Genomic DNA, 57,671 nt, shown 5'->3' with positions numbered 1-57,671 from the left:
CACGCCGGCCCCCTCACCCGCACGGTCGAGGATGCGGCACTGCTGATGGACATCATGTCGCTGCCCGACCCGCGCGACCCGACGGCGCTCGCCCCGTTCGCGACCACCTTCCGCGGCGAGATCGGCCGGGACGTGGTCGGACTCGGCGTCGCGTACTCCCCCACGCTCGGCTACGTGACCGTCGATCCGGAGGTCCGGGCGATCGTCGACCGGGCCGTGCAGGCCCTCGACGCCGCGGGCCTGCCGGTCACCGCCGCCGACCCCGGCTTCAGCGATCCGATCGAGGCCTTCGAACTGCTGTGGGCGGCCGGGGCCGCGGCCATGTTGAAGAACTTCCCGGAGGGCGCGCGCGACAAGGTCGACCCGGGGCTCGGCAAGATCTGGGAACGAGGCGAGAAGTTCACCGCGGTCGACTATCTCGACGCTCGCGCGGTCGCCGCGGACGTCGGCATCACGATGGGCAAATTCCATCTGACGCACAACGTCCTGCTCACACCCACCGTCCCGATTCCGGCTTTCGAGGCCGGTTACGACGTGCCGCCGGGCAGCGACCTCACCAGCTGGCCGCAGTGGACCCCGTTCACGTACCCGTTCAACCTGACCCAGCAGCCGGCGATCAGCATCCCCGTCGGCCGCACCGCAGCGGGTCTGCCGGTGGGTCTGCAGATCATCGGCCCCCGTCACTCGGACGACCTCGTACTCGCGGTCGCACGATACGCGGAGCACGTCCTCGGCTAGGTCGGCCGAAAAGCACACGGTTCGCTCGGCATCCGAGGATGATCAGCATTAGGCCCGGTGCTGCGCGAACGTCTGCTCTGCTTGCCGGGTGAGAGTTGCCTGACAGGGATTTTCGGGGTCGGGGAGAGCCCGGGAGAGTAGATGACAGCGACGCCGGTGTCCGGGGTCCCGCCGCATCCGCCGCAGGGCCCGGATCCGCTCGCCCCGGGCATGCTCGTCGCCACCCGATACCGGCTCCTCGGGCGGTTCGCCGGCCCCGACTGGGTGCAGTGGTGGCACGCGCACGACACCGAACTGCGCCGGGACGTCGCGCTCAGCCTCGTCGACTCGGCGCACGTCCGCGCCACCGACACGCGTCCGGATCCGGTGGCGCGCTTCTGCCGGAACACCACCGGAACCAGCTTCAGCCACGAGGGCCGGATCGCGCAGGTCTACGACATCGCGGCAGTCGGCGAACGGATCGCCGTGGTCGCGGAATGGACGCCCGGGTGGCGTGTCGCGGATGTTGCGCGCACGGTCCCGCGGCCGTTGGATGCCGCTCGCACCGTGCGGCACCTGGCCGCCGCGACCGCAGACGCACACCACTGCGGTGCCCGCATCTCACTCGATCATCCCAGCCGGGTGCGGATCTCCCGGGATGGACTCGCGGTCTTCGCCTTCCCCGCCACTCTTGCCGACGGCAGCGCGGCCGACGACGTCGCGGGGCTCGGTGCGCTGCTGTACGCCCTGTTGCTCGGCACGTGGCCGCTGTCCTCGTCCGGCGCGACCCGGGAGGCCGGGCTGCCCCCGGCGGGCCGGCGTGGTGACGGTTCCGTCGTCCCGCCGTATCGTGTGCGGCCCGCGATTCCGCGACGCTTGTCCGAAGTGGCGATGAATGCCCTTGCCCGGCGACCCGGGGTGGACACAGCACAGGGGGTAGTCGACGCCCTCGACCGCATCTTGGCGGACGCGCGGGCTCGCTCGGCATCCGCATTCGCTGTGACCACGAAGCGAGCCCGGCCGGCGCCCGCCAACCGGACCGCACGACCGAAGGCGCCACTTCCCGCGATGAGCGGAGCACTCGCCCTGATCGTTGCGGTCGGCGCCGCCGGGTGGGCGGTGGGCACCTCGTTCACCTCGTCGGACGCTCCCCCGGCCGCCGTCGCGGACAGCACGCTCAGCCGGATCGCGCCGGTTCCGGACCCCCTTCAGGCACCGCTCACCCCGTCGTCCGCGGCCGTCTACTCCCCTCTGCGCTTCCCCGACAACGGTGGCACCGCCTCCCTCGCCGTCGACGCAAACCCCGCGACGTCCTGGGCGACCGATCGCTATCCGCGGCAACTGCCTGCGCCGAAGAGCGGAGTGGGCCTGATCGTCTCGTTTCCCGGGCCCGTCGACCTGCGGACCGTCTGGATCGACTCCCCGACACCGGGCACCACGGTCGAGATCCGGACCGCGCCCGTCGCGTGGGCGAACATCGATCGCACCCAGGTGATCGGCGCCGCCACGCTCGGCGACGGGGTCACCGAGATCGTCGCCCGGCCGCCCGCACCCACCGACCGGGTCCTCATCTGGATCTCGGGGCTGTCGGCCGGCGAGTCCGGGTTCCAGTCGCGCCTGTCGGAGATCGGCTTCCTGGGTAGCGGCGCATGAGCCCCGACATCTTCGGCCCCATCCAGCCGAACACGGGTAGCACCGCGCGCGACCATCTCGCGAACGAGCGAACCTATCTCGCCTGGCATCGCACCGGTATCAGCGTGGCGGCACTCGGTGTGGCGGTGGCGAAGTTCGCACCGCACCGCGGCGGCCACGCCGTGGCTGCCGGATTGATCCTCATCGGCGCGGGGCTACTGGTCTCCGTCTACGGCACCGTTCGCTATCGGGTCATCAGCCGGCAGATCGAATCCGGGGTATTCGCACCGGCGACGTTCACCGCCGTGGTCACCTCCAGCGTCGTCACAGTGCTCGCGCTCCTCGCGGTGGTGGTCTTACTCTGACCCGGGCAGAGCCGTGACGCAGCGGAATCCGATGTGGCTCATCCCGGTGTCGATCATCTGCGGCCGTCGTGCCGCGGGCCGATACCGCCGGCAGTAGCTGTCCGCACACAGGAACGATCCACCCTTGATCACCCTGCGGGGCACCCGGAATTGGGGCTGTCGGGCGTCGAAGCTCTCCGACATGCCGGGCCCACGCGGATTGCGTGGCGCGCAGCACGACTCCGCTGTGTCAGTGTGGCGATCCGAGTACCAGTCGGCGGTCCACTCCCACACGTTTCCCGCCATGTCGAACAGACCGTATTCGTTGGGAGGATAGCTACCGACGGCGGTCGTGGTGCCGTAGCCGGGGTCCGCGCGCCACGGGAACTCCCCGTGCCAGTAGTTCGCCAGCGGCGCCTCGATTTCGGGAGTGTCACCCCAGATGAATTCGGCGTGGTCGAGTCCGCCGCGCGCCGCGGCCTCCCATTGCGCCTCGGTGGGGAGGGACCGCCCGGCCCACTGTGCGTACGCTGCCGCATCCTCGTGGGCGACGTGGACGACGGGATGCTGTTCGCGGCCGGTAATCGTCGACGCAGGTCCCGTGGGGTGTCGCCAGGACGCGCCGACGATCCAGGTCCACCATTGACTGAGGTGACGGAGATCGACCGGGCCCCGAGTGGGCGTGAACACCATCGATCCGGGTTGCAGGTTCTCGGCGGGAGCGCCGAGGAAATCGGCGGGATCGAGTGGACGCTCAGCGACCGTGACGTAGCCGGTGTCGCGAACGAACCGGGCGAATTGCGCACTGGTGACCTGGTGGGTCTCGATGGCGAAGGTGTCGACCGCGACACGATGCGCCGGACCTTCTTCCGGATAGTGCCGATCGGAACCCATGGTGAAGGTGTGGGCGGGGATGCGACGGACTCCGGAGACGGTCTGGGCTTCCAACGACGCCTTCCCTTCTGCCTGATCAGGTGTCGGCCGGCGAGAAGACGCTCGTCCAATCGTTCTTCATGCTTACCACGGTCCAGTTCTTTTCTCGTGCGTGTTCGAGGGCCTGCTCGGCACCGGCGACATAGTCGAATTCGCGATCGGCGTCGTCGTGCAGGATCAGAGCCCGCAGCGACGGGCGATCGGGTTGCCCGGAGAACGCCAGCATCGGCAGGTCGCCGTTGGAGTTACCGACCGACAGGATCGGCCGGCGCCCGATCCGGCTCCAGATCCGGACCGGTTTCTCCGGTCCGTCGTCGAAGAAGTCCATCGCGGCCTTGTAGAGCAGGTCGGTCGCGTCCGGCCCCTCACGGTACGAGAGGCCGAGGGCGCTGCCGATGATGCGTTCCGGCGGAATTCCGTAGAGGCGCCCGGCGACCGGGCGCATGAAGTCCCGATCACCACCGGACGCGATGTAGACCGTGAAGCCGTTCGACTCGAGATAGCGCAGCAATTCGACCATCGGCACGTAGCCGCAGCCGTAGTACGGGCGGCCGAGCGTCGGGTGGTCGGCGCCGTCGAAGAAGGCCCGGACCCGGGCGTCGTAGTTCTCGACGGTGACCGAGTCGAACGCCTCGGTGACTGCGCCCATCAACAGTTTCAGGTCGCCGTCGTCGCCGTGATAGTGCTTCACCATCGCTGCGCCGAGCCACTGAAGGTCGTGTTCGAAGGCAGCCTTCCAGGGTTGCTTCTGCTGCAGATCGGGATCGCCTGCGGCCATCTCGGCCAGGCGCCGGATGGTGAAGTCGAGCTGGATGGGCATCGGCTTCTCACACCAGAGTGTGCCGTCGTTGTCGAACACGGCCACCCGGTCCGCGGGCTCGACGAAGTCCGGTCCGCCCGTTTCCGTCACCCTTCCGACGAAGTCCTCGATCGCGGACCGCGTCGAGCCGTCCGCCCAGGAATCAGCCAGCCCGGCGCCCATGTCGGTCAGTCCTTCGCCAGGAAGGAGTGCAACTTCGCCACTGCGTGGTCGATCGTGAAGCTCGCCGGCTCCTGCCGCGGCGGAAATTCCTTGAAGGTTTCGAGGAATTGAGTGGTGATGAACGTTCCGTAGATGGCGATGTAGTCGTGGTCGAGGAACCAGTCCCAGTAGGTGTTCGACGTGCCGTCGGCGCGCTCGAACGGGTCGGTACGCAGATTGAACAGCTTGGGCACCCGTAACGCGGTGAACGGCTCCGCCCACAGCGCCATGGTGCCCCGCAACCGCTGCTCCATGAACACGATCTTCCAGTTGTCGAACCGGATGCCCAGCACGTCGCAGTCGTCGGAGAAGTAGATCATTCCCCGGCGCGGCGACGTCTCGACCTCACCGGTGAGATACGGGAGCAGGTTGTAGCCGTCGATGTGCACCGTGAACGTTTTCTCGCCGATCGTGTGCCCGGTCTTCAGTTGCTCGACGACCTCGGGTGCACCCGCGGCGGCGAGGAAGGTGGGAAGCCAGTCGTGGTGCTGAACGATCTCGTTGGACACCACGCCGGCGGGGATCCTGCCCGGCCAGCGGATCACCTCGGGGACTCGGAACGCACCCTCCCAGTTGGTGTCCTTCTCACTGCGGAACGGGGTGGTCGCGCCGTCCGGCCAGGTGTTCGCGTGGGGACCGTTGTCGGTGCTGTAGATGACGATGGTGTTCTCGGCGAGGCCGAGTTCGTCGACCGCGTCGAGCAGTAGGCCGACATGCTTGTCGTGATCGATCATGGTGTCGTGGTACGGCGACTGCCAGTGCCCGGCCTGGCCGATGCTTTCCGGTTTCGTGTGGGTCCGCAGGTGCATATGCGTGGTGTTCATCCACACGAAGAACGGGGTCTCCGCTTCCTTCTGCCGCGTGATGAAGTCGATTGCCGCCGACACCGTCTCGTCGTCGATGGTCTCCATTCGCTTCTTGTTCAGCGGACCGGTGTCCTCGATGCGTTGCTTCCCGAGCGGCCCGTACCGCGGATCGACCTCGCCGGCGTCTTCCTCGGTGGCCCAGGTATGGAGCACACCGCGCGGCATGACCAACTCGTGCAGTTTCGGATAGTCCAGTGCGCTGGGAAAGTCGGGGAGTTCGGGTTCTTCCTCCGCGTTCAAGTGGTAGAGGTTGCCGAAGAACTCGTCGAATCCGTGCACGGTCGGCAGATACTTGTTCAGGTCACCGAGATGATTCTTGCCGAACTGCCCGGTGGCGTATCCGAGAGGCTTGAGCAGTTCGGCGATGGTCGGGTCGTCGGGCGACAATCCGACGTCGACTCCCGGGATTCCCACCTTGCTCATACCGGTGCGGTACACGCTCTGACCGGTGATGAACGACGCGCGACCCGCCGTGCAACTCTGCTCACCGTAGGAGTCGGTGAACTTCATGCCCTCGTCGGCGAGGCGGTCGATGTTCGGCGTCCGGTACCCCATCAGTCCGTCGCTGTAGCAGCTGAGATTGGTGATACCGATGTCGTCGCCCCAGATGACCAGGATGTTGGGTTTCGCGTCCGTCATCTGTCTCTCCTCGCGTCATCGGGGGAATCGCAGTCCTGACGTTGCTCCCACTACACCCGGGGCCACATCACCCGTGCCGGGTGAGAACGTCGTGTCCGAGAACGGCGGTCAGTCCGGGGGGATCGACGGCGGTCGATCCACGGTGAGGATGTACACGCTGATCACCATCACCCAGGCCGGGAAGACCAGCGTCACCCAGAGACTGAAACTCACGACCACCAGCAGGGTGAAGGACAGCAGGTAGGTGGCGACGGCCAGCCATCGCGGCATCAGTCCGGTGCGCAGCCAGATGGTTCCCAGCGAGATCATGAACACCCCGGCCATGCGGACCCCGTAGACGTTGTTCACATGCAACATCACCTCGCGCCCGAAGAAGACGAGGTCGTTCTGCGGAACGTTGGAGAGCCGGGAGACGGCGAGGAGCCCGCCGGCGACTGCCGTCGACACGAACGTCATGGCGAGAAACAGCAGCCCACTGCCCAGGAAGACGGTCGAGAAGAATCGGTCTTCGAGGTCCCCGAGCCGGTCGCGGATGACACCGATGAACCACAGGAACGCGATGCCCGCGAAGGGCGCGAGTATCAGGGCCGTCGTGATCTGCCTTTGGTGGTGCAACCACGGGGTAGCGGCTTCGCCGGGCAGCGCGCTGCGCAGCAGGACGATGCTGGAAGCGAACAGGACACCGAAGACGACACCGGCGACGGCCGCGGCCCGCGGAGTCCGTAGCTGGTGGAACTCGGCCTCGCTCTGTGTGCCGGCCATGAGATCAGTCTTCGCCGAGGTCGAGCTCCAGGGCAACAGCGACCCGCAACCGTGACCGGCTTCAGCCAGCGTCGTCCGCCCTGCCCGGTCTCACGACGACAGGAACTCCCTCGTACGGGGCCAGGGTGATCGGGAAGCTGTGGAGTTCGTCGACGGTGCCGATCTGTTCGTCGGTGAACAGGTTGACCGCAGGCGATCCCGCCGGCAGGAACTGGGACTGCACGGTCGCGGCGACCTCCTCGGACGTAAAGTTGAGAACGGTGACTTCGAGACTCGAGTCCGCCAGTTCGTGGACCATGACGAGCAGCCCCTTGTGCGACACCGTGGGCACGTCGAGCTGGACCGCCGTGGCGATGCCGAACCGGTTACGGACGTCGATGATGCGGGCGAGACCGCGAGCGAAGGACGCCGGATCCTGCAGTTGCACCGGCAGACTCCCGTACAGGCTGATGCCCCGGGGGATGCCCGACTCCGACCGTGCGGCATCGGGATTGACCCCCATCAGGTCGTGCGCGCCGCGGTTGATCCAGCGGGTGTCCCCTTCGGCGAGAAGGTCGGCGACGTCCTCGGACGGCACGGGCAGCAGCCCGCACAGATCCCAGCCCGACAGGGCGAAGACACCGGGCTGGAGCGCGTTGAACATCGCCAAGAGCAGATGCGCCTGTTTGACGGTGTCGATGTCGGCGGCATCCATCCTGTCGAGGTCGCGGATACCGAGCGCCGCCGTGATGACGCTGGCGGTCGTGCAGGCGATCCCGTTGGTCGTGAACGTCCGGTTGTACGGGGCCCAGCGTCCGGTGAGCCGCTCGCACAGATCTTTACGGATGCGGTCACCGAGATCGGACCCCGTGACCGACTCACCGCCGTACGCGAACTGGTCGTCCTTGTGCAGCGTCGCGAAGTGGACCAGTTCGAACGTCAACTCGTCGTGGTTCTGCAGGGCATGGACGAGCGACGCGGCGTCGACACCGTGATCGCGGGCGAGGTTCATGGTGAGCCGGAGAAATTCGGTGTTCCCCATGACGAGGGCGTGATGGTAGGCGGGACGATTGATGAAGTCGTAGGACAGGTCGGCTCCGGTCGTACCCATCGCCTTGATGTCGTCGATGGTGAGGTTCAATTCCTGGAACGTGAATCCCCCCATCTTCCGCACGATGCTGGCGATCAGGTGATTCGCCGCCTCCGACAGTGGATGCCCCTCCGACCAGCCGGGCAGTCCTTCGGTCCTGCGTTCGACCCCGAGGAATCCGTTGGCGTCCAGTCGAAGCGCGCCGGCACCGAGGTCCGCGATGGAGTGGCAGGCGTCCCCGATGACGAGGCGCATGCCCGCGAACGACGGATCCAGCCAGTTGATGGAGGGCTGCCCGGCCTTGAAATAGTGCAGATACACCCACCTCCGCTCGATGCCGTCCACCCCCTTCACCACGGGGGTGACGCTCCAGTTGGTTTCCTTGACACCGAGTTCGTAGAAGATGACGCGCTGGAGTTGACCGATGATGTACCCGGCCCGGGCGAGTTGCGCCTCGGTGTCGGCGTCGATGTTGACCGAGTCCCGGCCTTCCGGCACGCGGGGAAGCAGATGCCAATCCTGTTGTTCGATCTCCACCATGTGATAGATACCGGGGTAGTCGGCGTATGCCATCTCGGCGAGCCGGAAGTCGGCGCCCTTGCCGGTGTGGCCGGGGACGATGTCGTCGATGACGATGCCGTCGTACGCTGACGCGACAACGCACAGCTTGCGGAACTCCTCCTCGGTCCCGAAGGCCGAGTCGATCTGCATGCTGATGCGATCGAAATGGCCGTCCACCGACGGCGTTGCCCGCCACCCCTTGATCCCGCCTGCCTGCTTCACCGGGCCGGTGTGCACCGCCGTCACCCCGATCTCGGAGAACGCCTGCCACAGGGACTCGTCGCCGAGCGAACTCAGGAAACTCGCGCCCGGTGCGGTGATGATCGAAATCGGGTACGCCGTGAACCACACCGATCCGCGTTCCACCGCTGCGCGCGGATTCGGGTCGGCATACGGGTTCTGCCACATGCTGCCCTTGCCGGACAACTGCTCCGCGATCAGCTTCGCATCGTGCAGAATCGACTGATTGATCAGCCACTCCACATAGTTCGGGTTGTCCGGCACGGGCTCACCCGTCTGCGCATCGACCCTGGTCGCACGGCGGACCGACGGTTTCAACGGCCGAGGGCGCGCCGGGTAGAACTGTTCGTCGTAGCTGATCTCGCTGGGCTCGTGATGGATCTCGGGGTTCATGGTCCTCCGTCGTCATCTCGTCTGCTCCGCCGCACCGGTCGCCTACCCGTCCACCGTCCCACGGAAACGACCGCCCGGCATGGGGAGTTGGACGACTGTCAGCGGACCGCGGAACTTTCGGGTGCGACGAAGTCCGCGGAGGCCTCGGACCACAGGCTCACCCGCCGGCCCCGGCTCTCGAAGAACTCGATCTCGCGTCTGATGCCGGAACTCTGATCCCATCCGGTTGACCGGATGTGACATCGACACCTGACTGAACACCGCGTGACCGGATTCGACGATGTATCCCGCTACTTCGTTGCTTGCCGGAAATCGCTCGTGCGTCACCGCCGGATCGGCATGGCTGTAGGGGCAGGCCAGAAAGATCTTTCTCATGGGGTCCTCGTGATTCGTGGGCGAAGGCCCCGGTACAGGGCGCACTCATCGAGAACCCGCCGGAAGTGGACGCACGGTCCGACACCATCCCGAGATCGCGTCGATCATCAGCGACGCGACCTCCCGGTGGGCGACGTCGTTCGGAATGTCGTGGTAGCCGCCCGGGATGACGACGCTCTGTCCGTGCTGCAGTTCTCGTGCGAATTCGGCGGCCCGGTCCGGCGTCGCAAACGCGTCGAATTCGCCGTTGACCAACAGGATCGGCATCGGCATCGCGGGCAGAGACGCCCGCACTTTTCCTCCGGCCACGGTCAGCGCCTGCCAGAGGTTCGGTTCGGCGGGAGCGGTGTCGAAGCCGAGCGGGTCGTTCTCGAGTGCATCGAGGTACGACCGGTCCTTCGCCATGACGAGGTCCATCCGGCCCTGCGCCTCACGCGGCAGACCCCAGAGGGGCGCTCCCGTCATGATCAATCCGGTGCGCAGGGACGGGGTGCGGACCGAGAGGAGCGCCCCGGTCAGGGCGCCGAGCGAGTGGCCCAGCACGACCACCGGCAGGTCGGGCTCGTCGCCGGCCATGATGTCGACGAGAACTCCTGCATTGGAAGCGAGTTCGTCCACCGAGGGAAAGAATCCGGCCGGTCCGCCGGTGTGACCGTGGCCGAGGTGATCGGGTGCCCACACGTCCAGGCCGGCCGAGTTCAGCTGCCCCGCCAGCCGGTGATAGTGCCCGGAGTGCTCGCCGAATCCGTGCAGGAGCACGATCCGCGCCCAGGGCCGCGAGGCTTCCCACTGCCGGTAGTAGACCTTGTTCCTGACGCCGTCGAAGAAGGGCATGTCAGGCCCCCGGGCTTCGCAGATCGGTCGACGGCGTCGCGGTGGGCAAATCCTCGAACCAGGTCGGTGACGTGAGCCAGTTCAGCGGAATCGGCGGGCTCGGGTAGCCCGCGACGAGAACCACGTTGCCGTGCACCGAATAGTCGCCGGTCTGGACGAAGACCTTCACGCGGTCGCGAAGGTCGTAGAACTCGGGGAGATACCGCACCTCGTGGACGTTCTCCTCCCCCACCAGTTCGGAGACGAACTTTCGGGCTTCGGGGTTGGCGGTCACCATGTCCTCGGTGACGACGGCTGCTTCGAAATCGCCTACCTCGCACAGCACCGACAGCAGATCCCCGACCGACGGCAATCCCGGTGCGATGCCGAGATCGATCGTCTCGACCTGCGGCGACAGTGGAACGAGGCTCGCGGAAGACGTGCCGCTTCCCGCGTCCGCGACGTAGATCATCTCGCCGTGCCGGAGCTGGCTCACGACGGCGGCCAGGCGTTCGTGCAGCAATCGGGCTTTTGGTGCCATGGGATTCGTCCTTCGATCGAGGGCGTGAGGGTGTGCGGCGCAACGCACCGGGCGCAAAATGTTCTCTAGTCGACAATCGACTAGAAATCTAAGGCGCTTCCGCTCGGAGGTCAAGCGCTGAACAAACCCCGGCCCGGCGCTTGACCGATCGTCACGGGAGGGCGCACACTTGCTTGGTCGATTGTCGACAAAGAGTCAATCGCTTCCGCGTCTACGCGCTTCCACATCCACATGACCCTCGAGGGAGAACACCATGGGCCAGCTGCTGCAGGGCAAGACAGTCATCGTCACGGGTGCCGGCGGAGGCATCGGCCTCGCCACGGCCTTGCATCTCCACGACGAGGGGGCACAGGTGGTCGCCACCGTGCACTCCGAGTCCAGCCTTCCCCAGCTGAAGGTCGACGACGATCGCCTGATCGGCCGCGTCGTCGATGTCACCGAAGAAGAGCAGGTCGAGGACCTCGTCGACTTCACGGTGGCGACGTTCGGCAAGCTCGACGGGATCGTCAACAACGCCGGCATCCTGAAGCCCGGCACCATTCTGGACGCGTCGGTCGAGGACTTCCAGAAGACGTTCGACGTCAACGTGAAAGGCGTGTTCCTGGGTTCGAAGTACGCGATTCCCGAGATGCTGAAGGTGGGCGGCGGGTCGATCGTCAACTTCGGTTCCATCAACTCGATCGGCGCCGAGAAACTGCTGACCACGTACACAGCGAGCAAGGGCGCCGTGCTCACGTTGACCAAGGCCATCGCCTTGGACTTCGGCGCGCAGGGCATCCGCGCCAACACCCTCTGCCCGGGCTTCGTCGACACCCCGCTGAACGTGCCGCACTACACGGCACTCGGCGGCCGCGAGGAACTCGAGGCCGGGCTCCCCGACTTCCAGCCGATCGGACGCGCCATCCTCCCCATCGAGATCGCCCACTCCGTCGCCTTCCTGCTGTCGGACCACTCCACGGCCATCACCGGGACGGCGTTCGTCGTCGACGGCGGCGTTCTCGCCGGGGCCTGAGCATCCAGTCTTGCGGTGGGAGCCCTGCCGCCTCGGGCTCCCACCGCAATCCCATTTGACAGCCGACGTGACTCCCATCACCATTGATGTAATGTCGACAATTAGACGAAATGAGGTCGACCACGATGACTTCCACTGACTCCGATGTCACCCAGCACGACGTTGTCGACGTGTTGGTGATCGGCGCGGGTCCGTCCGGCGCGGTGGTCACGCACACCGCTGCCACGGCGGGACTGAGCACCCTCTGCCTCGAGCAGGGTGACTGGGTCAACCCCAGCGACTTTCCCGCCAACCACCCCGAGTGGGAACTGCTCATCCAGCACGACTGGGCGCACGATCCGAATGTCCGTGCCCTGCCGTCCGATTACCCGGTCGACGTGACGGAATCCGACATGTGGCCCGTGATGTTCAATGCCGTCGGGGGAAGTTCCATCTTCTACGGAGCGGAGTGGCCACGGTTGCTGCCCTCCGACTTCCGGGTCAAGACGCTCGACGGTGTCGCGGACGACTGGCCGATCAGCTACGACGACCTCAAGCCGTACCACGACGAGGTCGACGAATTCATCGGCGTCTCCGGAGTCGACGGCGACACCGCCTACCCCGAGGGGCTCGAATACCCGTTGCCGCCACACCCCTTGGGCAAGCCCGGCATGAAGGCGGCCGAAGCCGCGAACAAGCTCGGCTGGCACTGGTGGCCGGGCACCAACGCGATTCCCAGCCAGAAGAACAAGACACTCGAGCAGTGCGGTCGCTGGGGCGTCTGCGAATGGGGTTGTCCGCAGGGCGCGAAGGCCTCGTTCGACTTGATCTACATGCCGCAGGCGCAGCAGGCCGGCGCCCGCGTGGAGACCGGTGCGCGTGTCCGCAGGATCGTCACCGGCGACGACGGCCGCGCCGCAGGCGCCGAATGGGTGGACCGCACCGGCGCGGTCCATTTCCAGCCGGCCCGGGCAGTGATCGTCTGCGCGAACGGCATCGGAACACCGCGGCTCCTCCTGCTGTCGGCCGACGAGAAGCATCCGGACGGCCTGGCGAATTCCTCGGGGCAGGTGGGCCGGAACCTCATGCTGCACCCCAACTGCACCGCCGTCGGGTACTACGAGGACAACCTGGAGAGTTGGCGCGGGCCGGCCGGACAGCTGATTCACTCCATGCAGTTCTACGACACGGACACCTCCCGCGGATTCGTCCGGGGAGCCAAGCTGCACGCCCTCCCCACTCCGGGACCGCTGAACACGATCGAGACCCACCGGCAACTCGATTTCGACGACCTGTGGGGACCGGCCATCCACGATGTCGCGCGCGCGGCGTCCAACGGCATTCTCTGGGCGGCCAACGTGGAGGATCTGCCCGAAGAACACAACCGGGTCACCCTCTCCACCGAGGAGTTCGATGCCGACGGCCTGCCTGCGCCGAAGGTCGAGTACCGGGTCAGCGAGAACACCCGCAAGATCCTGAAATACACCGTCGACCGCATGGTCGAACTCCACGAGGCGGCGGGCGCGAAGCAGATCTTCACGCAAGAGTTGTGGGTCGACCAGCCAGGGCACCTCCTCGGGACGGCCCGGATGGGCGACGATCCGGCGACGTCCGTGGTCGATTCGTACGGCCGGGCCCACGATGTCGACAACCTCTACATCGCGGACGGCAGCATCTTCGTCACGTCCGGCTCCGCCAACCCGACCTGCACGATCAGCGCCCTCGCCCTCCGGGTGGGCAAGAAGGTCGTCGACGACGTCACCACACGGAAGGCATCGGCATGAGCACCACATCCCTCGACCTGCAGTCGGCACCGAAGCGGCGACTGTCGGTACCGGGCAGGCACACGGCACCGCCGTGGCCGCTCACGGACTCCGAACTGACGACGCTCCTGCGGATCGCGGACTGCCTGATCCCCGCGTCCGGTGAGAATCCCGCCGCCAGTGAGGCCGACGAGTACCTCCGCTACCTGAATCTGGCGCTGGCCGCGCGGGCCGACGTCTTCGACGCGGTCCTCTCCGCGGTCGACAAGGCAGCCGGTCTCCACGGTGACGACCTGCGCGCGGTGATCAAGCGGATGTGGGCCGAAGACAAGTGCACGTTCGATCCGCTGTCCTCGATCCTCGCCGGCGCCTACTTCATGACTCCCCAGGTCAAGGCACTGATCGGGTACCCCGGGCAGCACCGGGACGCCGCCGGATTCGAGGATGCGGCCAACGAACTGGACACCGGGATACTCGATCCGGTGCTCGAACGCGGCCACTTCTACGTGTCCGCGAACGGCGAATAGCCGGCTCGGGCGCTCCCCCGTTCCGCACTGTTGATCTATTGTCGACAAGAGGCTCCCGGCGTGGTCAACGTCGAATCAACCACCATCAGAAAGGTCAACCCGATGACTCTGTCACCGAATCGTCCACCGGGATCGACTGTGGGTCGACGCGAGGACGGCGACATCTCCCTCGGGCGGATCCATCAGCGCACCACTCCGGGCACGGTCGCGGGCGTCCTGCGCACGGCGATCCTCGACGGCACCCTGGCCCCCGGCAGTCAGCTCCGCGAAGCACACATCGCCGCCGACCTGGGCGTGAGCCGGGCGCCACTGCGGGAGGCGCTGAGCATCCTCGCCGACGAAGGCCTCGTGGTGAAGTTCGCGTACAAGGGTGCGTTCGTCGCCGAGGTCAGCGCGAAAGGGATGGCCGAGATCGCCAGCCTGCGCAAACGGCTCGAGCCCTATGCGATCGAACTGGCACTGCCACGACTGTCGGGTGCCGGCCGGACCAAGATCGTGCGGACCCTCCAGGACATGGCCCGGGGCGCCGACGACGGTGACCTGACCCGGACCATCGACGCGCACATGAGCTTCCATCGGGTGATCTACGAACTGTCCGAACACGGCCTCCTGCTGGACCTGTGGCGCAGCTGGGAATCCCAGCTCCAGTTGTTCCTCTCGGCGGATCATCAGTCGTTCCCCGACCTCCACGACGTCGTCGCCGAACACGAGCGTCTGCTCACCATCATCGATACCGGCGACCTCGAGGCGATCACCCGCGAGATCGACCGGCACGTCCACGGTTCGACCGACGCTGCCCCGGCCGCGACCGCGGCAGGCGACGGTTCTCCACCGTCGAATGCGTGAGTACGTCGACTTCCTCGGCAGTCAGCCGCCCTACGACGCGCTGGACTCCGCCGACCTCGACGCCCTGGCCCGGACGGTGGAGGTCGAGTACTTCGTCGCCGGCGCACGGATCGTCGAGGCAGGCGAGGCCCCACTCGATCACTTCTTCGTAGTCCGCACCGGCGAGGTCGAGGTGATCGACCGCGGACGGGTCGTCGACCTGCTCGGCCCCGGCGAAACCTTCGGGCAGATCTCGGTGCTGTCCGGTTTGCCTCCGCCTCTCGCGATCCGCGCCTCGGAAGACACACTCTGCTACCGCTTCCCGGACCCGCGGCCGGTGCTGCGGCACCCGCAGCGACTCCAGTTCGGGCATTACGGCACCCTCGTCACGCGGGAACGATTGGCCCGCTCCGGACTGGTCGATCAGGCGTTGCGTGCGGCCCGTCATCAGATGCGCCCCGTCGTCTGGTGTCCCGCCGACGCGACCGTGAGCGAGGCCGCGTCCGTGATCACCGACGCCGGCCAGTCGTACGCGCTGATGGACCGGGGCGGTGCGATCGGCATTGTCACCGACAACGACTTCCGGCGGGCGTTCGCCGACGGGCACGTCGACGCGCACGGCCCGGCTTCGGTCATCGCCTCGTTCCCCGCCCGGTCCGTCCCCGCCGAGACGCTCGTGGGCGATGCGTTCCTGACGATGGTCGAGTCGGGGGTGCACCACCTGGTCGTGACCGGCACCGGTGAGAGACCGGTGGGGATTCTCCGCGTCGTCGACCTCGCGTCGGCCGAAGTGCGCAATCCCCTCGTCGTCCGCCGGGCGATCGACGACGCGACCACGGTGGAGGACCTGGCGTCCGCGGCGGCCCTGCTCCCCGGAACCTGGGTCGAGTTGTACGACACCGGAGCGTCCGTCATGCACGTCGCGGGTCTGATGTCCGCGGTGATCGACGCGATCATCAGTCGGCTCGTCGAGCTGACCGACGTCGGCGCCGACCACGTTCCCCACCGGACGTCCTGGCTGCTTCTCGGGTCGGTGGCCCGGCGCGAACCCCTCCCCAAGTCGGACGTCGACACCGGCCTGGTCTGGGAAGACCTGCCCGGCACGGACTCGCCCGCCCGGAAGTTGCAGAACTGGGCCGGGCGCGTCCTGGACAACATGGAACGCTGCGGCCTGCCCCGCTGCGCCGACGGCGCCAACGCGACCAACCCCCTGTTCGCGCGCTCGCGCACCGACGCGGTCGCCGCCGCGACGTCGTGGATCACGAATCCCACCCAGAAGAACGCTCTGCTGCTGTCGTCGATGATCGCCGACAGCAGACCCGTCAGCGGGATGTCGCTCGGACGTTCGGTGTCCGACGCCATGCTCGCGACCACCCGCAGTCGCGAGTACCTGTCGGCCCTGCTGCGCTTCACCACCTCCCGGCGACCTCCGGTCGGGTTCGTGCGCAACTTCGTGGTCGAGCACTCCGGCGCCAACCGCGGCCACCTGGACCTCAAGGCGGGCGGACTCGTGCCGATCGCCTCCCTGGGCCGGTGGATCGCCGTGGTCACCGGGGACGATCGCGGCTCCACCCTCACCCGACTGCGGCGCGGTGAGGCCGCCGATCTGCTCACCTCGGACGAAACCGAGACGCTCGTGCGCGCGTTCGAGTACGTGTACGGATTGGTTCTGGGCCGCGAGATCGAGGCCATCAAGGGCAACACCGTCGCGACGACATGGGTCGCGCCCAACCAACTGGACACGCTCACCCGCCGGTATCTGCGTGAATCGTTCCGAGCGGTGGCCGAGGTCCAGAACCGGCTGGAAAGTGAATGGGTGGCGCGCCTTCCATGAGGGCGCACCGGAGGTTCCGCCGCCCCGACACTCTGGTGCGCCCGTGGCGCGACGCCGAGTTCGCGGTCGTCGATCTGGAGACGACCGGACTGGATCTGGTGCGGGACACCATCGTGTCCTACGGGGCGGTCGTGGTCCGGCACGGCCGCATCGTCATGGCGGAGAGCGTCTACGGGCTGGTCCACCCCGAGTGCGACATCCGCCCGGAGGCCGTTGCCGTCCACACTCTCCGGGAGGCGGACGTCGCCGATGCGCCACCGTTGAGCGAGGCCGTCGGCGTCCTGCGCCATCTCCTCACCGACCGTGTCCTCGTTGCCCACGCGGCGTGGGTCGAGACGGCCTTCCTCTCCCGCGCCTTCCGCGACAGCGGGCTGAAGTTCCGGCCGACGGTCGTCGACACCGCTGCTCTCGCCCGTGCAGTCGGCGTGGCGCCGCGACAGCACCGGTGCGAGCCGAACCTGGAATGGCTGGCCGACACGCTCGGTCTGCCCGTCGTCGATCCCCACCACGCGCTGGGCGACGCGGTCACCACGGCACAGGTGTTTCTCGCACTGGCGTCCCGGCTCGAGCGCCTCGGTTACGACACCGCACGGTCCCTTGTCGATCTGACTGCCGGCGATCGTCGCCTCGGGCGCGGTTGACGCAGAGGCAATCCAGTCGAAACAACTGGTGATTGAGGTCACACCGATTTGTGGTAGATTGTCGACAGTAGAACAAGCGCGGCGCTTCCAGTCGCCTTCTTCCACGACAACCGAACCTCGTCTCGGCACATCCCCCGCCGAGATACCCGCGACAGAGACCAGCGAGGTCACGATGGCCATAACCCCGGAAGAGCCTCCGGTGTCCACTCAACCGCCCACCGAGCCCGAGCGTCCGCTCCTCGATTCCGGAGCGGACAGCGATTCCGCGTATCTGGAGAAGCTCGGCTACAAGCAGGAACTCAACCGAACGCTGGGACTGTTCTCCGCCTTCGGAGTCCAGTTCACCTCGATCGCGATCGCCTCCGGAATCTTCACGACCCTGATCGTCGGATTCGGATTCTTCGGGCCCGCGTCGTTCTGGTCGTTCCTCGTCGGCGGCGGCCTGCAGGTGTTCACCGTGGGACTCGCGGTCGCGCAGCTCGTCTCCGCCTACCCACTGGCCGGCGGGGTGTATCAGATCACCGGGCGGATCACCGGGAAGCCGTGGCTGGCCTGGCAAACCGGATGGTGGCTGCTGATCGCGCACACCGTCGCGGTCACCACCGTCGCCGTGAGCATCGCCCCCTTCGTCGCCGGCTGGTTCGGCGTCACGTTCGAGGACAACACCGACGCACTCCCCTGGGCGCTCGGCCTGATCGTGCTCGGCACCGTCATCAACATCGCCGGAGTCAAGGTCGCCGCCGTGCTCAACAACATCGGTGTGGTGGCGGAAGTGCTCTGCGTCGTCGCACTCGTAGCCGTGCTGCTGATCGTGAAGCACCCGACCCAGCCGCTGTCGTTCCTGAGCGAATCCGGCGGAACGACCACCGGCGGCAACTGGTTCGTCCCCTTCCTGCTCGCGATGATCCTTCCCGCATATGCGATCTCGTCGTTCGACGCGACCGGAAACGCCTCCGAGGAGACCAAGGACGCCGCCCGCAAGGCGCCGATGGCATCCGTGATGGCCAACGTCTCCTCCTACGTCGTCGGCATCTTCATGGTCGCGTTGATCATGCTCGCCATCCAGGACCTCCCGGCGGTCATGGAGAGCACCACCCCGGTCAAGCTGATCCTCGACACCGCGGTCGGTACCGCATTCGCGAACATCTTCGAGGCTGTCGCGATCGTCGCCCTCTTCGCCGCCCTGGTCATGCTGCAGCTCACCGGAATTCGCGTCCTGTGGTCACAGGCACGCGACGGCCAGATCCCCGCGGCCTCCTGGCTGCGGAAGGTCAGTGCCCAGCGGATCCCGATCAACGCGACCCTCACGATCTTCGCGATCTCCGTGGTGTTCGCACTGTGGTCCTCGCTGCTGTCCGTACTCGCAGCGATGACGGCACTCGCCTGGGGAATGGCCTACGGTGTCGTGGTCGTCGTCGGCTTCTACGGACTGGTCAAGCGCAAGTTGCCGTCCCACCCGTGGCACTACGGCATCGTCAGCCCGGTCATCTTCGTCCTGGCGATCGCCTGGTCGGTCGTGCTGTGCGCACTGCTGATCTACTCCGACCCCACCCATGTCGGCCTCGGCATGCTGCTGGTCATCGCGTCGGGCGCCGTCATCTACATGCTGATCCCCAAGAGCAGGCGCGGTAAGTCCATCGACACCCAGGCCGGACACCTCTGACAGCCCGCTCCCCCGAGAACCGACCCACATTCGAAAGGAACTTCATGTCATCCACGCTTCGTTCCGTCACCAACATCATCGACGGCAAGGCCGTGGCAGGATCCTCCGAGCAGGTGCGACAGGTCCGCAACCCGTCCACCGGCGAGGTCGTCGCCGAACTCCAGGAATCGACCGTAGAGGACGGCTACCGCGCCGTCGACGCGGCCCGCGCGGCCTTCCCGGCCTGGGCCGCGAAGACGCCCGGCGAGCGCTCGCAGATTCTGCACGACCTCGCCAACCTCCTCGAGGCGAACCTGGACGACCTCGCCGACCTCGAGACGCTCGATGCCGGCAAGCCGACCACGGCGGCGAAGGGTGACGAGCTTCCCGGCATCGTCGCGGCGTTCCGGCACTTCGCCGGTGCGGGCCGGGCGTTGTCCGCGCAGGCCGCCGGTGAATTCACCGCCGGCAACACCAGCTTCGTCCGGCGCGAACCCCTGGGTGTCGTCCTCGGAATCACGCCGTGGAATTTTCCGCTCTGGCAGGCGATCTGGAAGCTGGCGCCCGCACTGGTCGCCGGCAACACCGTGGTCATCAAGCCGGCCGAGCTGACCCCGCTGGCCACCACCCGGTTCGCGGAGCTCGCGCAGCAGCTGCTGCCCCCGGGTGTTCTCAATGTCGTGCACGGCAAGGGCAGTGTGGTCGGGGACGCTCTCGTTCGTCACCCCGACGTCAACCTCGTCTCCTTCACCGGCTCGACGTCGGCCGGACAGCGGATCGCCGAGGCGGCGGGTGCGACACCGAAACGGCTGGTGCTCGAGCTGGGCGGGAACGCTCCCGTCGTCGTCTACGACGACGTCGACCTCGAGGCCGCTCTCCCGATCCTCACCAACGGCATCCTGTTCAACGCCGGCCAGGAGTGCATGTCGGCAACCCGGCTGCTGGTGAGCGAGACCATCCACGACACGTTCGTCGCGGCGCTGGCCGACAGCCTGCGGGCGGCCCGGATCGGTGACGCGGCCGACGCGTCGACGGTTCTCGGACCTCTCATCTCGGAGGGCCAGCGGGCCCGCGTCGCCGAGCTCGTCGACGACAGGCCCGACCACGCACGGGTGGTGACCGGCGGCAGGATCGTCGACGGTCCCGGCTACTTCTACGAGCCCACGCTCATCGACGGTCTGCAACAGGACGATCAGCTGGTGCAGGAAGAGATCTTCGGCCCGGTGGCGACGGTCCAGACGTTCACGGACGAGGCGGACGCGCTGGAGAAGGCCAATGCGGTCGAGCAGGGTCTCGCCGCGTCGGTCTGGACCCGCGACATCGGTCGTGCGCTGCGCAACGTCAACGCGATCGAGTCCGGAGTCGTGTGGGTGAACAACCACATGGCGGTCGGCCCGGAAGGACCGCTCGGCGGTTTCAAGGGCTCGGGCTACGGTAAAGAGGGCGGCGCGGCCGGCCTCGAGGAATTCACCCGGGTCAAGCACGTCATCGTGAGCCTGTCGTGACGGCGCCGAGCCGCCACGACACCGCGTGGCGCACGTGGGAGCCGGCAGAGCCGGAAGACGCGGTCGGACGGGCCATCCGGCGGATCGACCTGCGCAGCGGTACGGCGTCGCCCTGGGCGCACGCCACCATGGTCGTGCCGTCGCGAGGGCGCAAGTGCTGGTTGGTGACGTTGTGGGACGGCAACGTCGACGTGTGGCGGGTCGACGACACGACCGCGAGATACGAGTTCGATTTTCGCAATCGGACCGACTAGACCTGTCCCACCCATCCGATTCGAAAGGAAGAGCTGTGACAGTCCTTGCCATCGACCAGGGCACGTCCGGCACGAAGGCTGTCGTCGTCTCCGAGGACGGCGACGTCCTCGCGATCGCCGAAACACCGGTCCATCCCGCATATCTCGCCGCAGGCGGCGTGGAGCAGGACCCGATGGAACTGCTGAGCTCGGTCCTCGAAGCGGGACGGAGCGCGGTCGCGAAAGCGGGTGTGCCCGTGTCCGCCGTGTCCCTCGCCAACCAGGGTGAGACCGTCCTGGTGTGGGATCCGGACACCGGCCGACCGCTCAGCCAGGCCGTGGTGTGGCAGGACCGTCGGTCGGACCAGCTGTGCCGCAAAAAGTCCGAGTCCAAAGCATGGGTCGAACAGCGGACGGGCCTGGTGCTGGATCCGTACTTCTCGGCGCCGAAGATGCAGTGGTTGCGGCAGAACGCCACCGCAGCGGGCGTGGTCACCACGACGGACACCTGGATCGTGCACTACCTGACCGGAGAGTTCGTCACCGATTCCGCCACCGCCGGCCGCTCACTGCTCACCGACCTCGACACGGTCGCGTGGGATCCGCAGCTCCTCGATCTGTTCGAGCTCTCCGCCGAACGGATGCCCACCATCGTCGCCAACGACGTCGTCGTGGGAACCACGGATGTCTTCGGATCCGACACTGCCGTCGGCGGTCTCGTCGTCGATCAGCAGGCGGCCCTCCTGGCGGAGCGGTGCTTCGACGCGGGCACCGCCAAGTGCACGTTCGGCACCGGGGCGTTCCTGCTGGCCAACACCGGCACGCTCCCGGTCCGTTCGGCCGCCGGGTTGGCGTCCTGCGTCGCGTGGAATGTGCGCGGGAAGACGTCGTACTGCGTCGACGGCCAGGCCTACACCGCCGCCTCCGCCATCCGGTGGATCCAGGACCTCGGCCTGATCGAGTCGGCGCGCGACCTCGACAGTGTGGCCGCGCACGATTCCGGTGGAACGTACTTCGTGCCCGCGCTGGCCGGTCTCGCCGCACCGTGGTGGCGGCCGGACGCGACGGCGTCGTTCTCCGGGATGACGTTGTCCACCGATCGGTCCCAGTTGGTGGCCGCCGTCCTCGAGGGGCTGGCGGCGCAGACGGCGGAGCTGGTGTCTGCCGTCGAAGGCGACCTGGGCGCTCCCCTCACCCGGCTGCGGGTGGACGGCGGACTCACGCGGTCCCGCCGCCTCATGCAGGCCACGGCCGATCTGATCCAGATCCCCCTCGACGTCTATCCGTCGTCCCACGCCACCGCTCTCGGTGCGGCGGCCTGTGCCAGATTGTCACTGAACCCGGACCTGTCCCTGGAGGACGCGGTAGCCGACTGGGAACCGGCGACCACCTACGAGCCGCGGTGGTCGGTCGACCGCGCGGCAGAATTCCGATACCACTGGCGGGCGGCCGCACGAGCGGCGCTGCCACAGGAGAAAAGCGATGACTGACACCCCTCCGCCCACCGACTACGATTTCGTCGTGCTCGGTGCGGGCATCGTCGGCTCGGCGATCGCGCGGGAGCTGGCCGGATACCACCACACCGTGGCACTCGTCGAGGCGCGGGACGACGTGGGCGACGGGACGAGCAAGGCGAACACGGCGATCCTGCACACCGGATTCGACGCGAAACCGGGCACACTCGAATCCCGCATGGTGAGCCGCGGTTACACGCTGCTCTCCGAATACGCACAGCAGACCGGGATTCCCGTCGAACGGTCGGGCGCCATCCTCGTCGCGTGGAACGACGAGGAACTGGCCGCACTGCCGGGCCTGCGCGACAAGGCGGCCGACAACGGCTACACCCACTGCGAGATCATCGACGCCGACGAGGTCTACCGGCTCGTGCCCGCGCTCGGTGACGGCGCGCTCGGCGGGCTCACCGTCCCCGACGAGTCGATCATCTGCACCTGGACCACCAACCTCGCGCTGGCCACCGACGCCGTCGCCCGCGGAGTGACGCTGCGGACGCGGACCCGCGCCGAGTCGGTGACGGTCGAGTCCGAGCGGACGATCCTGCACACCTCGAGCGGCGACATCGGCGCGCGGTGGGTGATCAACGCCGCCGGTCTGGGAGCCGACTACGTCGACAAGGAATTCGGCTACGACCGATTCCACGTCACGCCTCGGCGCGGCGAACTGCTCGTCTACGACAAGCTCGCGCGCCCGCTGATCGACAAGATCGTGCTCCCCGTCCCGACGTCCCGCGGCAAAGGTGTTCTCGTCAGCCCGACGATCTACGGCAACGTGATGCTCGGGCCCACCGCGGAAGACCTCACCGACCGTTCCGCGACGGCGACGTCGGAAGCCGGCTTCGAGTTCCTGCTGGGCAAGGGCGGCAAGCTGATGCCGCGACTGCTCGAAGAGGAGGTCACCGCCACGTATGCCGGACTCCGTGCCGCCACCGATCACGGCGACTACCTCGTCGAGGTCGACCACGACCAGCGTTACGTCCTGGTCGGCGGAATCCGCTCGACCGGACTGACGTCCGGAATGGCGGTGGCCGAGTACGTCGGCGAACTGCTCACCAAGGCAGGCGTACTCGACAGCGCACGCACCGAATTGCCGCCGCCACCCCGGATGCCGAACATCGGCGAAGCATTCACTCGCCCGTATCAGGACGCCGAACTCATCGCGCGTGACAGTGAATACGGCAGGGTCGTCTGCTTTTGCGAGCGCGTCACGGCGGGTGAGATCCGCGACGCGTACCAGTCGCTGATCCCCCCGGCCGGACTCGAAGGGCTCCGTCGCCGCACCAGGGCGATGAACGGCCGATGCCAGGGCTTCTTCTGCGGCGCCGAGGTCGGTTCGCTCGTCGACGCACACCGATGCCCCGCCGGGTCGCCCGAGGCGACCGAGACCCGGAAGGAAGCCGTCCGATGAGCGCTCCCGACACCTCACGCACCGTGATCACCGCCGATGTCGCCATAGTCGGCGCAGGCCCCGCCGGGTTGGCCGCGGCCACGCAGCTCGGAAAGGTCCACGGGCGCCAGGCTCTCGTCCTGGACCGCGAAAGCCACGCGGGTGGGATCCCGCGGCATTGCGATCACCCCGGTTACGGCATCCGCGACATGCACACGTTCATCGGCGGCCCGGCCTACTCCGAACGCCTGGTGCGGGAGGCGAAGTCCGCGGGAGCCGACATCATGCCGAACGCGATGGTGACGGCAGTGCATCCGGGCGGCGCGCTCGACGTCACCTCGCCCGCGGGTCTCCTCCGCATCGAGTCCAGGGCGCTCGTCCTCGCCACCGGTGCCCGCGAGCGTGCCCGTCCGGCCCGGATGATTCCCGGCGACAGACCGTCCGGGGTCTACACCACCGGACAATTGCAGAACATCGTGCACCTGCACCACGGACGTGTCGGAACACGCGCGGTGGTCGTCGGCGGCGAACTGGTGAGCTGGTCCGCGGTCATGACGCTGAAGCACGCCGGGTGCACGACCGTGCTCATGACGACGCAGTACCCGTCGCCGGAGTCCTACGCCGCCTTCACCATTCCCGGCAAGGCACTGTTCCGGCTCCCGATCGCCACCCGCACCCGCGTCGTCCGCGTCATCGGCCACGGAAATCTGGAGGCGGTCGAGATCGAGAATCTCGACACCGGCGCCCGCGAGATCGTCGAATGCGACACCGTCGTCTTCACGGGCGAGTGGATCCCGGACCACGAACTCGCGCGCACGGCGGGTATCGCCATCGACCCCGGAACGAAGGGACCGCTGGTCGACACCGCTCTGCGGACCAGCCGGCCGGGCGTCTTCGCCGCGGGCAACGTCCTGCACCCGGTCGACACCGCCGACATCGCTGCCCTCGACGGCACGTTCGTCGCAGACCGGGTGGCCGCGTTCCTCGACGCCGGCGAAGCGATCGATCCGGGTGCGACCGCGGTGCGCATCCTCGCGGCCCCGCCGTTCCGCTGGGTTTCCCCCGGAATCCTTCGGGCCGGCGACCCGGCCCCACCACGCCGGCGCCTGCTGCTGTGGACCGATCAGCTGGTCCGGTTCCCGAAGGTGACTGTCTCACAACGGGGTCGCGTCGTCGCGACCAAGCTGCTGCCGTGGGCCGCGTCACCGGGACGGGTCTTCCGCGTGCCGTGGTCGATCATGGACGCCGTCGACCCGGAGCAGGGACCCGTGACCGTCGGACTGGCGAACGCGCCTCAGGTGGGAACCATGCGCAACGCGGCAGGGGAATTCATCCCGACCCGCTGCAGCTGAGCACACCCCGACACCCTCTCTCGTTTCAGCATCATCTCTCACACAGATTGTCGACAATAAACTTCGATCGATCGGAAGACACATGACGGAAGTACAGGGCGGTTTGCACGGCCCCGAGATGCGGCGGGCCATCACGGCCGCCGCGATCGGAAACTTCATCACCTGGTTCGACTTCGCCGCATACGGGTTCCTCGCCGTCCTGCTCGGCAGGATCTTCTTCCCGTCCGAGAATCCGGCGACGAGCCTGCTCGCGACGTTCGCCGCGTTCGGAGTCGCGTTCCTGATGAATCCCATCGGCGGATTCGTCTTCGGCCGGCTCGGAGACAAGGTCGGCCGCAAGAAGATCCTTGCGACAGTAATCATCCTGATGTCGCTGTCGACGTTCGCGGTCGGTCTGCTGCCGGGATACGCGACCATCGGCCTCGCGGCGCCTGCCCTGCTGGTGACACTGCGGATCATTCAGGGTTTTGCCGCCGGTGGTGAACCCGGCGGGGCGGCGACGTTCCTCGTCGAATCCGCGAAACGTGGCCGGCGGGCGCGCACCGTCAGCTTCTGGCACTGCTCGAGTTACCTCGCCAACGCGGCGGCCTCGGTTCTCATCCTCGGCCTCAACACCGCACTGAGCGAGGCGGCGATGTTCGAGTGGGGCTGGCGCATTCCCTTCCTCATCGCGGGACCACTCGGGCTGGTCGGGCTCTACATTCGCCTGAAGCTGAGCGACACAGCGGAATTCGAACGACTTCAGGCCTCGGGCGAAGTCAGCGAGTCCCCGGTCAAGGATGCCCTCGCGACCAGTCGCCGGCAGATCCTGCAGGTGGTCGGTTGTATTGCGCTGCAGGCCGCGGCCTTCTACTTCATCTTCGTCTACATGGAGACGTATCTGCAGTCGGAGGTGGGATTCTCGTTCGGTCTGGCCTCCGCGTCCACGGTCACCTGCCTGTGCTCGGCGGCGGTCGCCATCTTCGTGTTCGCCCGCTTCTCCGACCGCTACGGTCGCAAGCCGGTGATCATCCTCGGTGCCGTCTCGAGCACGCTGATCGTCTATCCCGCGTTCATGGTGTTCGCGACGGGGAATGTCCCCGCAATCGTCGTGGCGCACGCCGCGATGGGGATCTGCCTCGCCATGTTCATGTCGGCGTCGGGCGCCGCGATGGTGGAGATCTTCCCGAGTCGTGTTCGGTACGCAGGATTCTCGATCGGGTTCAACATCTCGGTCGCAGTCTTCGGCGGCACCGCGCCGTATGTGGCGACGTATCTGATCGCGGCAACCGGCAGTCCGTTGTCGCCCTCGGTCATCCTGATCGTGACGGGCGTGATGGCCATCGTGGCGGCGGCGACGCTGCACGAGACCGCAGGCCGGAAAGTCGATGCGCGGGTCTCGGCGGAGCCCCTCCGCCGCGATCCCATCACCGTCGGCGAATAGCGGCCGAAGAACCCCGGCCGATCCCTTGACACCACCGCGGATCGACCTTAGATTTAACATCGTTCTATTGTCGACAATCGCCAATGTAACAATCGCTGAGGCCTAGAGCGCGGTCGACACCACAAGACATCACCTGACCACCACCACCGAACAGGACACGACATGACCAAGAAGCTGGGTGGCATCCTCGCCGCCGTCTCCACTCCCTTCGCCCAGGACGGCACCGTCGACGAGGGCGCACTGCGCAACCACGTCGACTTCCTGATCGAGAACGGACTGCACGGCCTGGTCCCCGGCGGCAGCACCGGAGAGTTCGCAGCACTCACGCTCGACGAGCGCAAGCTCGTCAACACGGTCGTCATCGACCAGGCCGCCGGTCGCGTGCCCGTCGCACCCCAGACCGGCTCCACCCGCACGGCGGAGGCCATCGAACTGTCCCGGCACGCAGCCGACGCCGGCGCCGACGCAGTCCTGCTGGTGCAGCCCTTCTACGAGGCCCCCACGCGCCACGAGGTCATCGAGTACTTCGCCACCGTCGGCGAAGCGGCGAACATCCCGGTGATCGCGTACAATCTGCCGGGTGTCACGGGAATGAACCTCGACCGCCCGTTCTACCGTGAACTGCTCGAACGCACGGACGCCGTCAAGTACATCAAGGACACGTCCGGATCGATCGAGCAGGCCTTCGACCTCATCTTCAACCTCGGCGACGCCATCGACACCTTCGTCGGCTGGGACACGATCGTGCTGCCCGCCTTCTCCGCCGGTGCCGCCGGTTCCATCTGGGGTGCGCCCAACTTCGCGCCCAGGGAGTGCGTCGCGATCTACGAACTCGCCAAGGCCGGCAAGTACACCGAGGCCCTCGAAATCTTCAAGCGGCTATGGAACGTCCTCGACTTCCTCGGCAAGGAGGGCTACGCCGTGGCCACCAAGGCCGCCGCTCAGGCCGTCGGCGTGGACCTCGGAGTGCCCCGCGCACCGTACGGCGAGCTGCCCGCGGACAAGAAGGAAGAGCTCACCAAGCTCATCGCCGAGACCGGACTCACCTACGCCCGCAGCTAGGGCGTGTGTCCCGATCCCAGACCGCGCGCGTTCATCACGGAGTGACCCTTCCCCGACACGTGCGCAGAGGCCTGCAGCAATCACCCCCGCTGCCGGCCTCTGCCTCTCGCCGGCAGGCGCAGAGAAGTTCAGCCCTGGCAGGGTGGAACCAGGCAACGCAATTGCAGAACGCAGACGAACACACGGAGGAAGATCGTGCGCTGGAGTCGAGTAGTCAACGTAGTGAAGTGTCACGTCGGGGGCGAGATCAACAACGTCGTCACCGGCGGAATCGGCGACGTCCCCGGTGCCACGGTCTTCGACAAGATGAAGCACTTCCGCGAGCATCGCGACGACCTCCGGCAGCTTCTGCTCCACGAGCCGCGGGGCTCGGTGACCCAGTGCGTCAACTTCGTCGTCCCGGCGACGGACCCCGAGGCCCAGCTGGGCTACGTCATCGCCGAGTCCACGGAGTACCCGGCCATGTCGGGCAGCAACACCATGTGCGTCGCCACCGCCCTGCTCGAGACCGGCATGATCCCGATGGTCGAACCGGTCACCGACATCGTGCTGGAAGCACCCGCCGGACTCATCCGCATTCGCTGCACCTGCGAGAACGGCAAGGTGACCAGTGTCGAATTCGAGAACCAGCCCGCATTCGCCTACGAGATCGGGGTGCCGCTCGAACTCGACGGCTACGGCACCCTCACCGTCGACGTGGCGTGGGGTGGCATGGCCTACGTACTCGCCGACGCCGACCAGCTCGGATTGAAATTGCAACCCGACGAGGCGCGCGAGATCTGCGGTCTCGGACAGAAGCTCAAGACCGCCGCCGCCGAGCAGATTCCCGCGGTGCACCCGACCAATCCCGAGTTCGCCGGAATCACCCAGACCGAGTTCGTCGGCCCGCTCGCACGCACCGACGGGGTGCTGACCGCCCGGAATGCCGTGGTGGTCTCCCCCGGCCGGCTCGACCGCTCGCCCTGCGGCACCGGCACGTCCGCCCGACTGGCGGTGCTGAAGGCGAAGGGCCTCATCGAGGTCGGGGAGAAGTTCGTGCACGAATCGGTGATCGGCAGTCGCTTCGAGAGCCGGATCGACCGACTGACGAAGGTCGGCACGTACGACGCCGTGGTCCCCCGTGTGAGCGGCCAGGCGTACATCACCGAACTCAGCCAGGTCGGGCTCGACCCCGCCGACCCGTTCCCGACCGGCTACACGCTGTCCGACACCTGGCCGACCGGCAACTGACCCCACGTGAGTGGCAAAGTGTGCTCGGGCACTCTTTCCCACTCACGTGGGGATAAGGGGTTTGACGGCGCGGCCGAGGAACTCGACGAAGCCCAGCAGGTCCGGTTCGTCCTCGGTCGGCGCGAAGGCCACCGACGTCGCGCCCAGGCGGACGAGCCTTCGCACCTCCTCGGCGACGGTCTTCGCGTCACCCGCGACCCCGATTCCGGTGTCGGACGGCTTCTCCCACCGCGCCAGTTCCTCGTCCACCCGGCGCCGCGCACCCTCGCCGGTGGCGGCGATCTTCGGAACGATCATCCGCTGCGAGGCGGCACCGTCGGCTCCGATTTCGTCCAGGATCAGGTCGCGGGTTCTGCGGATTTCGTCGTCATCGACCGCGGAAGTGACGAGGTTGCCGTCACCCAGACGTGCCGCGAGGCGTATCGACTTGGGGCCCTCGCCGCCGAGCATCAACGGAACCCGTTCGGTGGGAGGCCAGTCGAGTCTCACACGATCGAGCCGAACGTACCGCCCCTGCGTGGTCACCGACTCGCCGTCCAGCAGTGCCCGGAGCGCCACCGTGTACTCCTCGAGGAGGGTCATCGGCGACGCCGCCCGCGCGCCCACCTGCTCCATCCACCTCTGCACCCCGTGCCCGACGCCCGCGATCACTCGACCGGGAAACAACCGGGTGAGCGTGGCGATCTCCATCGCGGTGAGCGCGACATTGCGCAGCGGGACGGGCATCAACCCGACGCCGACGTGGATTCGCTCCGTCCACGCGAGTGCTGCGGCCGCCGAGGCCACGGCGCTCTCCTTGAAACAGTCTTCCCACAACCAGATCTCGTCGAGGCCACTGTCCTCGGCCACCCGCGCGAAGTCCTTCAACCGCTCGGGTTCGATCGTCGGGATGAACGTCACGCCCAGTCGCGGCACTGCACTCGTCATCGATCCATCATGAGGGATGACGCCCGGCCGTCGCGGAGCATCGTCACATTTCGCGCGGCGGCGCGGTGCTGGATTCGCGCGGCGGCGCGGTGCTGGCGCGGACGACCAGTGACGTCTTCATCAACGATCGTGTGCGGGTACCGCCACCCAGGCGATCGAGCAGGATCGTCGCGGCCGCGCGGCCCTTCTCGACGATCGGTTGATGAATTGTGCTGAGACCGAGAAGTTCTGCAACGGGTGCGTCGTCGAACCCGATGACGGACAAGTCGTCGGGCACCGTCAGACCGCGCTCGCGTAACACCTGCCACGCCGCCACCGCGTGCACGTCGGACGTCGCCACGAGGGCGGTCGGCTGAGCGGCGTCGAGCAGGATCCGGGTGGCCTCGGCACCGGCGGCGCGATCGATGTTGCCCGCCACGACGATCGACAGTTCCTCCACCGGGAGGTGGTGGTCGCGGGCTGCGGCGAAGTAGCCGGCGAGCCGCTCCCGCGCGTTGCGCTCGGTCGCCGCGCCGACCTCGTCCACCGTGACCATCCGGCAGTCGGAATCCTGGCCGAGCTTGTCGACGATGATCCCGATGCGTCGATGGCCCAGGCTCAGGATGTGATCCATCTGCAGGTAGGCGCCGTGCCGGTCGTCGATGGCCACGAACGGCAGTCCCGCGCTTCTCGGCGAATCGACCACGACGGCCGGAATACCCCGCGCGATGATCGCCTCGACCAGGGGATGACCGTCGGGGACGTTGTGGATGACCACACCGTCCACGAGCCCACGGAGAACCAGCGAGTTCGGTGGTGAATCCGGGGAGCCACCACGCGAGGCCGGGAACAGGGTGAGGGCGATGTCGGCCGAGTTCCCGATCTCCGCGATGCCCTTCATCAGCAGGGTCACGGACGGATCCTCGAGCGCTTGCACCGGGGAGTCGGGCACGATCACGCCGACCGCGCCGATCCGCCCCGACCGCAGACTGCTTCCGGCGATGTTCGGCCCGGCGTAGCCGAGTTCCGCGGCGACGGAATAGATGCGTTCCCGTTGTGTCGCAGAGACCTTCGACGATTTGCTGAAGGCGTAGGAGACGGTGGCGACCGATACTCCGGCCGCTTTGGCGACGTCTTTCATCGTGACCACGTGGTACTCCCTCGTCGGCGTTCATCGGCCACAACCGGCCGTTGCGCACCGAAGCGCACAGGTGGCGAAGCCCGATCCTAGTCCGCGTTCGGGTGCTTCCGACGTTCCCCTCGACATAACCCATTGACACCGGTCCAGCCGGTGATACGATTCACCACCATAAGTTAATCGTTTCACCATTCCGGTTTCACCATCCATGGGAGCACTCATGACCAAGGTCCTCTACCTCTACGGCGGCTGGCCCGGCCACCATCCGTACGACATCGCCGCATGGGCACGCGAACTGTTTTCCGAACTGGACTACCAGGTCGAGGAGTCGCAGGACATCTTCACCCTCGACCGCGACCTGACCGGATACGACCTGATCGTGCTCGGCTGGAACAACGCGCTCACCACCGAAGACCTGAGCGATTCGCAGGAGAAGAACCTGCTCGACGCCGTCGCCGCCGGAACCGGGGTCGCAGCGTGGCACGGCGCCGCCGCCGCGTTCCGGGCGAGCCTGAAGTACCACTTCCTCCTCGGCGGCGATTTCGTCGAACATCCTGCGGGAGAAGCTTTCCCGCAGCCGTACAAGGTGAGCATCACCGACCGAGAGCATGAGGTGACGGCCGATGTCGAGGACTTCGCCGTGGCGTCCGAGCAGTACTACATGCACGTCGACCCGAACAACCGGGTACTCGCGGAGACAGAGTTCAGCGGCGAGCACCTGCCCTGGCTGGAGGGACTGCGCAGCCCGGTGGCGTGGGTGCGCCAGTGGGGTGCCGGCCGGGTCTTCTACCACTCGATCGGCCACACCCCGGAAGACCTGTCGGAGCCGAACGTGCGCCGACTGACCAAGCAAGGACTGCGCTACGCCGCCCGCGTAGCCAACTGACACAGCAAGGAGACACGATCATGGCGAAATTGACCGGCGGGCAGGTGGTCGCCCAGGTCCTGAAGCAGTACGGCGTCGAGTACGTCACCGGCATTCCCGGCCACGGCATCTGGTCGCTCACCGATGCGTTCCTGGAGAAGGGGTCCGAGATCCCGTTCATCCAGGTCTACCACGAGCAGAGCGCCACACACCTCGCGGACGGGTACTACCGGGTGTCCGGCAAGCCGATGGCCGCGGTGGCGTCGATCGGGGCCGGTGCGGCGAACACCGTGCTCGGACTCGCGACCGCATACAGCGACTCGACGAGTCTGCTGTGCATCACCGGCGGACCGCCCACCCACATGCGCGGGCGCGGCCTGCTCCAGGAACTCGAGCGGCACACCGACAACGGCTTTCCGCAGGTCACCGACGCAGTGTCGAAGCGCAGCTGGGTCGCCACCCGCGTGGAGGAACTGCCGTTCATCATGCACCGCGCATTCAGCACCATGCTGACCGGTCGCCCGGGGCCTGCGCACATCGAGGTCCCGATGGACGTGCAGGCCGAGGCCGCCGACGTCTCCCTCCACGACCTCGCACGACGGCTGCCGGTCGGGCTCCAGCAGCCCGACCCGCTGGCGATCGACAAGGCCGTCGACGTGCTCCGTGACTCACGCCGCCCGGTGATCGTCGTCGGCGGCGGCGCCATCACGTCCGACTCGGCCGACGAAGTGCTCGCCCTCGCCGAGGCGTGGCAGATCCCCGTGGTCACCACGTGGAACGGCAAGGGCGCGTTCCCCGAGGACCACGCACTGTTCGCAGGCAGCGTCGGCCAGACCGGAACGATCGTGGGCAACGCCGTCGCGTCCCGCGCCGACGTGGTGATCTCCATCGGATGCCGGTTCACCGACTGGTCCTCCTCCAGCTACGCGCAGGGAGTCACGTTCTCGATCCCGCCGGCCAAGCTCATCCACATCGACATCGATCCGCACGAGATCGGCAAGAACTACCCGGCGGAGGTCGGCATCGTCGCCGACGCCAAGCCGACCGTCGCCGCGATCGTCGCCTCCCTCCCCCACAGCAGCGCCGACCGGTCCGAATACCTTGCCGAACTCGAGCAGCTGAAGGCGGAGTGGGAGACCAAGCTCGCAGGCCGTCGCGATTCCGACCGGTTCCCGTTCACCTCCCAGCGCCCCCTCGGCGGCCTGCGGTCGGTGATGGAACGGGACGGCATCATCGTCGCCGGCTCCGGCAACACCCAGGGCGCCGTGAAGCAGACGTTCCCGGTGTATCACCCGCGCACCCACCTGACGTCCGGCGGATTCTCGTCCATGGGCTGGGCCGTGCCCGCCGCCATCGGCGCCAAGCTCGCCGCCCCCGACCGGCAGGTGGCGTGTGTGCTCGGTGACGGCGACTTCCTCATGACGTCGCAGGAGATCGGTGTCTGCGTGCAGCACGACATTCCGGTGGTCTTCGTGGTCCAGGACAACGCCGGCTTCATGTCCATCCGCGGTGGCCAGCGCAAGCAGACCAGCCGGCACATCGGCACCGAGTTCAACCGCCCCGACGGCACCCCGTACAGCCCCGACTTCAAGGCGCTCGGCCAGTCCTTCGGCCTCGAGTCGTTCCGGGTGGACGACCCGGCCGACCTCGAGAGCACCTACCGGAAGGCCTTCGACTCGAAAGCTCCTGCGCTGATCGAGATCCCGACCGATCGCGACGCGGCCGGACCGTGGGTTCCCGGCTGGTGGGACTTCCCGGTTCCCGCCTACATCGAGGACGAGCGCCAGGACGAGTACTGGGCGACGCGAGCAAAGGAACAGCACCTGTGAGAACGTCGGGACACGATCAGATCGACGCGTATTCACCTCTGCGCGAGGGCGCGGTGGTCGACGTGGGCGACTCCGACACGGTCACGGCCGATGTCGTGGTCGTCGGATCCGGGATGGGTGGTTCGACGCTGGCGTGGGCGCTCCGCGATCGGGACGTCGACGTCCTGGTCGTCGAGCGCGGGCGGTTCCTCCCCCGCGAGGTGGAGAACTCGCAGGCCGCTGAAATGTTCCTCGAGGGCCGGTACAAGACCGCGGAACCGTGGTTCGACGGCAGCAACGGTGAGCCGTTCCAGCCCGGCGTGTACTACTGGGTGGGAGGCAACACCAAGTTCTACGGCGGCAGCCTCCCCCGCTTCCGCGTCACGGATTTCGAGGAGACGCAGCACTGCGACGGCATCTCACCGAAGTGGCCGTTCAGCTACGCCGATCTCGAACCGTTTTACGCCGAGGCGGAGCGTCTCTACCAGGTGCACGGTAGCGACGGCGAGGATCCGACGGAACCGCCGCGGTCGTCTCCGTACCCGTTGCCACCGCTGCCGCACGAGCCGACGATCGAGCGTTTCGCATCGTCCCTTCGTCAGCAGGGCCTGCACCCGTTCCACACACCGAACGGCATGAACCTGACCACACAGGAGCGTCGACGGCAGTCGACGGCGTCGGACGGCACCCCGTCGCAGACCGATCACAAGAGTGAGGCGGAGAACCGGGCCTTGCGTCCCGCGCTCGAGTCGGAGCGGGTGCGCCTGCTCACCGAGGCGAAGGTGACGCGTCTGCTCACCGACGCGAAGGGAACGCGAATCGTCGCCGCGGAGGCCGATTTCCGTGGTCGCACGATCCGAATCACGGCCAATCAGTTCGTGGTCTCGGCGGGCGCGGTCAACACCGCGACACTGCTGCTCCGATCGGCCGACGAGCGGAATCCGGACGGCCTCGGCAACTCGTCGGGGCTGCTGGGCCGGAATTACATGGTGCACAACAGCACGTTCTTCATGGGCGTCAACCCCTTCCGCACGAACACGACTGCGTGGCAGAAGACCCTGGGAATCAACGACTGGTACGTCGCGGGCCCGAACAACGAGTACCCGCTCGGCAATCTGCAGATGCTCGGCAAACTGCAGGCCGCGCACGTGAAGGGGGCACGGCCCTGGGCTCCGATGTGGGCGCTGAAGGCGGTGGTGGATCGCAGCCTCGACATCTACCTCACCACCGAGGATCTGCCGACGCGGAACAACCGGGTCCGGATCGACGGCGACCGGATCGTCGTCGACTGGACTCCCAACAACACTGCACCGCACAGTGAACTGGTTCGCCGCGTCTCCGCGACGGTCCGCAAGGCGGGGTATCCGATCATCCTCACCGAGCGGATGGGGATCGCGACGAACTCGCACATGTGCGGAACCGCGGTCGCGGGTACCGATCCGGCGGCGAGTGTCCTCGACCCGAACTGTCGCAGTCACGACGTCGACAACCTGTGGGTCGTGGACGGTTCGTTCTTCCCGTCGTCGGCGGCGCTCAACCCCGCGCTGACCATCGCGGCCAACGCGTTGCGAGTCGCACCCCACATCGCTTCTGCCGCAGTGTGATGTGATCGGAACACGTGATCGCCCGGCCTCGCTCTCGGAGGCCGGGCGATCACGTGTTCATTTCCAGCTGATCTGTTCCGCGGCGAGCGGATGGTCCTCGGTCTCTCGGGTTTCGCCGGCAGCATTCGCCACCAGCCCGGCGAGGACGGCGCCGGCGAGGACGATGTAGAAGGCCTGCAGGAGTCCGAACTGCTCCCCGAGCAACCCGAGGAGCGGCGGCCCGACCAGAAACGCCATGTACCCGAGCGTCGATACCGCGCTGACGCGTCGCGCGGCGTCGGCCCCCGAGTCGGCCGCCGCGGACAGTGCCAGCGGAAAACCGAGGGCCACCCCGACACCCCACAACGCGCACCCCAGTGCGGCGAGTACCAGGTTCCCCGCCAGGATCACGATCAGGATCCCCGCCACCGCGAGCGCCGCGGACCAGCGGACGGTCGCAGAGCGGCCGTACCTGTCGACGACGCGCCCACCGAGCAGGCGGCCCGCCGTCATCGCGGCCACGAACACGACGTAGAACGCGGCGCCGGTGGCCGACCCGACGCCGTATCCGTCGACGATTCCCAGTGGCAGCCAATCGTTGGCACTTCCTTCCGCGAACGCCATGCCGAGAGCGATCAGGCCGAGGAGAACGATCCGGGTGTCCCGCCATATGGCCAGACCGCTGGACGTGCCGGACCGACGGCGCGTGCGCCCGACCTCTCGTCCGGTGGCCGGAGGTAGCAGGGCCACCACGCTCCCGCTCGACACGAGGACCACGACGGCAAGCACCCCGAGGTGCAGGGGTACCGGAACGTCGAGCAGTTCGGCGATCGCCCCGAGGCCGGCGCCGGCGAGCGTTCCGAGACTGAATGCGCCGTGTAGTAACGGCAGAAAGCTGCGTCCCATGCGCTTCTCGATCGCTGCGCCCTCGACATTGAGCGCCACCTCGCACATGCCGAACCCCGCACCGGTGAACGCGAGTCCCAGAGCGACCAGAGCCGCGATCGCGACACCCGAACCGAGCCCCACCGTGAACAGGCCGAGGCTGGCGACGGCCGCCGCGGCCGTGATGACGTGACGGGCGCCGACCCGGGCGACGACGGGACCGGCGAGCAACAGCCCCGCCATCGATCCGATCGACAGACCGAGAATGATCAGGCCCATGTCGCCCGTGCCGACTCCGAGGGACGAGCGAATGGCCGGCGTGCGGGTCACCCAGGACGCATAGGTGATCCCCGTCCCGACGAAGATCACGAAAGTTGCTGTTTTCCAGCCACACTCACCGCGCTTCAACGGCGGACTCTCGGTAGGCACAGCTGTCTCCTGTTCGCGTCGGGAAATGGTTAATCGTATCACCGGATAGTGACACCAAAGCGGTCCGGCACCTCGGGAGAGGTACCGGACCGCAGGAACCGAAAGCGCCGGAGGACCTATCCGGTCGCGACCTCGTGTCTGCTCGTCTCCGACGCCGGCTTGTGGTAGCGCGGCACCAGGCGCATCAGCGCGGGACCGCCGATCGCGATCAGCACGAGAAGGATGACCGGCAGTAGGGGCATCCATTCGATACCGAGGTTGTCGACGACGACGGTGATCGCGGCCGGCCCGACGAGCATGCCCACGTAGCCGATTGCGTTGACCAGACCGATGTTCCGTCCCGCGTTCTCGGGATCGCGTCGCCCGGCCGCCGACAACATGAGCGGCGCCATGCACGCCAGGCCGAGTCCGAGCAACACGAAGCCGGTGAGGGCGAGCGGCGCCGATCCACCCAGCATCGCGAGAAGCGCACCGGCGGCACCGATGACACCGCTCGCACCGACGATCAGTCGAGCACCGAAGTACTCGGCCAGCTTGTCGCCGAACAACCGGCCGACGAACTGCGCTCCCGAGTAGAGGGTGACGGCCGTCGCTGCCAGGCCCGCCGTGGTGCCGACCGCGCGGCGAACGAATTCCTGACCCCAGTCCAGGACCGCGCCCTCGCTCAACATCGATCCGAGCAGGAGCACACCGAATCCGATCATCACGAGGAGCGTCGCCGTGGTGGCCGAACGCTTCCCCGGGTGCGCGGGGTCGGCGGCGCCCGGAATCTCGTCCCGTTCCGGAGGCAGCAACTCGTCGAGGGAGAGAAGCCATTTACCGAAGACGACACCGAGTACCGACAGGACCACGCCGATCGAGATGTAGGCGACGGCCGGACTGTCGGTGAAGTGCCGCGCCAGAGCGCTGCCGACGAGGCCGAGAACGAAGCCACCCGCCGGGTAGGCGGCGTGGAACGCGGACATGATGGGTCGCCCGTAGTACCGCTCGACCTGCACACCGTGGGTGTTGAACGCCGTGTCGAAGGCGCCGCGGAGCAGTCCGATGAGCACGCCGATCACCATCGCTCCGACCAGTCCGTCGAGGAAGGCGAGGGGGATGTAACAGAGGGGGTAGACGACCATCGTGGGCATGGCCGTGTTTCTCGGACCGTACCGATCGATGAAGGGGCCGATGGCGAAGCAACCGACGGCGGCGCCGATGCCGATCGACAGCGCGAGGAGGCCGAACTGGGAGTCGCCGCCGTCGCCTTCCCATCCGAGGTGACTACGCAACGAGGTGGTGCTCGTCGACCACATCAACATCACGGCGCCCAGCTGGAAGAAGCCGAAGAATGTCGCGATTCGCGCCTTACGCACGCGTGTATGGTCGAGCACGGGAGCGGTGCCTGCTCCATGTGTTGCCATGATTTCGTCCTTGCGGTAGGTCTCGGACCGCCGCGGGCGCCTACGGGGGTAGGCGTCCGTTCAGCGAGAAGCGAGTGCGTGAACTTTCGATCAACGCCGACTGGATGGCCGGAATCTTGGGGAAAACACTACGAAGGTGACGCGCCGCACAACAGGTACAGACCGTGTACCTCCTGCGCGCGAACTGCACAGAATGAGAAGACGGCACTGACCGTGTCATCGTCGCCCGCTCCGCCATCATGGTCGCCCGCTCCGCCATCATGGTCGCCCGCTCCGCCGCGCCACGATTGACGACCCCTCGAGCAGATCCAGCCCCTTCACCGCCAGCAGCAGGCTTTGCCGGGTGGCGGCGTCATCGAGGGATTTGCCCAGGATCGCGGCGATGCGGTCGAGCCGGTTGTACAAGGTCCGGCGCTGGATGAAGAGTTTCTCCGCCGCTTCGGTCTTGCGGCCGTCGACGGCGAGGAATGCTCGCAGTGTCGGCAACAGCGGGGTCGTGGACTGCGCATCCTTCGTGAGCAGTGGGCCGAGCTCGTCCTCGACGAAGCTGGCGAGCTCGGGCCCCTGCGCCAACGTCACGAGCAGACGTTCGACGCCGAGATCGTCGAAATGCAGCATGGGTGAAGCAGGCAGGGAACGCGACACCGCGGCAGCACTTTTCGCCTGCGTGACCGCGACCTGCAGCATCGACGCGGGCACCGCGCGGCTCATGCCGCCGCCGTGCTCCATCGTCCCGAGCAGGCCCGCGAGCTCGGCGCGGGTCCGGCCGGACTCCGCCGCCACGGCCACGACGTAGTCGCCCATGTCGGCGCTGATCGCACCCGTGTCGATCTGACGGCCGGCGCGCGGACCGGGCGACTCGTCGCGGGCATCCTTGTTCGCGATGACGACGACGATCTGCCCCGACCCCAGCTGGTACCCGAGTCTGCCTGCCTGGTCGACGAATTCGGCCCCGGAGAGATCGCCGATCAGCAGTCGCGTGATCAGTGCCGTGCTCCGCTGATCGTCCCTCGCTTCCCGGCTCCGGTCGGTCAGCAATGAGATCGCGACGGACGCGGCAGCGCGCTCGGTCGCGAAAGCCGCGGTGGACCGTTCGGTCGCGGGCCGGTCGGTGAAGACGTGAATCCAGCCCCACGGCTGACCGCGCATCAGCACCGGCCTGCGGACGCATCCACTGTCGTCGCTGTGGAGGCCCCGCGCGTGCCGGTCCCAGTCCTCGATGCCGGCCTCTTCGTCGAACTCGCCGACGTACGCCATCACGCGATGCGCGATGTTCTCGAGTACCACCGTGCCGTCGGTGAGTTCGGCCAGCGTCTGCACGATCGAGAGATAGTCGGCGCCGTCCAGGAGCAGGTTCGAGAACGTGGACTCGACTTCCCGTTCGTAGGTGAGGGCCTGCAGGCGCTTGTCGGTCAGGATCTCGTGGACCTGCGACGAGACACCGGCGAACGACACCTCGCGGGCAAGGGCGATGATCGGCAGGCCGCAGGCCTGCCCTTCGGCGACTACTGCATCCGGTACGCGGTCGAACATCCGTCCCGACTCCTCGATGACGAGAGCGGCGGCCCCGGCATGAGCGGCTGCGCGCACGAACACCTGTTGAAGGGCGCCCGTGCTGCCCATTCCGAGCCCGGCGGTCAGGAGTAATTCTCCACCCCGGAGGAAGCGGGCGATATCCGAGATCTCCGACGAATGCACCCAGCGGACCTCACGGTCGAGGCTGCCGGATCCGGTCAGGACACGGGCTCCCGCGTCTTTCAGGAGATCGATGTCGAGAGCGTCGGCGACGGTGAAGACCATGCTCAATGGTACACAGAACGTGCATGAACCGACGCAAACAGTTCCCACAATGCAACTGTCGGAAACACGTGCGGCACCGCGATGCTGAGTGACAACAGATCCAGCCCCTCGCTCATCCGAAGGAAGCATCCCATGTCATTCGTTCTCAAGGCCGCCGTCGGTGAACCAGCGCAGCGGGCGAGCAACCCCGCCGTGGTCGACACCGTCGCCGCCGTCATCGCCGATGTCCGCGCGAACGGCGACGAGGCCGTCCGGAAGTACTCCGAGAAGTTCGACGGCTGGTCCCCCGAATCGTTCCGGCTGAGCGAGGACCGGGTCGCGGAGATCGTGAAGTCCGTTCCCGAGACCGTCCTCGACGATCTGCGATTCGCGCAGCGCCAGATTCGCGACTTCGCCCAGGCGCAGCGGGACTCCATCCAGGACCTCGAGGTCGAGACCCTGCCGGGCGTGTTCCTCGGGCACCGCAACGTCCCGATCGACGCGGCTGCCGCCTACGTCCCCGGCGGGCGCTACCCACTGACCGCGTCCGCGCACATGACGGTCCTCACCGCGAAGGTCGCGGGTGTCGAACGCGTGGCCGCGACGACGCCTCCGAATGCCGGGGAGCCGCCACAGATCAGCGTCGCGGCGATGCACCTCGCCGGCGCCGACGAGATCTTCGTCCTCGGCGGAGTGCAGGCCGTAGCCGCACTCGCGCTGGGCACCGAAACCATCGACCCGGTATCCATCCTCACCGGCCCCGGCAACGCCTACGTGGCCGAGGCGAAGCGCCAGCTGTTCGGCGAGGTCGGGATCGATCTCTTCGCCGGACCGACCGAAACGCTCATCGTCGCCGACGACCTGGCCGACCCGTTCACCATCGCCGTCGACCTGCTGAGCCAGGCCGAGCACGGCCCCGATTCGCCGTGCGTGCTGATCACCACGTCGGAGTCCGTGGGCCGAGCGGTGATCGATCATATCGACGCCCTGCTCCCCGGCCTGGTCACCAACGCGATCGCCGGCCCCGCGTGGCGTGATCACGGCCAGATCCACGTGGTCGACACCCTCGACGAGGCGTACCGACTTGCCGACGTCTTCTCGTCGGAGCACGTCCAGATCCTCACCGAGGACCCCCGTCGGGCCCTGACCTCCATGCGGAACTACGGCGCCCTGTTCCTCGGCGAAGGCACGTGTGTTCCTTACGGCGACAAGCTGATCGGCACCAACCACGTTCTCCCGACGCTCGGTGCGGCCCGCTACACGGGCGGTCTGTGGGTGGGCAAGTTCCTCAAGACGCTCACCTACCAGGAGGTGCGCGACCTCGGCAGCAGCGCGAAGCTCGGCGAGGTGTGCGGTCGCCTGTCGCGTCTGGAGAAGTTCGAGGGGCACGCCCGCTCCGGCGACCTTCGCGCCGCCAAGTTCGGCAACGCCCCGCTCCCGTGGGGCAACATCCCGACCCGGGTGACGTCCGAACGATGACCCGCATCGAGCACGACCTCCTCGGCGACCGCGAGGTCCCCGACGACGCCTACTACGGCATCCACACGCTGCGGGCGACGGAGAACTTCCCGATCACCGGCATTCCGCTGGCCAGCCATCCCGACCTCGTGTCGGCGCTGGCGTCCGTCAAGCAGGCGGCGGCGCAGACCAACGCCGGCCTCGGCCTGCTGCCGCGGCGCGAAGCGGACGCCATCGTGGCGGCCTGCGAGGAGATCCGGGCCGGCGCCCTGCGCGACCAGTTCGTCGTGGACGTCATCCAGGGTGGTGCCGGCACGTCGACGAACATGAACGCGAACGAGGTGGTGGCCAACCGGGCGCTGGAATTGCTCGGCCACCGGCGCGGCCGCTACGAGTATCTCCATCCGCTCGAGCACGTAAACATGAGCCAGAGCACGAACGACGTCTACCCCACCGCGATCAAGGCCGGCCTGCAAACCGCCCTGACCAGGCTACGGGCAGCCATGCACGACTTGGCGGCGGCGTTCGCGGTGAAGTCGACGGAGTTCTCCGACGTCCTCAAGGTCGGCCGCACCCAGTTGCAGGATGCGGTTCCGATGACCCTGGGGCAGGAGATCGCGACGTTCGCTCTCATGATCGACGAGGATTCTCAGCGACTCGGGGAGGCGGCGACGCTCATCTCCGAGATCAATCTGGGCGGAACAGCGATCGGGACCGGCCTCAATGCGCACCACGAGTACGCGTGGCGGGTGCGCGAGCATCTTGCCGCGATCACCGGGATCGAGGTGACGACGGCGTCCGACCTGATCGAAGCCACCCAGGACGTCGGGGCGTTCATGCAGCTGTCCGGGGTGCTCAAGCGCACCGCGGTGAAGCTGTCCAAGATCTGCAACGATCTTCGGCTCCTGTCGTCGGGTCCGCGCGCCGGCTTCGGTGAGATCACGTTGCCGCCCGTGCAGGCGGGGTCGTCGATCATGCCGGGGAAGGTGAACCCGGTGATCCCGGAGGTGGTGAACCAGATCGCCTTCCGGGTGGTCGGCAACGACCTGACCGTGACGATGGCGGCCGAGGGTGGGCAGCTTCAGCTCAATGCCTTCGAGCCGGTGATCGCGCACAGCCTGTTCGAGACGATCGAACTGCTCACTCGCGGTTGCACCGTCCTGCGGGAGCGATGCGTGGTCGGCATCGGCGCGAACATCGACCACCTGAAGAACATGGTGGACGCATCGATCGGCGTGGTCACGGCCCTCAACCCGCACATCGGGTACACCGCGGCCACCGCGATCGCGGCCGACGCACTCGCGACCGGGCGCACCGTCGCCGCGCTCGTGCTCGAGCGGGGCCTGCTCAGTCGCGAGCAACTCGACGACGTGCTGCGGCCGGAAAACCTCACTCGACCGCTCGTGCCCTGACGGCGCGAGCAACTCATCCTCAGCCGGGATGAGTTGCTCGTGCGGGGTTGACATCCAGCACACTGCCGCTAACCTTTAGTTATACGTATAACCAATTCACCGACTGCCGGTTCGCGTCGACCCGCCCGGCAGAACCGTGACACCACTCCCTACGACCGAGGAGCAGGACCCATGAGAGACGCATCCGTGGGGGAGCCCACAGGCCCGAGCAAACACAGCTACGACGTCGTCATCGTCGGCAGCGGAATGGGCGGCGGGACGCTCGCCTACGCGCTCGCGGACTCGGGAGTCGATGTGCTTCTGATCGAGCGCGGCGACTTCCTGCCGCAGGAAAAGCAGAACTGGGACCCGCAGGAAGTTTTCGAGGGACACCGGTACGCGAATGCCGAGCAGTGGTACGACACCGAGGGCACACCGTTCAGCCCCGGCACGTACTACTACGTCGGCGGTAACACGAAGCTGTACGGCTCGTCGCTGGTGCGGTTCCGGCGTGAAGATTTCCAGTCGACGCAACACGAGGCCGGCGAATCTCCCGAGTGGCCCTTCTCGTACGACGACTTCGCGCCGTATTACGCACGGGCAGAACAGGTGTACCGAGTCCACGGCGATCCCACCGACGACCCGACGCTCCCCCGCGACGAACCCTTCCCCTACCCGGCGATCGGACACGAGCCACCGGTGCAGGAGGCGGCAGACGCACTGCGGCGTCTCGGGTACACGCCGTCGAACATCCCACTGGGCATCGACCTGCGGGACGGTGGCGGATGTATTCGATGTCAGACCTGCGACGGGTTCCCCTGCCGGTTGCTGGCGAAGTCGGACGCGGATGTGCGCTGCGTCCGGCCGGCCATCGCGTCCGGCTCGGTGGAACTGCTGACCAACGCGTACGCCGAGCGCGTACTCACCGACGAGACCGGGCAACAGGCCACCGGCGTGCAAATCCGGCACCGCGGTACCGAACTCGTCGTCGACGCACGCACCGTGGTGGTGTCCTGTGGCGCCGTCAACTCCGCGGCGCTGCTGCTCCGGTCCGCGAACGCCGCACACCCGGACGGTCTCGCCAACTCCTCCGGCATGGTCGGGCGAAACTACATGGTGCACAACAACTCCATCATGGTCGGCATCAACCCGCTGAAGAAGAATACGTCCGAGTTCCAGAAGACGTTGTACATCAACGATTTCTACACGCACGGCACCGCAGACCACCCCTACCCGCTGGGACACGTGCAACTCATCGGCAAGTTGCAGGGCGAGATGATCAAAGGCCAACGGCCGCTGATCCCCAAGTGGGCACTGAACCAGGCCACGGCCCGCAGCATGGACTGGTGGCTGTTCACCGAGGATCTGCCCGATCCGGACAACCGGGTCACGCTTACCGACGACGGCAACATCCAGATCGCGTGGACCCCCAACAACACTCGCGCCCACGAGGTCCTCGTCCGCGAGGTACGGAAGATCCTCCGGAAGATCGGCTATCCGTTCGTCTTCAGCCAGGGCACCGGCATCGAGGTCAACTCCCACCAGGCCGGCACGGTACGGGCCGGAACCGACCCCGCGACCTCCGTGCTCGATGCCGACTGCCGCACCCACGACGTGAACAACCTGTACGTCGTCGACTCGTCCTTCTTCCCGTCCCTGCCCGTGATGAACCCTGCCCTGTCCATCGCGGCCAACGCCTTCCGCGTCGCCGAGAGCATCGCCGACCGAGTCGGCAAGACCCGTTCCCACGACACCCCGACCCAGTCCGCGTCCCTGTGACGCTTCGCCCCCACCACACCCAGAAAGCCTCTTCGATGACAACACAGAAACTCACCGGCGGACAGATGGTCGTCGACTTCCTCATCCGCGAGGGAGTCGAGAAGGTCTTCGCGATCCCCGGACACGGCAACACCGCCCTCCTCGACGCGTTCGTCGACCGAGCCGACGAGATCGAACTGGTGCCGGCCATGCACGAACAGGGCGCCGCCCACATGGCCGACGGCTACTACCGGGCCTCCGGCAAGATCGCCGCGATCTGTACCTCCATCGGACCGGGCGCGACCAACACCCTCACCGGACTCGCGACGGCCTTCGCCGACTCGATGCCGATGCTCCTGATCACCGGCGCCGTGCACACCTACATGGAGAACCGCGGGGTGCTCCAGGAGATCGACCGCCCGCACGGCAACAACTTTCCCCGCATGGTGGAGCCGGTGGTCAAGCGCTGGTGGCAGCCCAGCCGCCTGGAACAGCTTCCGGTGGCGCTCGCCCAGGCGTTCAACACCATGCACGAGGGTCGGCGCGGACCCGTGCTCGTCGACATCCCGCAGGACCTGCAGGCGGAGTACGGCGACTACACCCCGGACACCGGTGCCCGCCGTCCTGCCACCCGTGCAACCGGTGACCCGGCCGTGATCGCCGAGGCCGCACGCCTGCTCGCCGGTGCGAAACGTCCCGTCATCGTGGCCGGCGGCGGCGTCATCCACGCCGAGGCCGCCGCGGAACTGATGGCCGTCGCCGAGCACCTCGGCGCACCGGTGACGCACTCGTTCCAGGGCAAGGGCGCGTTCCCCGCCGACCACGACCTCTACGCGTGGCCGTGCGGCGACATGGGTTCGATCCCCGGCAACGGCGTGACGCGCACAGCCGACGTGATCCTCGCGGTCGGCTGCCGGTTCAGCGACCGCATCACGTCGTCGTACCGTCCCGGCGTCACGTTCGACATCCCGAACACCAAGCTCGTGCAGATCGACATCGACGGTTTCGAGATCGGCCGCAACTACCCGGTCGAGGTCGGCGTCGTCGGTGACGCGAAAACGTCCCTCGCCGCGCTGCGCGACGTGCTCGCCGACCTCGGGCCTGCCCTCGACTACCGCGACACCGACTATTTCGCCGAACTGCAGGACCTCAAGGCGCAGTGGGAAGAACACCTGCGGCCGATGCGGACCACCGACTACCTGCCGATGACCAATTCGCGGGCGATGGTCGAGATCCGCAAGGCCCTTCCGCGCGAGGGCATTCTGGTCACCGACTCGTCCAACCCCGCGAACCAGGCGTTCAACGAGTTCCCGATCTACGGCCCGAAGACCAACATCGTGGCCGGTGGCTTCTCCGGCATCGGATTCGGTGTGCCTGCCGCGATCGGCGCGCAGATCGGTGCCCCGGACACCCCGGTCCTGGCGATGGTCGGCGACGGCAGCTTCCTCCAGACCGGCACCGAGATCGCGACCGCCGCCATGCTCGGGGTGCCGCTGGTGATCGTCGTACTCAACAACGGCGGCTGGGAAGCGATCAAGGACCTCCAGATCAGCCTGTTCGGTGAAGAACGCGAAATCATCTCCGGGTGGAAGAACCTCGACGGGACACCGTATTTCGCCGACATCACCCGGTTCGCTCAGTCACTCGGCTGCAGTGCCGAGCGCGTCGAGGACCCGGAGAAGCTGGCCGACGCCATCGAGCGCGCGTTCGCGACGCCGGGCCCGGTGATCATCGAGGCGATGAGCGCCCACGAGCTGCCGTGGACCGAGATGCACCCGACCGGCTGGTGGGACGTCACCGTTCCCGCGTACCACGGCGAGGTCCGCGACGACTATGTCGCGCAACGCGGATTCTGATCGGAGACCGGCATGGGAGAGATCAAACTCGGTCTCAATCTGGAGTTCGCCCGATTCGAGAACGGGTCGTTCGACTGGGCCATGGACCAGGCCGCGGAGATCGGCTACAAGTACGTCGAGCCGATGGTCTACTGGGGCCGCGAGTTGCTGAGCACCGCCGGGTACTTCCACACCCGGTCGATGCTCGACGACCCGCTCATCATGCGGGACGCCGCCGAATCGCGCGGGCTGACCATCTCCTCGCTGTCCAGTCATGCACCGCTGGCCAAGCCGGACGTGAGCGTCGACTATCTGAAGCAGTCGATCCGCTACGCGGCCGAGGTCGGGTCCCCGATGATCATGGTCGACGATGGGCCGCTGCCGACGTGGACCACCGAGGCGGAAAACTACACGCTGATGCGGTACACGCTGCAGGAGGCGGCGAAGGTGGCCGAACCGCGCGGCATCAAGATCGCGATCGAGACGCACGGCGAGTACACCGCGACCCCGGAGCGGCTCGAGAAGATCATGACGCTGATCGACAGCCCGGCGCTGACGATCAACCTCGATACCGGCAACAGCTATCTCAGTGAGAACGACCCGCACGAGTGGCTCGACCAGATCGTCGGCGGCGTCACGCACCTGCACGCCAAGGACATCGGTGTCGAGGACGCGAAGAGGCTGCGCGGCAAGGTCCGCGGCATGCTCGGCTGCGCCTGCGGCGACGGCGTCATCGACTGGGAACGGATCGTAAAGACCCTGCACGACGCCGACCACGACGTCGTTCTCTCCGTCGAGTGCGGTGGCCTCGAGGCCGCGAAAAAGAGCTACACCTACCTCACAGATCTGATCACTCGCACCCGGGCCGGCTGACAACGGCGTCGCCGGTCCCGCAGGTGATCTCGCGACACGCCGGGTCCTGAACCGACATTCGAGTCTCCGGTGCGTCGTGTCCACCGTGCCGCCCGACACCCCGTGTGTCGGGCGGCATGCTTCACCCCTACCAGTAGTGCGGATGGCGATAGCGCGATCCGGGAAGAGCTCGTGATGAATACTCCTGCCCGCACCGAGGCACGTCATCGCGTGGTGATCGTCGGTTCCGGATTCGGCGGCCTGTTCGCCGCGAAGGCGTTACGCCGCGCCGACGTCGACGTGCTCGTCGTCGACCGCACCAGCCACCACCTGTTCCAGCCGCTGCTGTACCAGGTGGCGACCGGAATCCTGTCCGAGGGAGAGATCGCACCGTCGACCCGGATGGTGCTGAAGAAGCAGTCGAACGCCTCGGTGATCCTCGGGGACGTCACCGGCATCGACCTGGCCGCGCGCAGGATCACCTCGACCCACCGGGGTGGAACGACCACCACCGAGTACGACAGTCTGATCGTCTCGGCCGGAGCCCGGCAGTCGTATTTCGGTAACGACCACTTCGCCGAACACGCCCCCGGCATGAAGACCATCGACGACGCACTCGAACTCCGTGGCCGGATCCTGGGCGCGTTCGAACGTGCCGAGCTGTCCACGGACCCCGAGGAGCGGGCCCGCCTCCTGACGTTCGTGGTGGTCGGCGCAGGACCCACCGGGGTGGAGATGGCCGGTCAGATAGCGGAACTGGCGCATCGAACCCTCGTCGGCGCGTACCGGAACATCGACACCCGTGACGCCCGGATCGTCCTGCTCGACGCCGCGTCGGCGGTGTTGCCGCCGTTCGGCGACCGGCTCGGGTCCACCGCCGCCGAGCGCCTCGAGAAGATCGGCGTCGAGGTGCGGCTCGGGGCGACCGTCACCGACGTCGACGCGGACGGCGTGACGATCAAGGACGGGCGAGGCGAGACCGTCCGCATCGAATCCGCGTGCAAGGTGTGGTCGGCGGGTGTGGAAGCCAGCCCGCTGGCCCGGCAGCTGGCCGAGCAGTCGGGGGCCGAACTCGACCGCGCCGGGCGGATCGCCGTCCACGAGGATTTGACGGTGCCGGGACACCCCGAAGTGTTCGTGATCGGCGACATGATGGCCCGCGACCGCCTCCCCGGGGTGGCGCAGGTCGCGATCCAGGGTGGCCGCTACGCGGCGCAGCAGATTGTCGCCGATGCCGGCGGGCGCGCATCCTCACCCGCCCGCGTCCCCTTCCGGTACCGGGACAAGGGGTCGATGGCGACGATCTCGAGATTCAGCGCGGTCGTGAAGGTCGGGGGCATCGAACTCGCGGGATTTCTGGCCTGGATCCTGTGGCTGGCCGTCCACGTCGTCTACGTCGTCGGGTTCCGGAGCCGGCTGTCCACGCTCATGTCGTGGACGTGGACCTTCCTCGGGTCGTGGCGGGGACAGATGACGGTCACCGATCAACAGGTGGTGGCGCGCAACGTCATGGGCAAACTCGTTCTCCTCGACCGGTGTGAGGACGACGATGACGCTGTTGTCGCCAGAGCGAGCTGACACCCGGGGGACGCGCACGGTCCGGCCGATAAGCTGGGCTCGGTAACCGTGCGACGGAGAGGATCGGCATTCGTGACCACGATGCACGACGTCGCCCGAGCGGCAGGCGTGTCGCAGGCCGCGGTCTCGTACGCGTACAACCAGCCCCACAAGCTGTCCGCAGCCCGGCGCGCCCATATCTTCCAAGTGGCCGCGGAACTCGGCTACGCCGGTCCCAACCCCGCGGGACGCAATCTCCGCACCGGGCAGGTCGGTGCACTGGGGCTGATGATCACCGACTCGTTGCGCTACGCGTTCGACGATCCGGCCACCTCGCAGCTGCTGAAGGGCATATCGGAGGTCGGTGAACTCGCCGAGGTCGCGCTGACGCTGCTGCCCTGCCCACTCGAGTCGACCCGGGTGGCCGAGGGTTCCGGCGTGCTCGTGCGGGGCGCGGTGGACGGCTTCCTCGCGTACGCGATGCCGGACGGCCACCCCGGAATGCAGACGGCGATGAGCCGCCGGCTGCCGATAGTCGTGATCGACGGTCCCAATCCTGGCGGACTGCCGCGGGTCGGAATCCGGGACCGGCAAGCTGCCAAGGAGATCGCGGAGCACGTCCTGTCGCTCGGACACCGCCGCGTCGGGTTTCTCGTCGACCGGCTCGTCCCCGACGGGAAGGGCGGGCCCGTCGACGCCGCCCGCACCAGGGCCGCACGAGACCACGTGATGAAGGAACGCCTCGCCGGCTACGCGTCCGCCTGCCGCAAGCACAAGGTGCCGTGGTCGTCCGCCGTGGTCGTCGAAGCAGGCGGGTTCGACTACGAACTGTCGCGCACCGCCGTCGAGACGCTGCTCGATGCCGGCCCCGTGACCGCCGTCATCGCAGCCTCCGACCTGCTGGCCCTCGCGGCCATCGACGTCGCACACGAACGTGGCCTCCGGGTGCCGCAGGATCTGTCGGTGGTCGGTTTCGACGACATTCCCGCGGCCCGGGCCGCCGGACTCACGACGGTCCGGCAACCACTCGTCGACAAGGGCCGCGAGGCCGCGCAACTGCTGCTCGACATCATCGGCGGCGGAGCGGGACGGGAAATCACACTCCCCACCGAGCTCGTCGTCCGCGAGAGTGCCGGACCCGTTCCCGCGGATCGGTGAGTTACCCTGTTGCGCCTCGCAGTTCGGGATTGCCGTCGACGATGGAGTAGAGCGCCTCGGTGATCGCCTTGACCCGGGCGAGTCGCGTCAGTTCCCGCGGTACCACCAGCCAGTAGGTGCGGTGCGCGATGAAGTCGTCGCGGAGAACCGGCACGAGATCCTCGTCCAGCGCCCCGATGTAACTCGGCAGCGGCGCGATCCCGACTCCGTGCTTCACGGCCTGGTAGTGGCCCGCGATGTTGTTGGTCTGGATCTGCGCCTGGAAATCCGGAATCAGCGCGTCGAGGATTCGCAGCGGTTCGACGTCGAGGAAGGCATCGACGTACCAGATGAGCGTGTGGTGCCGGAGATCGTCGAGTGACGTGATGGGGCCGTGTTCGTCCAGGTAGTCCCGTGACGCGTACAGACGGAGGTCGTAGTCGGCCAGTTTGCGGACCACGACGGACCGCGGCGACGGACGCTCGAGGGTGACGGCGATGTCGAAGTCGCGCCCGGTCAGCAGGTCGTGGGTGGTCGACGTGACGAGTTCGGTGAACAGATCGGGGTGCTCGGACCGCAGTGCGGCCAACCCCGGCACCAGCACGAACGACCCGAAACCGTCAGGAGTGATGATCCGGACGGTGCCCGTCAGCCCACCCAGGGACGAGGTTTCATCGAGAGCGGAGAGCACCGCGGATTCCACCGCCTCCGCATGGGGAACCAGTCGCCGGCCCGCCTCGGTGAGCTGCCACCCCGACACGCCACGATCGAAAAGTCTCGTGCCCGTGTCTTTCTCGAGTCGGGTGATTCTCCGCGAGACGGTCGTGTGATCGACACCGAGCCTCTTCGCCGCATCGGCGAGGCGGCCGGTTCTCGACAACTCCAGGAGGTAACGCATGTTGTCTGCCGTAAACATCGCCCACATCCCTCGTGCAAAAGTGCAGTCCGAAGTGCCATTTTACTCGTTGACGCAGGCATTGTTGCCCAGCAGACTCGTGGGCACCCCACCTTTCCCAGGAGTGAACCCCATGGCCGTTATCTCGCATTGGCTCAACAACAAGTCCTACCCCGGAACGCGCGTCGATACCGCTCCCGTGACGAACCCGGCGACCGGTGCCGTGACCGGGCAGGTCGCCCTCGCCAGCGTCGAGGACGCCCGCGCCGTGATCGATGCCGCCGCCGCCGCGTTCCCCGCCTGGCGCGACACCTCCCTCGCCAAGCGTTCCTCCATCGTGTTCAAGTTCCGGGAACTGCTCAACGAGCGCAAGGGCGAACTCGCCGAGATCATCACCGCCGAGCACGGCAAGGTCGTCTCCGACGCGTTGGGTGAGGTGAGCCGCGGGCAGGAAGTCGTCGAATTCGCCTGCGGCATGCCCCACCTGCTCAAGGGCGGCATGACCGAGAACGCCTCCACCAACATCGACGTCTCCTCCATCCGCCAGCCCGTCGGCCCGGTCGGGATCATCTCCCCGTTCAACTTCCCCGCCATGGTCCCGATGTGGTTCTTCCCCATCGCCATCGCCGCCGGCAACACCGTCGTGTTGAAGCCGTCCGAGAAGGACCCGACCGCCGCGATCTGGATGGCCGAACTCTGGGCCGAAGCCGGCCTGCCCGCCGGGGTGTTCAACGTCCTGCAGGGCGACAAGACCGCCGTCGACGAACTCCTCACCAACCCCGCCATCAAGGCCATCAGCTTCGTCGGCTCCACCCCCATCGCCCAGTACGTGTACGCCACCGGCACCGCCCACGGCAAACGCGTCCAAGCCCTCGGCGGGGCGAAGAACCACGCCATCGTCCTCCCCGACGCCGACCTCGACCTCGCCGCCGACGCCATGGTCAACGCCGGCTTCGGCTCCGCCGGCGAACGCTGCATGGCCATCTCCGCCCTCGTCGCGGTCGGGGACATCGCCGACGAACTCGTGTCCAAGATCAAGGACCGCACCGCCACCTTGAAGATCGGCGACGGCACCCAGGACTCCGACATGGGACCGCTGGTGACGAAGGTGCACCGCGACAAGGTCGCCTCCTACATCGACGCCGGAGAAAACGACGGCGCCACCATCGTCGTGGACGGCCGCACCGTGCAGGCGAATGGCGGCACCGACGGGTTCTGGCTCGGCCCGACCCTGATCGACCACGTCACCACCGACATGTCCGTCTACACCGACGAAATCTTCGGACCGGTCCTGTCCGTGATCCGCGTCGAGTCCTACGACGAGGCCCTGGAATTGGTGAACTCGAGCCAGTTCGGCAACGGCACCGCCATCTTCACCAACGACGGCGGCGCCGCCCGACGGTTCCAGAACGAGGTCGAGGTCGGCATGGTCGGCATCAACGTCCCCATCCCCGTCCCGATGGCCTACTACTCCTTCGGTGGCTGGAAGAACTCCCTCTTCGGCGACAGCCACGCGCACGGCACCGAGGGCGTGCACTTCTTCACCCGCGGCAAGGTCGTCACCACCCGCTGGCTCGACCCCAGCCACGGCGGCATCAACCTCGGCTTCCCCCAGAACAACTAAGGAACCTCTCCCATGACCGCACACCTCTCACTCCCCCGCTTCGCCAGAATCGGGGCTGGAGCAGTCGACGAGATCGGCTCGGTTGTCGACCAATTAGGTCTGCAGAGGCCGGTTCTCGTCACCGACTCCTATCTGACCGGCACCGGCGCGGCCGATCGGATCATGAGCCTCCTCAGGTCCGCGGGCAAGGAGCCGGCACTATTCGCCGGCACCGTGCCCGACCCCACCACCGATTCTCTGGAGGAAGGGCTGAGGATCGTCGCCGAGCACAATGCGGATTCGGTGATCGGGTTCGGTGGCGGTAGTCCGATGGACACCGCGAAGGCATTGGCCGTGCTGTCCGCGAACGGCGGCGAGATGCGGTCGTACAAGGCACCTCACGTATACACCGGTAATGCACTGCCGATCATCGCGATACCGACCACCGCCGGAAGCGGCTCGGAGGCGACGCAATTCACGGTCATCAGCGACAGCGCGTCCGACGAGAAGATGCTGTGCCCGGGGCTCTCCTTCCTGCCGATCGCCGCGATCGTGGATTTCGAACTCACGATGTCGATGCCGCCGCGGCTGACCGCCGACACCGGAATCGACGCGCTCACTCACGCGATCGAGGCGTACGTCAGCAAGAAGGCCCAGCCGTTCACCGACGGACTCGCTCTCTCCGCGATCCGCACCATCGGCAAGCACATCGGCACTGCGTATGCGGACGGTGAAGACCGCACCGCGCGGGAGGCGATGATGGTCGCGTCCATGCAGGCCGGCATGGCGTTCTCCAACTCGAGTGTGGCGCTGGTGCACGGAATGAGCAGGCCGATCGGTGCGCATTTCCATGTCGCACACGGACTGTCGAATGCCATGCTGCTTCCCGCCATCACGGCGTTCTCCGTGAAGGGAGCGGAGAGCCGCTACGCCGACTGCGCGCGTGCGTTCGGCGCTGCACCGGAATCGGCGGGCGATTCCGTCGCAGCGCAGTTCCTCGTCGAAACCCTGAGCACGCTGTGTCACGACCTGAAGGTTCCGACGCCGCTCGCATACGGGATCGACCGCGACGCCTGGGACGGCCTCATTCCGTTGATGGCAGAGCAGGCGCTGGCGTCCGGATCGCCCGGCAACAATCCGGTTGTGCCCACTGCCGGCCAGATCGAGACGCTGTATTCGGAGGTCTTCAGCTAGCGCTAGAACCCGACGGTGCCCCTGAGGTATCGCCGGTACGCCCCGGACAGGTGGACGCGGTCGCCGCGCACCTCGCAGTGAACTGTTCCTCCCCGCGCTGACAGTTGGCGTCCGACAAGGCTGTTTCGGCCCAGGACGTCAGCCCAGTACGGCGCGATCTGCGAGTGCGCGGACCCCGTCACCGGGTCTTCCCGAACGCCGGCGGCGGCGCCGAACCAGCGCGACACGAAGTCGAGTCCGTCCGAGTCCGACGTTGCGGTGACGACGATGCCGCGCACCTTCAGCGGGCTGATCACGGCGAAGTCGGGGGCCATCGACGCGATGTCGCGTTCGGACTCGGCAACGAACACGAGGTCAGTGGCCTTCAGGCACTCCCGCACCGGAATGCCGAGTGCTGCGACGATCCGGGAATCGGCCGCGGTCGGCACCGGCCGCTCGGCCGGGAAATCCATCACCAGCGTCGCGTCCGGTCCACGGTCGACATGCAGCCAGCCGCTGCGCGTCCAGAACTGGATGCGGGCGGCCCCCGGGTGCACGTCCTCGAAGATCTGTGCGGCGGTGGCGAGGGTGGCGTGGCCGCACAGGTCCACCTCGACGGCCGGAGTGAACCATCGCAGGTGATACGCCGGGTGTTCCGGGTCGTACGGCTCCGCGTCCACGGGAAGGCGGGCGGTGTAGAACGCCGTCTCGGACAGGTTGTTCTCTTCGGCGAGTTGCTGAAGAACCGAATCGTCCAGCCAGTCGGTCAGCGGCATGACCGCCGCCGGGTTGCCCTCGAAGGGTCCCGCGGCGAATGCGTCGATCTGATAGATGTCCAGCTTCATAACGTCCGATGGTGGAGGATGCCCGGACGCTCGTCGAGGGCCATGCCGCACACTCTGGACCGGTCCCGCCGACGTCAGGCCCGCGCGAAGCTCATCGTCTCGCCTTCGACCCCGCGCATCCACAGGTCGTTGCACGCGGCCGCCAGTTCCGGCAGTCCCTCCTCGATGGCGGCGAACACGTTGCCCGGCACCCAGCCGACGTCGCCGTTGAGCAGGAGATTGTTGCGGCCGTAGAAGATCGCGAGGTCGGTGGCGCCCTGCGCGGCGTGCGCCTCGGAGCCGGGCTCGTACCCGTAGGCGGAGTTGCCGATCTCCCACGGCTCGAAGTCGAACAGGCACACGTCACCGGGAATCGGTGTGACGGTGGGGTTTTCCCGCCTCGGTGCCGCGGTGATCCGCGGGATCAGCGTGTACACCTCGTTGCGCGCGTACTTGGCGTGGTACGCGTCGCCGCTCTGCGGAAGCACGTCCCACACCGCGTCGCACGTGAGTGGTGCGTCCTCGTCCAGAAGCCGGGCACGGCAGGTCACGCCGCGCTTGTCCAGGCTGATGGTGATGTAGCGAGCCACAGGTCCTCCTTCGGAGCCTGTGAGTACTTATTAACCGCGGGCGGTTAATAAGTACTCACGGGTGCTTGTCACACTTCGTCGAGTACTTCGGACCAGATTTTCAGGGCGTCCTCGATCTGTTCCGCCGTCACGATGAGCGGTGGAATCATCCGTACCACGTTCATGTGGGCGCCGCAGGTCAACAGCAGCAGCCCCTTCTTCGCGGCCAGCTGCTGCGCCGCAGCCGCTTTCGCGCGGTCCGCACTGCCGTCGGCGGCCGTGAACTCGCTGCCCACGAGCAGTCCGAGACCGCGGACGTCGCCGATCCCGTCGATGGCGCGCGTGCGCGCACCGTCGAGCAACTGGACGCCCCGCGCAGCGGCGTTGGCCACGAGATCTTCCTTCTCGATCACCTCGAGCGTCGCGACAGCGGCCGCGCAGGACACGGCGTTCCCGCCGTACGTTCCGCCCTGCGACCCCGGCCAGCCCTTGGCCATGAGTTCCTCGGACGCCGCGATGCCCGACAGCGGGAAGCCGCTGGCAAGACCCTTGGCGATGGTGATGATGTCGGGGCGGACGTCGAAGTGCTGGTGCCCGAAGAACTTGCCGGTGCGGCCGAAACCGGTCTGGATCTCGTCGATGACGAGCAGGATGCCGTATCGGTCGGCGCGCTCGCGGAGCCCCTGGAAGAACGCGGTGTTGCCGGGCACGTAGCCGCCCTCGCCGAGGACGGGCTCGACGACGAACGCCGCCGTCTCGTTCGGCGCGGTGAGTGTCGCGAAGATGTAGTCGAGTTCCTTCAGCGCGAACGCGGTCGCCTCCTCCTCGGACCAGCCGTAGCGGTAGGCGTTGGGGAACGGTGCCACGTGCACGCCGCCCATCAGCGGGCTGAAGCCGGCCGAGAACCGGGTGCCGGATGTGGTCATCGTCGCCGTCGCGACCGTGCGTCCGTGGAATCCGCCGTGGAAGACGATCACGTTGGGGCGGCCGGTCGCCTGCCGCGACAGCCGCAGCGACGCCTCGACGGCCTCGCTCCCCGAGTTCGCGAAGAACAGCGAGTCGAGTCCCGGGGGCAGGACCGACCCCAGTCGATCGACCAGCTCGAGCATCGGCTGGTGCATGACCGTCGTGTACTGGCCGTGGATCAGGGAGCCGACCTGTCTGCGCGCGGCCTCCACGACGTGCGGGTGACAGTGCCCGGTACTGGTGACGCCGATGCCCGCGGTGAAGTCGAGATAACGGCGGCCGTCGGTGCCGTAGAGGTAGCAACCTTCACCGTGATCGACCGTCACGGGTGTGGCCTGAGCGAGCAGTGGAGATAGCCGAGTCACGAGAACCCTCCCACGCGTAGATGCCGTCCGATGTCGGCAAGTGCATTGTCAGATTGTTGACAATCTGTATAACATGGGGAGCGTCCCTTCGGCAACGGAGAATGGGGAAAAATCATGCTCGAGGAAGCAGCAATCGCATCGGTGCAGACCGGCCTGTTCATCGGCGGCAAGTGGCGCGACAGTGCCCGCACGATGCCGGTCCACGACCCGTCCACCGGACAGATCCTGTGCACGGTCGCCGACGCCGACGCCGCGGAGGCCCGCGAGGCGCTCGATGCGGCGGTGGCGGCGCAACCGTCGTGGGCGGCCACGACACCCCGCGAACGCAGCACCATCCTCATGAACGCGCACCGGCTGCTGCTCGAGAACGTCGACCGGCTCGCGCTGGTCATGACGCTCGAGATGGGCAAGCCACTCACCGAGGCACGGGGCGAAATCGCCTACGCCGCAGAGTTCTTCCGCTGGTTCGCCGAGGAGGCCGTCCGCATCGACGGCGGCTACATGACGGCGCCCGGCGGCGGGTCGCGGTTCCTCGTCACCAAGCAGCCCGTCGGACCGAGCTTGCTCATCACCCCGTGGAACTTCCCGATGGCGATGGGCACCCGGAAGATCGGGCCCGCCATCGCGGCCGGGTGCACCTCCGTCATCAAACCTGCGGCCCAGACACCGCTGTCGATCCTGGCGCTCGCCGACATCCTCACCGAGGCCGGGCTGCCGGACGGCGTCGTCAACGTCGTCACCACGTCCAGCCCCGACGAGGTCATCACTCCACTCATCCTCGACGGCCGGGCCCGCAAGCTCTCGTTCACCGGTTCGACCAAGGTCGGGAAGCATCTGCTCGAACTGTGCGCCCGCACCGTCATGCGCACATCCATGGAACTCGGCGGCAACGCGCCGTTCCTCGTCTTCGACGACGCGAATCTCGACGACGCCGTCGACGGGGCGATGGCGGCGAAGATGCGCAACATCGGCCAGGCCTGCACGGCTGCCAACCGCATCCTCGTGCACAGTTCGGTCGCCGAGGAATTCACCCGCAAACTCACCCAGCGGATGGAGGCCCTGCCTGTCGGGCGCGGCACCGAGGACGGCGTCGTCGTCGGACCGCTGATCGACGAGGCGGCTGTCGCGAAGGTGAGCAGTCTCGTCGCGGACGCGATCGAACGCGGCGCCTCGGTGCTCACCGGCGGCGAGGCACTCGACCGCCCGGGCAACTTCTACCCGGCGACGGTGCTGACCGGTGTGTCCGACGACGCCGAGATGTGCCACAACGAGATCTTCGGTCCCGTGGCCGCGATCAGCACGTTCGAGACCGAGACCGAGGCCGTCGAGCGGGCCAACGACACCCCGTACGGGCTGGTGGCCTACGTGTACACGGAGAGCCTCAAGCGCGGCATCCGCGTGTGCGAAGCGCTGGAGTCGGGCATGGTCGGACTCAACCAGGGAGTGGTGTCGAACCCTGCCGCGCCATTCGGCGGCGTGAAGGAATCCGGGCTCGGGCGCGAAGGCGGGACCACCGGCATCGACGAATTCCTCGAGACCAAATACATCGGTGTTGCCGTCTAGAAGCCTAGAAGCCTAGAAGCGGCGTAGCCGGTTTTTGGGGTCAAGTTTGTGGTGTATGGGTCACGTTCGACTGCTTGATGTTTCATGCTGC

Annotated in this window: 46 protein-coding genes and 2 pseudogenes (1 of these 48 running past the window's edge); 31 read left to right on the top strand and 17 right to left on the bottom strand. The window is 67.2% G+C overall.

All coding sequences use genetic code 11. The features are described from left to right. The 3 genes from ACFVJ3_RS38305 to ACFVJ3_RS38295 form a co-directional block, all read left to right on the top strand. A protein-coding gene (locus ACFVJ3_RS38305) for an amidase (RefSeq protein ID WP_378457020.1) crosses the window boundary here: on the top strand, window positions 1-738 show its 3' portion. 633 nt of this gene lie to the left of the window's left edge; 738 of the gene's 1,371 nt are visible here — the last part of the coding sequence; its start codon lies off the left edge, out of view; it ends in the stop codon at window positions 736-738. A gap of 141 nt (window positions 739-879) precedes the next feature. Continuing rightward, window positions 880-2,370 carry a protein kinase family protein gene (locus ACFVJ3_RS38300; protein ID WP_378457019.1) on the top strand — a complete coding sequence of 497 codons (1,491 nt, stop codon included), beginning with the start codon at window positions 880-882 and terminating at the stop codon, window positions 2,368-2,370. After that, window positions 2,367-2,714: a YidH family protein gene (locus tag ACFVJ3_RS38295; protein ID WP_378457018.1), complete on the top strand. Its 348-nt coding sequence runs from the start codon at window positions 2,367-2,369 to the stop codon at window positions 2,712-2,714. Before ACFVJ3_RS38300 ends, ACFVJ3_RS38295 begins: the two co-directional genes overlap by 4 nt. Here ACFVJ3_RS38295 and ACFVJ3_RS38290 read toward each other — a convergent pair. From ACFVJ3_RS38290 to ACFVJ3_RS38255, 8 genes and pseudogenes are all read right to left on the bottom strand, one after another. Beyond that, complete coding sequence (locus ACFVJ3_RS38290) at window positions 2,706-3,587, bottom strand: formylglycine-generating enzyme family protein (protein WP_378457026.1); 882 nt, start codon at window positions 3,585-3,587, stop codon at window positions 2,706-2,708. The genes ACFVJ3_RS38295 and ACFVJ3_RS38290 overlap by 9 nt on opposite strands. A gap of 76 nt (window positions 3,588-3,663) precedes the next feature. Beyond that, on the bottom strand, window positions 3,664-4,608 hold the full coding sequence (locus tag ACFVJ3_RS38285) for an HAD family hydrolase (RefSeq protein ID WP_378457017.1): 945 nt from the start codon (window positions 4,606-4,608) through the stop codon (window positions 3,664-3,666). Window positions 4,609-4,613: 5 nt separating this feature from the next. Further along, on the bottom strand, window positions 4,614-6,152 hold the full coding sequence (locus ACFVJ3_RS38280) for an arylsulfatase (RefSeq protein WP_378457016.1): 1,539 nt from the start codon (window positions 6,150-6,152) through the stop codon (window positions 4,614-4,616). A 108-nt stretch (window positions 6,153-6,260) separates the two neighbouring features. Next, window positions 6,261-6,914 carry a hypothetical protein gene (locus ACFVJ3_RS38275; protein ID WP_378457015.1) on the bottom strand — a complete coding sequence of 218 codons (654 nt, stop codon included), beginning with the start codon at window positions 6,912-6,914 and terminating at the stop codon, window positions 6,261-6,263. Window positions 6,915-6,975: 61 nt separating this feature from the next. After that, complete coding sequence (gene treS, locus ACFVJ3_RS38270; protein WP_378457014.1) at window positions 6,976-9,177, bottom strand: maltose alpha-D-glucosyltransferase; 2,202 nt, start codon at window positions 9,175-9,177, stop codon at window positions 6,976-6,978. 98 nt (window positions 9,178-9,275) lie between these two features. Beyond that, window positions 9,276-9,552, bottom strand: a pseudogene (locus ACFVJ3_RS38265) (DUF1937 family protein). A gap of 45 nt (window positions 9,553-9,597) precedes the next feature. Further along, the gene (locus ACFVJ3_RS38260) at window positions 9,598-10,386 is read right to left on the bottom strand and encodes an alpha/beta fold hydrolase (RefSeq protein ID WP_378457013.1); all 789 of its coding nucleotides are present in this window, start codon (window positions 10,384-10,386) and stop codon (window positions 9,598-9,600) included. A gap of 1 nt (window position 10,387) precedes the next feature. Next, a complete protein-coding gene (locus ACFVJ3_RS38255; RefSeq protein ID WP_378457012.1) occupies window positions 10,388-10,906 on the bottom strand; it encodes an RbsD/FucU domain-containing protein in 519 nt (172 codons plus the stop codon). Between the two features lie 253 nt (window positions 10,907-11,159). Here ACFVJ3_RS38255 and ACFVJ3_RS38250 point away from each other — a divergent pair, with 253 nt between their 5' ends. The 15 genes from ACFVJ3_RS38250 (at window position 11,160) to ACFVJ3_RS38180 (ending at window position 28,835) form a co-directional block, all read left to right on the top strand. After that, the gene (locus tag ACFVJ3_RS38250) at window positions 11,160-11,918 is read left to right on the top strand and encodes an SDR family NAD(P)-dependent oxidoreductase (RefSeq protein ID WP_378457011.1); all 759 of its coding nucleotides are present in this window, start codon (window positions 11,160-11,162) and stop codon (window positions 11,916-11,918) included. Window positions 11,919-12,043: 125 nt separating this feature from the next. Further along, the gene (locus tag ACFVJ3_RS38245; RefSeq protein WP_378457010.1) at window positions 12,044-13,681 is read left to right on the top strand and encodes a GMC family oxidoreductase; all 1,638 of its coding nucleotides are present in this window, start codon (window positions 12,044-12,046) and stop codon (window positions 13,679-13,681) included. Continuing rightward, window positions 13,678-14,187 (top strand): hypothetical protein, encoded by a 510-nt coding sequence (locus tag ACFVJ3_RS38240; RefSeq protein ID WP_378457009.1) that lies wholly within the window; start codon window positions 13,678-13,680, stop codon window positions 14,185-14,187. The genes ACFVJ3_RS38245 and ACFVJ3_RS38240 overlap by 4 nt, the downstream gene beginning before the upstream one ends. 60 nt (window positions 14,188-14,247) lie before the next feature. Then, window positions 14,248-15,033, top strand: coding sequence for a GntR family transcriptional regulator (locus ACFVJ3_RS38235; RefSeq protein ID WP_378457008.1), 786 nt, complete (start codon window positions 14,248-14,250; stop codon window positions 15,031-15,033). Next, on the top strand, window positions 15,026-16,846 hold the full coding sequence (locus tag ACFVJ3_RS38230; RefSeq protein WP_378457007.1) for a putative nucleotidyltransferase substrate binding domain-containing protein: 1,821 nt from the start codon (window positions 15,026-15,028) through the stop codon (window positions 16,844-16,846). Before ACFVJ3_RS38235 ends, ACFVJ3_RS38230 begins: the two co-directional genes overlap by 8 nt. Then, window positions 16,843-17,487: a PolC-type DNA polymerase III gene (locus tag ACFVJ3_RS38225; RefSeq protein WP_378457006.1), complete on the top strand. Its 645-nt coding sequence runs from the start codon at window positions 16,843-16,845 to the stop codon at window positions 17,485-17,487. Before ACFVJ3_RS38230 ends, ACFVJ3_RS38225 begins: the two co-directional genes overlap by 4 nt. A 199-nt stretch (window positions 17,488-17,686) precedes the next feature. Further along, entirely contained in the window at window positions 17,687-19,150 is a 1,464-nt protein-coding gene (locus tag ACFVJ3_RS38220) for an APC family permease (RefSeq protein WP_378457005.1), read from the top strand. Between the two features lie 44 nt (window positions 19,151-19,194). Next, window positions 19,195-20,634, top strand: a complete 1,440-nt coding sequence (locus ACFVJ3_RS38215) for an aldehyde dehydrogenase family protein (protein WP_378457004.1) — start codon at window positions 19,195-19,197, stop codon at window positions 20,632-20,634. Then, a complete protein-coding gene (locus ACFVJ3_RS38210) occupies window positions 20,631-20,888 on the top strand; it encodes a hypothetical protein (RefSeq protein ID WP_378457003.1) in 258 nt (85 codons plus the stop codon). The genes ACFVJ3_RS38215 and ACFVJ3_RS38210 overlap by 4 nt, the downstream gene beginning before the upstream one ends. 35 nt (window positions 20,889-20,923) lie before the next feature. Beyond that, on the top strand, window positions 20,924-22,357 hold the full coding sequence (locus ACFVJ3_RS38205) for an FGGY family carbohydrate kinase (RefSeq protein ID WP_378457002.1): 1,434 nt from the start codon (window positions 20,924-20,926) through the stop codon (window positions 22,355-22,357). Continuing rightward, window positions 22,350-23,789: an NAD(P)/FAD-dependent oxidoreductase gene (locus ACFVJ3_RS38200; RefSeq protein ID WP_378457001.1), complete on the top strand. Its 1,440-nt coding sequence runs from the start codon at window positions 22,350-22,352 to the stop codon at window positions 23,787-23,789. Before ACFVJ3_RS38205 ends, ACFVJ3_RS38200 begins: the two co-directional genes overlap by 8 nt. Beyond that, a complete protein-coding gene (locus ACFVJ3_RS38195) occupies window positions 23,786-25,120 on the top strand; it encodes an NAD(P)/FAD-dependent oxidoreductase (RefSeq protein WP_378457000.1) in 1,335 nt (444 codons plus the stop codon). Before ACFVJ3_RS38200 ends, ACFVJ3_RS38195 begins: the two co-directional genes overlap by 4 nt. Before the next feature lie 82 nt (window positions 25,121-25,202). Further along, window positions 25,203-26,543: an MFS transporter gene (locus tag ACFVJ3_RS38190; protein WP_378456999.1), complete on the top strand. Its 1,341-nt coding sequence runs from the start codon at window positions 25,203-25,205 to the stop codon at window positions 26,541-26,543. A gap of 162 nt (window positions 26,544-26,705) precedes the next feature. Next, window positions 26,706-27,605: a dihydrodipicolinate synthase family protein gene (locus ACFVJ3_RS38185; RefSeq protein ID WP_378456998.1), complete on the top strand. Its 900-nt coding sequence runs from the start codon at window positions 26,706-26,708 to the stop codon at window positions 27,603-27,605. A gap of 195 nt (window positions 27,606-27,800) precedes the next feature. Further along, window positions 27,801-28,835 (top strand): proline racemase family protein, encoded by a 1,035-nt coding sequence (locus ACFVJ3_RS38180; RefSeq protein WP_378456997.1) that lies wholly within the window; start codon window positions 27,801-27,803, stop codon window positions 28,833-28,835. A gap of 42 nt (window positions 28,836-28,877) precedes the next feature. On the opposite strand, the gene ACFVJ3_RS38175 is transcribed toward ACFVJ3_RS38180, so the two are convergent. After that, entirely contained in the window at window positions 28,878-29,762 is an 885-nt protein-coding gene (locus tag ACFVJ3_RS38175; protein ID WP_378456996.1) for an LLM class flavin-dependent oxidoreductase, read from the bottom strand. A 43-nt stretch (window positions 29,763-29,805) separates the two neighbouring features. Further along, window positions 29,806-30,891 (bottom strand): LacI family DNA-binding transcriptional regulator, encoded by a 1,086-nt coding sequence (locus ACFVJ3_RS38170; RefSeq protein WP_378456995.1) that lies wholly within the window; start codon window positions 30,889-30,891, stop codon window positions 29,806-29,808. A 208-nt stretch (window positions 30,892-31,099) separates the two neighbouring features. Between ACFVJ3_RS38170 and ACFVJ3_RS38165 the strand changes: the two genes are divergently transcribed. The 3 genes from ACFVJ3_RS38165 to ACFVJ3_RS38155 are packed head-to-tail and all read left to right on the top strand — an operon-like array spanning window position 31,100 to window position 35,156. Then, window positions 31,100-31,765, top strand: coding sequence for a ThuA domain-containing protein (locus tag ACFVJ3_RS38165; RefSeq protein ID WP_378456994.1), 666 nt, complete (start codon window positions 31,100-31,102; stop codon window positions 31,763-31,765). Between the two features lie 20 nt (window positions 31,766-31,785). Continuing rightward, window positions 31,786-33,573 (top strand): thiamine pyrophosphate-binding protein, encoded by a 1,788-nt coding sequence (locus ACFVJ3_RS38160; protein ID WP_378456993.1) that lies wholly within the window; start codon window positions 31,786-31,788, stop codon window positions 33,571-33,573. Then, a complete protein-coding gene (locus tag ACFVJ3_RS38155; protein ID WP_378456992.1) occupies window positions 33,570-35,156 on the top strand; it encodes a GMC oxidoreductase in 1,587 nt (528 codons plus the stop codon). Before ACFVJ3_RS38160 ends, ACFVJ3_RS38155 begins: the two co-directional genes overlap by 4 nt. Before the next feature lie 57 nt (window positions 35,157-35,213). Here ACFVJ3_RS38155 and ACFVJ3_RS38150 read toward each other — a convergent pair whose 3' ends face one another. The 3 genes and pseudogenes from ACFVJ3_RS38150 to ACFVJ3_RS38140 all read right to left on the bottom strand — a co-directional run bounded on the left by ACFVJ3_RS38150 (window position 35,214) and on the right by ACFVJ3_RS38140 (window position 39,655). After that, window positions 35,214-36,449, bottom strand: a complete 1,236-nt coding sequence (locus tag ACFVJ3_RS38150) for an MFS transporter (RefSeq protein ID WP_378456991.1) — start codon at window positions 36,447-36,449, stop codon at window positions 35,214-35,216. A gap of 116 nt (window positions 36,450-36,565) precedes the next feature. Continuing rightward, window positions 36,566-37,882: pseudogene (locus ACFVJ3_RS38145) on the bottom strand (MFS transporter); the annotation flags it as partial. Between the two features lie 231 nt (window positions 37,883-38,113). Continuing rightward, window positions 38,114-39,655: a PucR family transcriptional regulator gene (locus ACFVJ3_RS38140; RefSeq protein ID WP_378456990.1), complete on the bottom strand. Its 1,542-nt coding sequence runs from the start codon at window positions 39,653-39,655 to the stop codon at window positions 38,114-38,116. Window positions 39,656-39,787: 132 nt separating this feature from the next. Between ACFVJ3_RS38140 and hisD the strand changes: the two genes are divergently transcribed. The 7 genes from hisD (at window position 39,788) to ACFVJ3_RS38105 (ending at window position 49,643) form a co-directional block, all read left to right on the top strand. After that, window positions 39,788-41,113, top strand: a complete 1,326-nt coding sequence (gene hisD / locus ACFVJ3_RS38135) for a histidinol dehydrogenase (protein ID WP_378456989.1) — start codon at window positions 39,788-39,790, stop codon at window positions 41,111-41,113. Further along, window positions 41,110-42,504, top strand: a complete 1,395-nt coding sequence (locus ACFVJ3_RS38130) for an aspartate ammonia-lyase (RefSeq protein ID WP_378456988.1) — start codon at window positions 41,110-41,112, stop codon at window positions 42,502-42,504. Before hisD ends, ACFVJ3_RS38130 begins: the two co-directional genes overlap by 4 nt. Window positions 42,505-42,675: 171 nt before the next feature. Next, window positions 42,676-44,262 (top strand): GMC family oxidoreductase, encoded by a 1,587-nt coding sequence (locus ACFVJ3_RS38125; protein WP_378456987.1) that lies wholly within the window; start codon window positions 42,676-42,678, stop codon window positions 44,260-44,262. Window positions 44,263-44,297: 35 nt separating this feature from the next. Beyond that, window positions 44,298-46,097: a thiamine pyrophosphate-binding protein gene (locus ACFVJ3_RS38120; protein ID WP_378456986.1), complete on the top strand. Its 1,800-nt coding sequence runs from the start codon at window positions 44,298-44,300 to the stop codon at window positions 46,095-46,097. A 12-nt stretch (window positions 46,098-46,109) separates the two neighbouring features. After that, a complete protein-coding gene (locus ACFVJ3_RS38115; RefSeq protein ID WP_378456985.1) occupies window positions 46,110-46,949 on the top strand; it encodes a sugar phosphate isomerase/epimerase family protein in 840 nt (279 codons plus the stop codon). A 174-nt stretch (window positions 46,950-47,123) separates the two neighbouring features. Further along, window positions 47,124-48,506 (top strand): NAD(P)/FAD-dependent oxidoreductase, encoded by a 1,383-nt coding sequence (locus ACFVJ3_RS38110; RefSeq protein WP_378456984.1) that lies wholly within the window; start codon window positions 47,124-47,126, stop codon window positions 48,504-48,506. 72 nt (window positions 48,507-48,578) lie between these two features. Beyond that, complete coding sequence (locus tag ACFVJ3_RS38105) at window positions 48,579-49,643, top strand: LacI family DNA-binding transcriptional regulator (protein ID WP_378456983.1); 1,065 nt, start codon at window positions 48,579-48,581, stop codon at window positions 49,641-49,643. A gap of 1 nt (window position 49,644) precedes the next feature. On the opposite strand, the gene ACFVJ3_RS38100 is transcribed toward ACFVJ3_RS38105, so the two are convergent. Beyond that, the gene (locus ACFVJ3_RS38100) at window positions 49,645-50,538 is read right to left on the bottom strand and encodes a LysR family transcriptional regulator (RefSeq protein ID WP_378456982.1); all 894 of its coding nucleotides are present in this window, start codon (window positions 50,536-50,538) and stop codon (window positions 49,645-49,647) included. Between the two features lie 112 nt (window positions 50,539-50,650). Between ACFVJ3_RS38100 and ACFVJ3_RS38095 the strand changes: the two genes are divergently transcribed. Continuing rightward, window positions 50,651-52,141 (top strand): CoA-acylating methylmalonate-semialdehyde dehydrogenase, encoded by a 1,491-nt coding sequence (locus ACFVJ3_RS38095; RefSeq protein ID WP_378456981.1) that lies wholly within the window; start codon window positions 50,651-50,653, stop codon window positions 52,139-52,141. Window positions 52,142-52,153: 12 nt separating this feature from the next. Then, entirely contained in the window at window positions 52,154-53,314 is a 1,161-nt protein-coding gene (locus ACFVJ3_RS38090) for an iron-containing alcohol dehydrogenase (RefSeq protein ID WP_378456980.1), read from the top strand. Between the two features lie 2 nt (window positions 53,315-53,316). Here ACFVJ3_RS38090 and ACFVJ3_RS38085 read toward each other — a convergent pair whose 3' ends face one another. The 3 genes from ACFVJ3_RS38085 to ACFVJ3_RS38075 all read right to left on the bottom strand — a co-directional run bounded on the left by ACFVJ3_RS38085 (window position 53,317) and on the right by ACFVJ3_RS38075 (window position 56,017). After that, a complete protein-coding gene (locus tag ACFVJ3_RS38085; protein WP_378456979.1) occupies window positions 53,317-54,138 on the bottom strand; it encodes a PhzF family phenazine biosynthesis protein in 822 nt (273 codons plus the stop codon). A 74-nt stretch (window positions 54,139-54,212) separates the two neighbouring features. Beyond that, the gene (locus ACFVJ3_RS38080; protein WP_005244798.1) at window positions 54,213-54,707 is read right to left on the bottom strand and encodes a DUF3830 family protein; all 495 of its coding nucleotides are present in this window, start codon (window positions 54,705-54,707) and stop codon (window positions 54,213-54,215) included. A 68-nt stretch (window positions 54,708-54,775) separates the two neighbouring features. Continuing rightward, complete coding sequence (locus ACFVJ3_RS38075) at window positions 54,776-56,017, bottom strand: aspartate aminotransferase family protein (protein ID WP_164059384.1); 1,242 nt, start codon at window positions 56,015-56,017, stop codon at window positions 54,776-54,778. Window positions 56,018-56,131: 114 nt separating this feature from the next. On the opposite strand from ACFVJ3_RS38075, the gene ACFVJ3_RS38070 reads away from it, so the two are divergent. Continuing rightward, window positions 56,132-57,580, top strand: coding sequence for an NAD-dependent succinate-semialdehyde dehydrogenase (locus ACFVJ3_RS38070; RefSeq protein WP_378456978.1), 1,449 nt, complete (start codon window positions 56,132-56,134; stop codon window positions 57,578-57,580). Window positions 57,581-57,671 lie beyond the last annotated feature (91 nt).

The organism is Rhodococcus sp. NPDC127593 (assembly GCF_042671975.1).
Taxonomy (GTDB): domain Bacteria; phylum Actinomycetota; class Actinomycetes; order Mycobacteriales; family Mycobacteriaceae; genus Rhodococcus_F.
Note: the sequence above shows the minus strand (reverse complement) of the source record. Positions and strands in the feature narration are given on the sequence as shown.

Excerpts from the sequence above, each read along its gene's own strand:
- ACFVJ3_RS38140 (WP_378456990.1), bottom strand. The coding sequence starts at position 39,655 with ATGGTCTTCACCGTCGCCGACGCTCTCGACATCGATCTCCTGAAAGAC.
- ACFVJ3_RS38095 (WP_378456981.1), top strand. The coding sequence starts at position 50,651 with ATGGCCGTTATCTCGCATTGGCTCAACAACAAGTCCTACCCCGGAACG.
- ACFVJ3_RS38110 (WP_378456984.1), top strand. The coding sequence starts at position 47,124 with ATGAATACTCCTGCCCGCACCGAGGCACGTCATCGCGTGGTGATCGTC.
- treS (WP_378457014.1), bottom strand. The coding sequence starts at position 9,177 with ATGAACCCCGAGATCCATCACGAGCCCAGCGAGATCAGCTACGACGAA.
- ACFVJ3_RS38175 (WP_378456996.1), bottom strand. The coding sequence starts at position 29,762 with ATGACGAGTGCAGTGCCGCGACTGGGCGTGACGTTCATCCCGACGATC.
- ACFVJ3_RS38160 (WP_378456993.1), top strand. The coding sequence starts at position 31,786 with ATGGCGAAATTGACCGGCGGGCAGGTGGTCGCCCAGGTCCTGAAGCAG.
- ACFVJ3_RS38125 (WP_378456987.1), top strand. The coding sequence starts at position 42,676 with ATGAGAGACGCATCCGTGGGGGAGCCCACAGGCCCGAGCAAACACAGC.
- ACFVJ3_RS38115 (WP_378456985.1), top strand. The coding sequence starts at position 46,110 with ATGGGAGAGATCAAACTCGGTCTCAATCTGGAGTTCGCCCGATTCGAG.
- ACFVJ3_RS38230 (WP_378457007.1), top strand. The coding sequence starts at position 15,026 with ATGCGTGAGTACGTCGACTTCCTCGGCAGTCAGCCGCCCTACGACGCG.
- ACFVJ3_RS38280 (WP_378457016.1), bottom strand. The coding sequence starts at position 6,152 with ATGACGGACGCGAAACCCAACATCCTGGTCATCTGGGGCGACGACATC.
- ACFVJ3_RS38285 (WP_378457017.1), bottom strand. The coding sequence starts at position 4,608 with ATGGGCGCCGGGCTGGCTGATTCCTGGGCGGACGGCTCGACGCGGTCC.
- ACFVJ3_RS38295 (WP_378457018.1), top strand. The coding sequence starts at position 2,367 with ATGAGCCCCGACATCTTCGGCCCCATCCAGCCGAACACGGGTAGCACC.
- ACFVJ3_RS38070 (WP_378456978.1), top strand. The coding sequence starts at position 56,132 with ATGCTCGAGGAAGCAGCAATCGCATCGGTGCAGACCGGCCTGTTCATC.
- ACFVJ3_RS38195 (WP_378457000.1), top strand. The coding sequence starts at position 23,786 with ATGAGCGCTCCCGACACCTCACGCACCGTGATCACCGCCGATGTCGCC.
- ACFVJ3_RS38250 (WP_378457011.1), top strand. The coding sequence starts at position 11,160 with ATGGGCCAGCTGCTGCAGGGCAAGACAGTCATCGTCACGGGTGCCGGC.
- ACFVJ3_RS38240 (WP_378457009.1), top strand. The coding sequence starts at position 13,678 with ATGAGCACCACATCCCTCGACCTGCAGTCGGCACCGAAGCGGCGACTG.
- ACFVJ3_RS38190 (WP_378456999.1), top strand. The coding sequence starts at position 25,203 with ATGACGGAAGTACAGGGCGGTTTGCACGGCCCCGAGATGCGGCGGGCC.
- ACFVJ3_RS38225 (WP_378457006.1), top strand. The coding sequence starts at position 16,843 with ATGAGGGCGCACCGGAGGTTCCGCCGCCCCGACACTCTGGTGCGCCCG.
- ACFVJ3_RS38100 (WP_378456982.1), bottom strand. The coding sequence starts at position 50,538 with ATGTTTACGGCAGACAACATGCGTTACCTCCTGGAGTTGTCGAGAACC.
- ACFVJ3_RS38275 (WP_378457015.1), bottom strand. The coding sequence starts at position 6,914 with ATGGCCGGCACACAGAGCGAGGCCGAGTTCCACCAGCTACGGACTCCG.
- ACFVJ3_RS38165 (WP_378456994.1), top strand. The coding sequence starts at position 31,100 with ATGACCAAGGTCCTCTACCTCTACGGCGGCTGGCCCGGCCACCATCCG.
- ACFVJ3_RS38090 (WP_378456980.1), top strand. The coding sequence starts at position 52,154 with ATGACCGCACACCTCTCACTCCCCCGCTTCGCCAGAATCGGGGCTGGA.
- ACFVJ3_RS38215 (WP_378457004.1), top strand. The coding sequence starts at position 19,195 with ATGTCATCCACGCTTCGTTCCGTCACCAACATCATCGACGGCAAGGCC.
- ACFVJ3_RS38085 (WP_378456979.1), bottom strand. The coding sequence starts at position 54,138 with ATGAAGCTGGACATCTATCAGATCGACGCATTCGCCGCGGGACCCTTC.
- ACFVJ3_RS38300 (WP_378457019.1), top strand. The coding sequence starts at position 880 with ATGACAGCGACGCCGGTGTCCGGGGTCCCGCCGCATCCGCCGCAGGGC.
- ACFVJ3_RS38200 (WP_378457001.1), top strand. The coding sequence starts at position 22,350 with ATGACTGACACCCCTCCGCCCACCGACTACGATTTCGTCGTGCTCGGT.
- ACFVJ3_RS38245 (WP_378457010.1), top strand. The coding sequence starts at position 12,044 with ATGACTTCCACTGACTCCGATGTCACCCAGCACGACGTTGTCGACGTG.
- ACFVJ3_RS38260 (WP_378457013.1), bottom strand. The coding sequence starts at position 10,386 with ATGCCCTTCTTCGACGGCGTCAGGAACAAGGTCTACTACCGGCAGTGG.
- ACFVJ3_RS38130 (WP_378456988.1), top strand. The coding sequence starts at position 41,110 with ATGACCCGCATCGAGCACGACCTCCTCGGCGACCGCGAGGTCCCCGAC.
- ACFVJ3_RS38290 (WP_378457026.1), bottom strand. The coding sequence starts at position 3,587 with ATGGGTTCCGATCGGCACTATCCGGAAGAAGGTCCGGCGCATCGTGTC.
- ACFVJ3_RS38255 (WP_378457012.1), bottom strand. The coding sequence starts at position 10,906 with ATGGCACCAAAAGCCCGATTGCTGCACGAACGCCTGGCCGCCGTCGTG.
- ACFVJ3_RS38120 (WP_378456986.1), top strand. The coding sequence starts at position 44,298 with ATGACAACACAGAAACTCACCGGCGGACAGATGGTCGTCGACTTCCTC.
- ACFVJ3_RS38185 (WP_378456998.1), top strand. The coding sequence starts at position 26,706 with ATGACCAAGAAGCTGGGTGGCATCCTCGCCGCCGTCTCCACTCCCTTC.
- hisD (WP_378456989.1), top strand. The coding sequence starts at position 39,788 with ATGTCATTCGTTCTCAAGGCCGCCGTCGGTGAACCAGCGCAGCGGGCG.